The organism is Starkeya sp. ORNL1 (assembly GCF_012971745.1).
GTDB lineage: Bacteria > Pseudomonadota > Alphaproteobacteria > Rhizobiales > Xanthobacteraceae > Ancylobacter.
This window is the reverse complement of the sequence record NZ_CP048834.1, coordinates 1,411,649-1,466,109: the sequence shown is the minus strand read 5'-3', so window position 1 is coordinate 1,466,109 and position 54,461 is coordinate 1,411,649. Positions and strand designations below refer to the sequence as shown.

The 54,461-nt window shown below is 66.2% G+C and carries 60 protein-coding genes (1 of these 60 cut by a window edge); 46 read left to right on the top strand and 14 right to left on the bottom strand.

Annotated features, from left to right (window positions below; genetic code table 11):
- Window positions 1–124: 124 nt before the first annotated feature.
- Genes G3545_RS07165 through G3545_RS07145 form a run of 5 tightly spaced genes read left to right on the top strand, consistent with a single transcriptional unit; the run spans window position 125 to window position 6,914 of the window.
- On the top strand, window positions 125–1,072 hold the full coding sequence (locus G3545_RS07165; protein WP_170011222.1) for a metal ABC transporter substrate-binding protein: 948 nt from the start codon (window positions 125–127) through the stop codon (window positions 1,070–1,072).
- The gene (locus G3545_RS07160) at window positions 1,059–1,886 is read left to right on the top strand and encodes a metal ABC transporter permease (protein WP_170011220.1); all 828 of its coding nucleotides are present in this window, start codon (window positions 1,059–1,061) and stop codon (window positions 1,884–1,886) included. The genes G3545_RS07165 and G3545_RS07160 overlap by 14 nt, the downstream gene beginning before the upstream one ends.
- A 15-nt stretch (window positions 1,887–1,901) precedes the next feature.
- Window positions 1,902–5,012, top strand: coding sequence for an efflux RND transporter permease subunit (locus tag G3545_RS07155; RefSeq protein ID WP_170011218.1), 3,111 nt, complete (start codon window positions 1,902–1,904; stop codon window positions 5,010–5,012).
- Between the two features lie 55 nt (window positions 5,013–5,067).
- Window positions 5,068–5,703, top strand: coding sequence for a ParA family partition ATPase (parA, locus tag G3545_RS07150; RefSeq protein ID WP_170011216.1), 636 nt, complete (start codon window positions 5,068–5,070; stop codon window positions 5,701–5,703).
- Window positions 5,700–6,914, top strand: coding sequence for a hypothetical protein (locus tag G3545_RS07145; protein WP_170011214.1), 1,215 nt, complete (start codon window positions 5,700–5,702; stop codon window positions 6,912–6,914). Before parA ends, G3545_RS07145 begins: the two co-directional genes overlap by 4 nt.
- On the opposite strand, the gene G3545_RS07140 is transcribed toward G3545_RS07145, so the two are convergent.
- Window positions 6,892–7,113, bottom strand: a complete 222-nt coding sequence (locus G3545_RS07140) for a hypothetical protein (protein ID WP_170011212.1) — start codon at window positions 7,111–7,113, stop codon at window positions 6,892–6,894. The two genes, G3545_RS07145 and G3545_RS07140, sit on opposite strands and share 23 nt — an antisense overlap.
- Window positions 7,114–7,239: 126 nt before the next feature.
- On the opposite strand from G3545_RS07140, the gene G3545_RS07135 reads away from it, so the two are divergent.
- Both G3545_RS07135 and G3545_RS07130 read left to right on the top strand, forming a co-directional pair.
- Window positions 7,240–7,578 (top strand): hypothetical protein, encoded by a 339-nt coding sequence (locus tag G3545_RS07135; RefSeq protein WP_170011210.1) that lies wholly within the window; start codon window positions 7,240–7,242, stop codon window positions 7,576–7,578.
- On the top strand, window positions 7,579–8,172 hold the full coding sequence (locus tag G3545_RS07130; protein WP_170011208.1) for a hypothetical protein: 594 nt from the start codon (window positions 7,579–7,581) through the stop codon (window positions 8,170–8,172).
- A gap of 5 nt (window positions 8,173–8,177) precedes the next feature.
- On the opposite strand, the gene G3545_RS07125 is transcribed toward G3545_RS07130, so the two are convergent.
- On the bottom strand, window positions 8,178–8,612 hold the full coding sequence (locus G3545_RS07125) for a DUF6524 family protein (protein WP_170011206.1): 435 nt from the start codon (window positions 8,610–8,612) through the stop codon (window positions 8,178–8,180).
- 143 nt (window positions 8,613–8,755) lie between these two features.
- On the opposite strand from G3545_RS07125, the gene G3545_RS07120 reads away from it, so the two are divergent.
- The 4 genes from G3545_RS07120 (at window position 8,756) to G3545_RS07105 (ending at window position 12,536) form a co-directional block, all read left to right on the top strand.
- Entirely contained in the window at window positions 8,756–9,922 is a 1,167-nt protein-coding gene (locus G3545_RS07120; protein WP_170011204.1) for a hypothetical protein, read from the top strand.
- Entirely contained in the window at window positions 9,919–11,484 is a 1,566-nt protein-coding gene (locus G3545_RS07115) for an ATP-binding cassette domain-containing protein (RefSeq protein WP_170011202.1), read from the top strand. The genes G3545_RS07120 and G3545_RS07115 overlap by 4 nt, the downstream gene beginning before the upstream one ends.
- Window positions 11,485–11,583: 99 nt before the next feature.
- On the top strand, window positions 11,584–12,057 hold the full coding sequence (locus tag G3545_RS07110; protein WP_170011200.1) for a hypothetical protein: 474 nt from the start codon (window positions 11,584–11,586) through the stop codon (window positions 12,055–12,057).
- Window positions 12,058–12,233: 176 nt separating this feature from the next.
- Window positions 12,234–12,536: a hypothetical protein gene (locus G3545_RS07105; protein WP_170011198.1), complete on the top strand. Its 303-nt coding sequence runs from the start codon at window positions 12,234–12,236 to the stop codon at window positions 12,534–12,536.
- Window positions 12,537–12,590: 54 nt separating this feature from the next.
- Here G3545_RS07105 and G3545_RS07100 read toward each other — a convergent pair whose 3' ends face one another.
- Window positions 12,591–13,124: a hypothetical protein gene (locus G3545_RS07100; protein ID WP_170011196.1), complete on the bottom strand. Its 534-nt coding sequence runs from the start codon at window positions 13,122–13,124 to the stop codon at window positions 12,591–12,593.
- Window positions 13,125–13,396: 272 nt separating this feature from the next.
- Between G3545_RS07100 and G3545_RS07095 the strand changes: the two genes are divergently transcribed.
- The 4 genes from G3545_RS07095 (at window position 13,397) to G3545_RS07080 (ending at window position 17,286) form a co-directional block, all read left to right on the top strand.
- Complete coding sequence (locus tag G3545_RS07095) at window positions 13,397–14,980, top strand: HlyD family efflux transporter periplasmic adaptor subunit (RefSeq protein ID WP_170011194.1); 1,584 nt, start codon at window positions 13,397–13,399, stop codon at window positions 14,978–14,980.
- Between the two features lie 12 nt (window positions 14,981–14,992).
- Entirely contained in the window at window positions 14,993–15,298 is a 306-nt protein-coding gene (locus G3545_RS07090; protein ID WP_170011192.1) for a hypothetical protein, read from the top strand.
- Window positions 15,299–15,394: 96 nt separating this feature from the next.
- Entirely contained in the window at window positions 15,395–16,210 is an 816-nt protein-coding gene (locus tag G3545_RS07085; protein ID WP_170011190.1) for a VacJ family lipoprotein, read from the top strand.
- Between the two features lie 89 nt (window positions 16,211–16,299).
- Window positions 16,300–17,286 carry a cation diffusion facilitator family transporter gene (locus G3545_RS07080; RefSeq protein ID WP_170011188.1) on the top strand — a complete coding sequence of 329 codons (987 nt, stop codon included), beginning with the start codon at window positions 16,300–16,302 and terminating at the stop codon, window positions 17,284–17,286.
- 2 nt (window positions 17,287–17,288) lie between these two features.
- On the opposite strand, the gene G3545_RS07075 is transcribed toward G3545_RS07080, so the two are convergent.
- Window positions 17,289–17,720 carry a DUF6524 family protein gene (locus G3545_RS07075; protein WP_170011186.1) on the bottom strand — a complete coding sequence of 144 codons (432 nt, stop codon included), beginning with the start codon at window positions 17,718–17,720 and terminating at the stop codon, window positions 17,289–17,291.
- A gap of 8 nt (window positions 17,721–17,728) precedes the next feature.
- A complete protein-coding gene (locus G3545_RS07070; RefSeq protein WP_281411709.1) occupies window positions 17,729–18,151 on the bottom strand; it encodes a DUF6524 family protein in 423 nt (140 codons plus the stop codon).
- A 262-nt stretch (window positions 18,152–18,413) separates the two neighbouring features.
- On the opposite strand from G3545_RS07070, the gene G3545_RS07065 reads away from it, so the two are divergent.
- The 9 genes from G3545_RS07065 to G3545_RS07025 all read left to right on the top strand — a co-directional run bounded on the left by G3545_RS07065 (window position 18,414) and on the right by G3545_RS07025 (window position 26,180).
- Window positions 18,414–19,205, top strand: coding sequence for a hypothetical protein (locus G3545_RS07065; protein ID WP_170011182.1), 792 nt, complete (start codon window positions 18,414–18,416; stop codon window positions 19,203–19,205).
- Complete coding sequence (locus G3545_RS07060; RefSeq protein ID WP_170011180.1) at window positions 19,202–21,268, top strand: MFS transporter; 2,067 nt, start codon at window positions 19,202–19,204, stop codon at window positions 21,266–21,268. Before G3545_RS07065 ends, G3545_RS07060 begins: the two co-directional genes overlap by 4 nt.
- A complete protein-coding gene (locus G3545_RS07055) occupies window positions 21,265–22,290 on the top strand; it encodes an ABC transporter substrate-binding protein (RefSeq protein WP_170011178.1) in 1,026 nt (341 codons plus the stop codon). Before G3545_RS07060 ends, G3545_RS07055 begins: the two co-directional genes overlap by 4 nt.
- Window positions 22,287–23,111, top strand: coding sequence for a formyltransferase family protein (locus tag G3545_RS07050; RefSeq protein WP_170011176.1), 825 nt, complete (start codon window positions 22,287–22,289; stop codon window positions 23,109–23,111). The genes G3545_RS07055 and G3545_RS07050 overlap by 4 nt, the downstream gene beginning before the upstream one ends.
- A gap of 77 nt (window positions 23,112–23,188) precedes the next feature.
- Window positions 23,189–24,322, top strand: coding sequence for a tetratricopeptide repeat protein (locus tag G3545_RS07045; RefSeq protein ID WP_170011174.1), 1,134 nt, complete (start codon window positions 23,189–23,191; stop codon window positions 24,320–24,322).
- Window positions 24,323–24,447: 125 nt separating this feature from the next.
- Window positions 24,448–24,702 (top strand): hypothetical protein, encoded by a 255-nt coding sequence (locus G3545_RS07040; RefSeq protein ID WP_170011172.1) that lies wholly within the window; start codon window positions 24,448–24,450, stop codon window positions 24,700–24,702.
- 13 nt (window positions 24,703–24,715) lie between these two features.
- Window positions 24,716–25,324, top strand: coding sequence for a hypothetical protein (locus G3545_RS07035; protein ID WP_170011170.1), 609 nt, complete (start codon window positions 24,716–24,718; stop codon window positions 25,322–25,324).
- A 34-nt stretch (window positions 25,325–25,358) separates the two neighbouring features.
- A complete protein-coding gene (locus G3545_RS07030; RefSeq protein WP_170011168.1) occupies window positions 25,359–25,694 on the top strand; it encodes a hypothetical protein in 336 nt (111 codons plus the stop codon).
- A gap of 33 nt (window positions 25,695–25,727) precedes the next feature.
- Complete coding sequence (locus tag G3545_RS07025) at window positions 25,728–26,180, top strand: DUF1801 domain-containing protein (protein WP_170011166.1); 453 nt, start codon at window positions 25,728–25,730, stop codon at window positions 26,178–26,180.
- Between the two features lie 8 nt (window positions 26,181–26,188).
- On the opposite strand, the gene G3545_RS07020 is transcribed toward G3545_RS07025, so the two are convergent.
- Window positions 26,189–26,815 (bottom strand): isoprenylcysteine carboxylmethyltransferase family protein, encoded by a 627-nt coding sequence (locus G3545_RS07020; RefSeq protein ID WP_246702728.1) that lies wholly within the window; start codon window positions 26,813–26,815, stop codon window positions 26,189–26,191.
- Window positions 26,816–27,049: 234 nt separating this feature from the next.
- On the opposite strand from G3545_RS07020, the gene G3545_RS07015 reads away from it, so the two are divergent.
- Window positions 27,050–27,322, top strand: a complete 273-nt coding sequence (locus G3545_RS07015) for a hypothetical protein (RefSeq protein ID WP_170011162.1) — start codon at window positions 27,050–27,052, stop codon at window positions 27,320–27,322.
- Between the two features lie 16 nt (window positions 27,323–27,338).
- Here G3545_RS07015 and G3545_RS07010 read toward each other — a convergent pair whose 3' ends face one another.
- Complete coding sequence (locus G3545_RS07010; protein WP_170011160.1) at window positions 27,339–28,226, bottom strand: SDR family oxidoreductase; 888 nt, start codon at window positions 28,224–28,226, stop codon at window positions 27,339–27,341.
- A 121-nt stretch (window positions 28,227–28,347) separates the two neighbouring features.
- Between G3545_RS07010 and G3545_RS07005 the strand changes: the two genes are divergently transcribed.
- Window positions 28,348–29,325 (top strand): AraC family transcriptional regulator, encoded by a 978-nt coding sequence (locus tag G3545_RS07005; protein WP_170011158.1) that lies wholly within the window; start codon window positions 28,348–28,350, stop codon window positions 29,323–29,325.
- Between the two features lie 19 nt (window positions 29,326–29,344).
- On the opposite strand, the gene G3545_RS07000 is transcribed toward G3545_RS07005, so the two are convergent.
- Both G3545_RS07000 and G3545_RS06995 read right to left on the bottom strand, forming a co-directional pair.
- Window positions 29,345–30,013, bottom strand: a complete 669-nt coding sequence (locus G3545_RS07000; protein WP_170011156.1) for a PQQ-binding-like beta-propeller repeat protein — start codon at window positions 30,011–30,013, stop codon at window positions 29,345–29,347.
- A gap of 71 nt (window positions 30,014–30,084) precedes the next feature.
- Window positions 30,085–31,305 carry a helix-turn-helix domain-containing protein gene (locus G3545_RS06995; protein WP_170011154.1) on the bottom strand — a complete coding sequence of 407 codons (1,221 nt, stop codon included), beginning with the start codon at window positions 31,303–31,305 and terminating at the stop codon, window positions 30,085–30,087.
- A gap of 92 nt (window positions 31,306–31,397) precedes the next feature.
- Between G3545_RS06995 and G3545_RS06990 the strand changes: the two genes are divergently transcribed.
- From G3545_RS06990 to G3545_RS06980, 3 genes are all read left to right on the top strand, one after another.
- Window positions 31,398–32,162 carry a thioredoxin family protein gene (locus G3545_RS06990; RefSeq protein ID WP_170011152.1) on the top strand — a complete coding sequence of 255 codons (765 nt, stop codon included), beginning with the start codon at window positions 31,398–31,400 and terminating at the stop codon, window positions 32,160–32,162.
- A gap of 12 nt (window positions 32,163–32,174) precedes the next feature.
- Window positions 32,175–32,429 carry a hypothetical protein gene (locus G3545_RS06985; protein ID WP_246702727.1) on the top strand — a complete coding sequence of 85 codons (255 nt, stop codon included), beginning with the start codon at window positions 32,175–32,177 and terminating at the stop codon, window positions 32,427–32,429.
- A gap of 121 nt (window positions 32,430–32,550) precedes the next feature.
- The gene (locus G3545_RS06980; RefSeq protein ID WP_170011150.1) at window positions 32,551–33,327 is read left to right on the top strand and encodes a pyrroline-5-carboxylate reductase; all 777 of its coding nucleotides are present in this window, start codon (window positions 32,551–32,553) and stop codon (window positions 33,325–33,327) included.
- 16 nt (window positions 33,328–33,343) lie between these two features.
- Here G3545_RS06980 and G3545_RS06975 read toward each other — a convergent pair whose 3' ends face one another.
- Window positions 33,344–34,315, bottom strand: a complete 972-nt coding sequence (locus tag G3545_RS06975; protein ID WP_170011148.1) for a quinone oxidoreductase — start codon at window positions 34,313–34,315, stop codon at window positions 33,344–33,346.
- Window positions 34,316–34,406: 91 nt separating this feature from the next.
- Between G3545_RS06975 and G3545_RS06970 the strand changes: the two genes are divergently transcribed.
- Window positions 34,407–35,327: a LysR substrate-binding domain-containing protein gene (locus tag G3545_RS06970; RefSeq protein ID WP_170011146.1), complete on the top strand. Its 921-nt coding sequence runs from the start codon at window positions 34,407–34,409 to the stop codon at window positions 35,325–35,327.
- Here G3545_RS06970 and G3545_RS06965 read toward each other — a convergent pair.
- The gene (locus tag G3545_RS06965; RefSeq protein ID WP_170011144.1) at window positions 35,264–35,842 is read right to left on the bottom strand and encodes a TetR/AcrR family transcriptional regulator; all 579 of its coding nucleotides are present in this window, start codon (window positions 35,840–35,842) and stop codon (window positions 35,264–35,266) included. The genes G3545_RS06970 and G3545_RS06965 overlap by 64 nt on opposite strands.
- A 116-nt stretch (window positions 35,843–35,958) precedes the next feature.
- On the opposite strand from G3545_RS06965, the gene G3545_RS06960 reads away from it, so the two are divergent.
- The 4 genes from G3545_RS06960 to G3545_RS06945 all read left to right on the top strand — a co-directional run bounded on the left by G3545_RS06960 (window position 35,959) and on the right by G3545_RS06945 (window position 39,848).
- Window positions 35,959–36,861, top strand: a complete 903-nt coding sequence (locus tag G3545_RS06960; protein WP_170011142.1) for an alpha/beta fold hydrolase — start codon at window positions 35,959–35,961, stop codon at window positions 36,859–36,861.
- A gap of 310 nt (window positions 36,862–37,171) precedes the next feature.
- Window positions 37,172–37,462 carry a hypothetical protein gene (locus tag G3545_RS06955; RefSeq protein ID WP_170011140.1) on the top strand — a complete coding sequence of 97 codons (291 nt, stop codon included), beginning with the start codon at window positions 37,172–37,174 and terminating at the stop codon, window positions 37,460–37,462.
- A gap of 195 nt (window positions 37,463–37,657) precedes the next feature.
- The gene (locus tag G3545_RS06950; RefSeq protein WP_246702726.1) at window positions 37,658–39,019 is read left to right on the top strand and encodes a nodulation protein NfeD; all 1,362 of its coding nucleotides are present in this window, start codon (window positions 37,658–37,660) and stop codon (window positions 39,017–39,019) included.
- A 10-nt stretch (window positions 39,020–39,029) separates the two neighbouring features.
- Window positions 39,030–39,848, top strand: coding sequence for a slipin family protein (locus G3545_RS06945; RefSeq protein WP_170011138.1), 819 nt, complete (start codon window positions 39,030–39,032; stop codon window positions 39,846–39,848).
- Window positions 39,849–39,893: 45 nt separating this feature from the next.
- Here the strand turns inward: G3545_RS06945 and G3545_RS06940 are convergent, their stop codons facing one another.
- Entirely contained in the window at window positions 39,894–40,466 is a 573-nt protein-coding gene (locus G3545_RS06940) for a TetR/AcrR family transcriptional regulator (protein WP_170011136.1), read from the bottom strand.
- A gap of 112 nt (window positions 40,467–40,578) precedes the next feature.
- Here G3545_RS06940 and G3545_RS06935 point away from each other — a divergent pair, with 112 nt between their 5' ends.
- A complete protein-coding gene (locus tag G3545_RS06935) occupies window positions 40,579–41,265 on the top strand; it encodes a glutathione S-transferase (RefSeq protein ID WP_170017944.1) in 687 nt (228 codons plus the stop codon).
- Between the two features lie 80 nt (window positions 41,266–41,345).
- On the opposite strand, the gene G3545_RS06930 is transcribed toward G3545_RS06935, so the two are convergent.
- Window positions 41,346–41,990 carry a TetR/AcrR family transcriptional regulator gene (locus G3545_RS06930; protein ID WP_170011134.1) on the bottom strand — a complete coding sequence of 215 codons (645 nt, stop codon included), beginning with the start codon at window positions 41,988–41,990 and terminating at the stop codon, window positions 41,346–41,348.
- Between the two features lie 79 nt (window positions 41,991–42,069).
- Here G3545_RS06930 and G3545_RS06925 point away from each other — a divergent pair, with 79 nt between their 5' ends.
- From G3545_RS06925 to G3545_RS06875, 11 genes are all read left to right on the top strand, one after another.
- Window positions 42,070–42,681, top strand: a complete 612-nt coding sequence (locus G3545_RS06925) for an NAD(P)H-dependent oxidoreductase (RefSeq protein WP_170011132.1) — start codon at window positions 42,070–42,072, stop codon at window positions 42,679–42,681.
- A gap of 137 nt (window positions 42,682–42,818) precedes the next feature.
- Window positions 42,819–43,823 carry a glucose-6-phosphate dehydrogenase (coenzyme-F420) gene (gene fgd, locus G3545_RS06920; RefSeq protein ID WP_170011130.1) on the top strand — a complete coding sequence of 335 codons (1,005 nt, stop codon included), beginning with the start codon at window positions 42,819–42,821 and terminating at the stop codon, window positions 43,821–43,823.
- 9 nt (window positions 43,824–43,832) lie between these two features.
- The gene (gene cofE / locus G3545_RS06915; protein WP_170011128.1) at window positions 43,833–44,600 is read left to right on the top strand and encodes a coenzyme F420-0:L-glutamate ligase; all 768 of its coding nucleotides are present in this window, start codon (window positions 43,833–43,835) and stop codon (window positions 44,598–44,600) included.
- Complete coding sequence (cofD, locus tag G3545_RS06910) at window positions 44,597–45,553, top strand: 2-phospho-L-lactate transferase (RefSeq protein WP_170011126.1); 957 nt, start codon at window positions 44,597–44,599, stop codon at window positions 45,551–45,553. Before cofE ends, cofD begins: the two co-directional genes overlap by 4 nt.
- Window positions 45,550–46,251 (top strand): 2-phospho-L-lactate guanylyltransferase, encoded by a 702-nt coding sequence (gene cofC, locus G3545_RS06905; RefSeq protein ID WP_170011124.1) that lies wholly within the window; start codon window positions 45,550–45,552, stop codon window positions 46,249–46,251. Before cofD ends, cofC begins: the two co-directional genes overlap by 4 nt.
- 353 nt (window positions 46,252–46,604) lie before the next feature.
- Window positions 46,605–47,702: an ABC transporter ATP-binding protein gene (locus tag G3545_RS06900; protein WP_170011122.1), complete on the top strand. Its 1,098-nt coding sequence runs from the start codon at window positions 46,605–46,607 to the stop codon at window positions 47,700–47,702.
- Window positions 47,699–48,847 (top strand): ABC transporter ATP-binding protein, encoded by a 1,149-nt coding sequence (locus G3545_RS06895; RefSeq protein WP_246702725.1) that lies wholly within the window; start codon window positions 47,699–47,701, stop codon window positions 48,845–48,847. The genes G3545_RS06900 and G3545_RS06895 overlap by 4 nt, the downstream gene beginning before the upstream one ends.
- 193 nt (window positions 48,848–49,040) lie before the next feature.
- A complete protein-coding gene (locus G3545_RS06890; RefSeq protein WP_170011119.1) occupies window positions 49,041–50,438 on the top strand; it encodes an extracellular solute-binding protein in 1,398 nt (465 codons plus the stop codon).
- Between the two features lie 213 nt (window positions 50,439–50,651).
- Window positions 50,652–51,572 (top strand): sugar ABC transporter permease, encoded by a 921-nt coding sequence (locus G3545_RS06885; protein ID WP_246702724.1) that lies wholly within the window; start codon window positions 50,652–50,654, stop codon window positions 51,570–51,572.
- A 9-nt stretch (window positions 51,573–51,581) separates the two neighbouring features.
- A complete protein-coding gene (locus G3545_RS06880) occupies window positions 51,582–52,418 on the top strand; it encodes a carbohydrate ABC transporter permease (RefSeq protein WP_170011117.1) in 837 nt (278 codons plus the stop codon).
- A gap of 142 nt (window positions 52,419–52,560) precedes the next feature.
- Window positions 52,561–53,517, top strand: a complete 957-nt coding sequence (locus tag G3545_RS06875) for an acetamidase/formamidase family protein (RefSeq protein WP_170011115.1) — start codon at window positions 52,561–52,563, stop codon at window positions 53,515–53,517.
- A 288-nt stretch (window positions 53,518–53,805) separates the two neighbouring features.
- On the opposite strand, the gene G3545_RS06870 is transcribed toward G3545_RS06875, so the two are convergent.
- Window positions 53,806–54,461 carry the 3' portion of a LysR family transcriptional regulator gene (locus G3545_RS06870; protein ID WP_170011113.1) on the bottom strand. The gene runs 292 nt beyond the window's last position, so 656 of the gene's 948 nt are visible here — the last part of the coding sequence; its start codon lies beyond the right edge, outside the window; it ends in the stop codon at window positions 53,806–53,808.

Below are 54,461 nucleotides of genomic sequence, written 5' to 3'. Positions count from 1 at the left end.
GCGTGAATCTTTTTTGAATACGTGAGGTCTTTCGAGATATCGTTTCGACGACGGGCCCATGCACCATGCGGAGTGCTCCCGATTCGGCGGAACGAGCTGCGACGCAGTCTGGGGGGAAGAAAAGATGAAGGTGTTCACCACGGCCTTGGCGGGCGCTGCGCTGCTCGCGGCCTTCTCGACCGGAGCCAGGGCCGCACCGCTCGAAGTATTCGCCTGCGTTCCCGAGTGGGCCTCGCTGGCGAAGTCGCTCGGCGGTGACCGCATCGGCACCGTGACCCTTGCCACCACCCCGTTCGACAATCCGGACAATCTGAAGCCGACGCCGGGCCAGATTGCCGCGCTCGGCAGGGCGGACCTCATGCTCTGCACTGGTGCCGGACTCGAGGAGGCATGGCTTCCCGCCATGCTCGAGCGCGCGAACAACCCGAAGCTCGCCAAGGGCAAGCCCGGCTATTTCATGGCCGGCGACTTCGTGAAGCTGATCGAGGAGCACGGCCACGGCGAGGAGAAGAGCGAGCCCAAGAAAGAGGAAAAGGGCGAGGAGCATGAAGTACACCCGCACATCCAGGGTGACCCGAACAATGTTCGCATCGTTGCCGGACAGCTTGCCAAGCGGCTGATCGCCCTCGATCCGGGGGGCAAGGATGTCTACACCGAGCGCGCCAAGACGTTCATCACTCAGCTCACGGCCCTGACCAAGGAACTGAAGACCAAGGCCGCGCCGCTGAAGGGCGTCAACATCGCCGTGCAGCACGACCATTCCACGTATCTGCTCAATTGGGTCGGCATCCGCACCGCCGCCACGGTCGAGCCCGAGCCGAACGTCGCGCCCGGACCAGCCCACCTGACCGCAGTTGTCAATGAGGTGCCGAAGCAGAATATCCGCTTCATCATCTATGCCGCCTACGAGGATCCGAGCCCGTCGCGCTATGTCAAGGAAAAGGCCAAGATTCCGCTGGTGAAGCTGCCCTTCACCGTGGGAGGCACGCCCGAAGCGACGGATCTGCTCAGCTACTACAAGGATTCCGTCGAGCGGCTTCTGGATGGGCTGGCTGGCCGTGAACGCCCTTAGTCTCGATATCCTCGGCCCCGCCTTCGTGGCGGGGCTTCTTATCCTCGCCACGCACGTTCCCCTGGGCACCATCGTGCTCAACCGGGGCATCATCTTCATCGATATCGCGCTGGCGCAGGTCGCGGCGCTTGGTGTCGTGTTCGGCAACATGACGCTCGGGGCGACGACGGGCTGGGCGGTGCAGATCAGCGCCATCGCCGCGGCGGTCGGCTGTTCCATGCTGCTGACCTGGACCGACAAGCGCTTCCCGGCGATCCAGGAAGCCATCATCGGCGTCATCTACATCGTCGCGGCAGCGTTGCAGATCGTGCTGCTGTCCTTCAGCCCCAACGGCTCCGAGTATTTGAAGGAACTGCTGGTCGGGCAGATATTGTGGGTCTCGCAGACCCAGCTCATCGTCCTCAGCCTGATCTCGGCGGCAGCGCTCGGCATCTGGTACACGCAGGATCTCGTCAGGAACAAGGTGCTGTTCTACGGCGTGTTCGCCGTGGTCATCACCGCCTCGGTGCAGATTGTCGGCGTGTTGCTGGTGTTCGCCTCGCTCATCGTGCCGGCGCTCGCCACCCAGCACGCGCCCAGGCATTGGCGGCTGATGATCGCGTTCAACATCGGCGTCGCCGGCTATCTGTTCGGCCTCATCGCCTCGGCGACGCTGGATATCTCGACCGGCGCGGCCATCGTCTGCACGCTGGTGCTCGCCGCGCTCATGACCGCGATCGCCATCTCCCGCACCATCGCCGTGCCTGCCGACCCGCCTGCAGGACACCTGCATCACGGGTCCGCTGCCGCCCTTTCCGATAGCAGCGTGACCTGAGGACCACGACCGACCATGTTCGCATACCTGGTCAATATCAGCCTGCGCGCCCGACTGCTGGTGGTCGTTCTGGTCGCCTGCGCGATGGTGTATGGCGGTATCTCGCTACAGAATCTGCCGGTCGATGTGCTGCCCGATCTAAACAAGGGCCTGGTGACCATCCTTACCGAGGCGCCCGGCCTCGCGCCCGAGGAGGTCGAGGTCCAGATATCGGCCCGCATCGAAGCCGCGATGGCGGGCGCCAGTGGCGTCACCCGGGTGCGCTCGTCCTCCACGACGGGCCTGTCGGTGGTCTATGTCGAGTTCGACTGGGACACCAATGTCTACGTCGACCGGCAGATCGTGACCGAGCGGCTCGCCCCGCTCCAGGTCGAGATGCCGCCGGGCGTCACCTCGATCCTGGCGCCGATCTCCTCCTATATGGGCGAGATCATGCTGGTCGCGGTCTCCTCGTCCACGCTTTCGCCGATGGAACTGCGCGAGCTGGCGGACTGGACCGTGGCGCAGCGGCTGAAATCGGTGCCCGGCATCAGCCGTGTGGTGCCGATCGGCGGCCTGGTGAAGGAATACCGCGTCACGCTCGACATGCTGCGCATGAGCCAGCTCGGCGTCTCCATCAACGAAGTGCGCCAGGCCCTGCAGGCGTTCGGCTCCAACAAGGGCGGCGGCGTCGTCAATCAGGGCAATCAGGAATTCCTGATCCGCAACCTCTCGCGCACCCAGAGCCTCGAGGACCTGCGCAACGTCGTCGTCGACCACCGCCTCGGCCAGCCTGTGCTGCTGCGCCAGTTCGCCGATGCCTCGTTCCAGCCCAAGCAGCGGCGCGGCGATGCCGGCTTCATGGGCGGCGAGGCGGTGGTGATCTCGGTCAACAAGCAGCCGCAGGCCGACACGGTAAAGCTTACGGCGGAAGTCGAGCGCGTGCTCGCCGAACTCCAGCGCACCATGCCGGAGGGCACGCGGGTCAATGACTATCTGTTCCGCCAGGCCGACTTCATCCTGGCGGCGGTCGGCAATCTCGAACAGGTGCTGACCGAGGCGATTGTCGTCGTCGCCATCGTGCTGTTCCTGTTCCTGTTCAATGTCCGCACCACGGCGATCTCGCTGGTGGCGATCCCGGTCTCCGTGCTCACCACCTTCATCGTGCTGCGCTGGATGGGGCTGACCATCAACACCATGACGCTCGGCGGCCTTGCCATTGCCATTGGCGAGCTGGTCGACGACGCGGTGGTGGATGTCGAGAACATTTTCCGCCGACTGCGCGAGAATGCCCATCGCGCCATCCCGAAGCCCGCGCTGGACGTCATCGCCTCCGCCTCGCAGGAGGTGCGTTCCAGCATCGTCTATTCCACGCTGATCATCGTCCTGGTGTTCGTGCCGCTGTTCGCGCTGCCGGGCATCGAGGGGCGCATGTTCGCCCCGCTCGGCATCGCCTACATCGTCTCGATCCTCGCCAGCCTCATCGTGTCGATCACGCTGACGCCGGTGCTGTGCTCGTATCTCCTGCCGAATACCAAGGGCATCGAGGAGCACGACAACATCATGGTGCGCGCCATCAAGCGCGCCAATACCGGGCTGCTGCACTGGGTGCTCGCCCATCCTGCGCCGGTCCTGTCCGGCATCCTTGCCGGCGTGTTCATCGCCGCCGCTATCGTGCCGACCCTGCCACGCTCTTTCCTGCCACCCTTCAACGAGGGCGCGCTGGTCATCACCTTGACGCTGGAGCCCGGCATTTCGCTGGAAGAATCCAGCCGCATCGCTGCCACCGCCGAGCGGATACTGGAAGGCATACCGGAGGCCATCAAGGTCGGCCGCCGCACCGGCCGGTCGGAGGCCGACGAGCACGCACTCGGCGTCAACGTCACCGAGATCGAGCTGGAGCTCAGGCATGAGGGTGCCCGTCCGCTCGCCAAGATCATGGCGGACGTGCGCACGCGCCTTGGCGGCCTACCGGGCGCGTTCAGCCTCAGCCAGCCTATCGCCATGCGTATCGACCACATACTGGCCGGCGTGTCGGCGCAGATCGTGTTCAAGATCTTCGGCAACGACCTCAATACGCTGCGCACCATCGGCCGCGATGTCGAAGGCTGGCTCAAGACCATTCCGGGCCTCACCGATGTCGCCATCGAGCGGCAGGTGCCGGTGCCGCAGATTCAGGTACACTTCGATTCCGACCGCGCGCTGCTCTATGGCGTGCAGCCCGGCGAGCTTACCGGCCGCATCGGCCAGCTCACCAATGGCGAGGAAATCACCGAGATCATTGACGGCATCAAGCACTTCGATCTCGTGGTGCGCCTCAGCGAGGCCGATCGCGCCGCCCCGCAGCTCGGCTCGATGCTGATCGACACGCCGGCCGGGCAGGTTCCGCTCTCCACCGTGGCGCGGGTGTCGGAAACCTCCGGGCCCAACCAGGTGCTGCGCGAGAACAGCCAGCGCCGCATCCTGGTGACCGCCAATACCGACGGATCCGGCAGTAATCTCATCGGCGGCGAGCTTGAGGGCATGATGCGCGGCATCAAGATGCCGCCGGGCTACTTCATGCTGTTCGAAGGCGTCTATGCCGAGCAGGCGCGCTCCACGCTGCGCCTCGCCGGGCTGTCGACGATCTCGTTCCTGCTGGTGTTCTCGATCCTGTATGTCCGCTTCAAGTCGGTGCTGCTGGCCGCAATCATCATGGCCAATGTGCCGCTGGCCCTCATCGGCAGCGTGATCGCGCTGAAGATTTCCGGTGTCGAACTTTCCATCGCCTCCATCGTCGGCTTCGTGACGCTGGCCGGCATCTCGACCCGCAACGGCATCCTCAAGATCAACCACTACATCAATCTGATGACGCACGAGGGAGAGCCCTTCGGCCACCAGCTCATCATTCGCGGCGCCAACGAGCGCCTCGTGCCGGTGCTGATGACGGCGGCCTCCGCCATGGTGGCGCTGATCCCGCTGCTGCTCGGCGGCCACGAGGCCGGCAAGGAAATCCTGCACCCGGTCGCGGTGGTGATCTTCGGCGGCCTGATGAGCGCGACGCTGCTCGACACCATGCTGACCCCGCTGCTGTTCTATCGTTTCGCGCCGTCCGCGCTGGAGCGCCTGCTCCCGGCACCGGGCACCAAGCTGGAGACGGCGTATTGATGACCCCCTCCGCGTCCCGCACCCCGCAACCCTGCCGCCCCGCTGGAGCCGCCACATGATCATCGGCTTGCTCAACCAGAAGGGCGGCGTCGGCAAGACCACGCTGGCGACACACATCGCCGGCGAGCTGGCAGCGGGCGGCGCCCGTGTCGCGGTGGTCGACGCCGATCCGCAGGGCTCGGCGCTGGACTGGGCGCAGACCCGTTCGCAAAGCGGCCTGCCGCGCCTGTTCGCGGTCAGCGGCCTCGCCCGCGAGGTGCTGCACCAGGAAGTGCCCGACATGGCGCGCAACCACGATCACATCATCATCGACGGCCCACCGCGCGTCACCGCATTGGCCCGCTCGACGATCCTCGCCTCCGATTTCATCCTGATCCCGGTGCAGCCCTCGTCCTACGACCTCTGGGCCAGCATGGAGATCGTCGCGCTGATCAATGAAGCGCGCATCTTCAAGCCAGGGCTCAAGGCAGCCTTCATCGTCAATCGCTGCATCACCGGCACGGTGCTGGGCCGCGACCTTCGCTCGGCGCTGACCGGCGAGATCCTGCCGTTGAACACGGTCATCGGCCAGCGCATCGCATTTGCCGAAAGCGTGGCGACCGGCCGGCTGGTCCGCGAACTCGACGCGCGCAGTTCGGCCACCAAGGAAATCGCGGCCCTGACGGCCGAAGTCATGGAGCAGGCAGCATGACCGCGAAGCGGGTCACCATCGGGGCAAAACCGGTCCTCATGCACCGTGAGACGGATGTCGACGGCGCCGCCTCGGGCGGCGGCGAGATCGGCAATGCGAGCGCGAGCCCGGTCGAGCCGCCGGCCAATGGCGTGCAGGAGCCGGCGCCGGCCGCTGCCCGTTCCATCGAGGACTGGCTGCGTCAGGGCGATGTCGCCGAACCGGCCCCCGTCGCCGAGGTCGTCGCGATCGAGACGATCGCCACGCCGGAGGCCCCCGAAGAACCCGCTCCCTCCGGGCCGGCGAAGGGCATGGCAACGTCGCCCATCCCGCCATGGGCCGGGATCGCGGGCGGCGCCGTCGCGGGTGCGGCGGTGGCCCTGGCCGTCGCGTTCCTGGTGCCGAAGTTCGCTCCCACCATCGACCTGCGCCTCTCGCCGCTGACCGAACGGGTCTCCTTGCTGGAGACCAGCCTGCGCGGCACCGGCGAGCAGCTTGGCCGGCTCAACAACGAGATTTCGCAGTCGCTCGACGACCAGGCTGCCGCAGTCGCCCGTCTCGACAAGCAGTCCGAGGAGATCACCGGCCTCAAGCAGGCTCTCGTCGAGGACAGCCGGCGCGTCGATCCGGTGATCGACGGGGCATCCCCGGTCTTCGCCGTGGCGCTTGGCCAGTTGCGCTCGACCTTCTATACCGGCCGACCGTTCGAGGCCGAACTGGTGAACGTCTACGCCATCGTCGGCAACAACGAACTGTTCTCCGCCAATCTGACCGAACTGGCGGAGCCAGCCCGCACCGGCGTTCCCAATGCCGCGGAACTGCGCCGGGTGTTCCCGTCCTATGTCGCGGTGGCCGGCCTGCAAATCGGGGAGCCTGCGGGCTATTACGGCTATGGCATGTCGTTGATGAACCGCTATGTCGGCCTCTCCACCGAGCCCTATGATGTGGAAGAAGCCAATCTCGCAGTGACCCGCGCCGACGCCCAGCTTGCCGCCGGCGATGTCGAAGGCGCCGTCGCCACATTGCGCGACATGGGCGCGAAGTACACCGTGCCACTGCAGCCCTGGCTCGATGCCGCCCGCAACTATGTGCGCGCCGAGACGGCGATCAGCGAGATGACGCGCCTGGTCCTGGACAAGCTGAAGGAGAAGGTCGTCAAGGAAATCTCCGTGCCGGCGAAGGAGCCGGCGAGCGCCGATCTGGCGCCGGTCACTGCACCAGCGGCGCCGTGACGTGGGGCTTGAAGGTGCCGGGGAGGGAGGCTTCGGGGCGCATGTCGATCACACGGCCGCCGATCAGCCGGGCGCCGGAAGCGGAGACGCCGGCGTCGGCTTCGATCAGCATCTCGCTCGACAGTTCCGCAGAGATCTCGACCAGCAGGTCGGCTGCGAGCCCGAGCACGATAATGACCACTGGAACAAGGTAAAACATACCGACTCTCCGAAGCGGGCATTAGTCATATAGCATAAGGTGTGGCCGCTACGTCACCACACTTTGACGGCGCATGATAGAGTAGTGGCGTGCGTGATTATTGAGTGGCTGCGTCCACAGGGCGAGATGACCGAGAATTCGCCTAATCCAGCCGAAGTTACGACGCCCCCGCCGACCCCGGGGCTGGCGGACGAACCGATTCGGCCGGACCCGGCGGCGCCGGAGCGCGACGACCCGCAGCTGGAGCGCGAGCGCTGGCTGCGCGCCCAGTTCGAGCGCGAGCACCAGGTGACCATGTCGGTCATGCGCATCCTGCTCGGCAGCGTGCGCGACGAAGGCCGGCTGATGCATTTCTGGCGCTGGCTGATCGACGATGTTCGCTCCGAGCATCGCCGGCTGGAAGCACTGTATCGCACGGACGGAAAGATCGACCAGGCGTTCGGTCGCCGGCCGTGGAACCGGTAGATGGTGATGGGCAATAAAGCGCGAGCGGGCGGGCAGGGCCTCGAGACGACTATCCGGCACGCTTTGGCGCAGGCGCTCTGCGCCATGCTGCTCCTGATGGCCGGCGGGACAGCGGGCCATGCGCAGGATGGGCACGATCACGGTGCCGCGCCGCGCGCCATAATCGTCTCGCCGCGCGCCGAGGCCCGCATCGGCAATCAGGAAGCCGTCATCGCCTATGACCGCAACCGGCTGGTGCTGTTCCTGCAACGTTATTCCGATGGCCAGCCGACCACGGGCGCGCAGCTGGAGATGACCATCGACTTCGTGCCGGTCAGCTTCGAGGAAGTCGCGCCCGGCACCTATGTCGCCAATGACGTGATGCTCGCCGGCGGCCGCAACGATCTGGAACTGACCTACAAGATCGGTGAGCGCGAAGGCACCGAGATCATTCCGCTGACGCTGGTCCAGCGCAGCGTCGAGACCTCGGTGACGCGCAAGATGACCGCGCCCAGCACCACGACGCATGGCCTGCTGCTCGCCGGGCTCGCCATCGGGATCTATATCGCGGTCAGCGCGTTGCTGGCGTTCCGTTCGCGGTCGCGTGCGGCGTGAAAACGTCAGGCATTCAGATTGTCGATGCTCACCTGGCCGGTCAACATGACCCAGGCCGAAGCCCAGCATATGCCGATGGCGATCAGCCCGCCGAACATATAGAGCAGGATCGGCATCAGGTCGTTGCCGTCTTCCAGCGGAATAATGTCAGCGTCGACAAGCACATAAGCGATGGAGCCGAGCAGCGCGACGGTGAGCGCGATGCCCGTCCCGCGCAAGTGGCGAACCGTGATACGCAGCAGCACGATATAGGTGATAACGTAAAGACAGGTGATCGGCAGCAGCAGCAGCCAGTCCTGCGGCCCGCGTGTCTGGAACCAGTGGATCAGCGAGTAGCCGCTCGCATTATAGGTCGACAGGACGAGGAACAGCGCGCCGAACAGGCGCGTCAGGAACATCGTCAGGCCGAAATTGCGCGGCTGGGGGTGGCGGATGCGCAACGGGGGTTCCTCGACAGTAGCGCCAGGACTCTAGACCTGCTGCCGCAATGAATAAACCTGCCCGGCGCATTCGAGATCATGTCGTGGATGTCCGGCGGAGAGGCAGGATGCCCATGCCCTTGCTGACAAGGCCACCCTTCAGGATGCCTCCGCTCAAACTGCCGCCCTTCAAGGTGCCGGCCTACAGACCGTCGCCCGGCATGAGATGGGCCGGCGGCGTGCTGATGTCGCTGCTGATCATTTTCGGTTTCATCTGGGCGGCGTGGTGGGTGCTGCCGCACGCACCGCGCCCCGACCAGATCCTGTACTTCCGCGAGCCCACGCCCCAGAATCCCGAAGTGTGGGCCGGTCCGGTGCCGGTGTTCGTCATGCGGCCGGACCACAGCGTCATCCGGCACGGCACCGCCTCGCTGCAGAATGGCCGCATCCGCGTCGAGCTGTTCAGCTCGACCGCCAGTGAACATACCGATGCCACCCAGGCGCTGCTGGCCGATCCCAATCTCGGCATCCTGTGGGGCGCCGCCTCGGAGCGTTCGCAGGGCGAACTGCGCCGGCGCATCATGAATGTGCAGGATCAGGCGGCGCAGGCCGTCGAGCGCATCATCACCTCGGCGGTCTTCAACGCCGATTATCGGCCGGTGCTGCGCGCCATGCTCACCGACGCCATCTCGCAAGCCTGGCGCGACCCGCGCACCCAGGCGGCGCTCGAGGGCCTGCTGACCAAGGCCCAGCCCGCGATGCGCCGTGCACTGAACGGCGAGGTGCAGGCGATTATGGTAAGCCGGCTGCAAACCGCGGTGTGGGAGATGCTCCGCGCCAATTGGGCCAACGCGCTCGGCATGCCGTTCGGCTACGATCTCGACTATGAGCCGGCGATCCGCGCCATGACGGCGACGCTGTCCGATCCGCGCGTGCAGCAGGTGCTGCTGGAGTTCGGCCGCACCCAGCTTGAGACCGCCGAAGCCCGCCAGATGGCCGAGCGCATCGCCATCGGCGTCATCGACGCGCTGCTGCGCGACCGCCGCGTGCCGGCCGTCGTCACGCAGATGTTCTGGGACCCGCGCCTTCGCAGCATGCTCCGCCCCTTCACCGACAGCGCTTTCGCACTGCTCGGCGCGTTGCCGCAGCACCTTGGCGGCCTCGGTGCGCAGAGCAGTCTCAACCCGCTCGCCGCCCACGTCTTCAAGGCGTTCGCCGTCGCCTCGCGGGTGCCGCTCATCCTGCTGGTGACGCCGGACGACATGGCCCGGCTGCAACGCATGGAGGGCGATGCCGCCATCCCGCTCCAGCGCGTGGAGACGGGCTCATGAGCGAGGCGTCCCAGAGAGACGCGTCCCTTGGCGAGGCGTCCGTTGGCGAGGCCACCTTGCGCGTCAGCGGCCTCACCATCCGTACGCCGCACGGTGTCGAGCTGGTGCGCGACGCGCATTTCGAGGTCAGCTCGCGTGAGCTGGTGGTGCTGATCGGCCCCAGCGGCAGCGGCAAGACCAGCATCATCAACGCGTTGTGCGGCCTGCTCGACGAGCGTGACGGCGCCTGGCAGATCGAGGGCCGGCTCAGCTATGGCGAGCGCGAGGTCGATCTGTCGGCCAGCCGCAGCGACATGTGCGGTCTGGTGTTCCAGGGCAATGCGCTGTTCGACGACCTCGACGCCGGCGAGAACGTGAAGATCGCCGCCGATCATGCGCCGCTGAGCGCGCGCGCCTATGATTCCAGCCCGATCATGTCCCTGCTGTCCGACATCCGGCCGGAACAGCCGATCGCTTCGTGCTCGGGCGGCCAGAAGCAGCGCATCGCCATCGCCCGCACGCTGATCGCCGGGCACCCGATCCTCATCCTCGACGAGCCGAATTCCGGCCTTGACATCATTTCCTCGCGCCGGCTCGCCGGCATCATCAAGACCATCTGCACCGAGCGTTCGACCCCGGTGGTGATCGCCGCCCACCACGTCGACGATCTGCTGCCGCTGGCCGACAAGGTGCTGCTGCTGGATACGCGCAGCCGCACGATCCGGCCGGTCGCCGCCGAGATCGGTGCTATCGAGCGGGCCATGATGGGGCTGGACCTCGAAGGCGAGAGCGCGCTCATCGCCGTCGAGGCCGGCGCGAGCAGCCCGCAGGCCGATGCCTGGCGCAGCTATGCCAAGGCCGGCCATCCGCTGCGCTGGTTCGCGCGCTATTTCGCCGAATACTTCTGGGTGCTGTGCGCGTCGCCCTTCATGCTGGGCTATCTCGGCCTTGGCGGCGCCATTCTCGGCTTCGTGTCGATGTGGTTCGGCTTCAATTATCACGCCTTCGGCGGCTATCTGAAGTCGATCCTGCACGACGAGACGCTGGCCGGCATCGGCTTCGTGCAGACCACCATATCGGTGCCGCTGATCGCCTCCATCCTCGTGGTGGCGCGCAACAGCGCGGTGATCTGCGCGGACCTCGGCAACCGCATGCTCTCCGCCCAGCTTCCGGCGATGCGCAACCTCCATATTTCGGGGTTCCGCTATCTCGTCGTCTCGATCCTGGTCGCGAATACGCTGTCGCTGACGCTGCTGACGGTTGCCGCTCTGGCGATGGCGTCATGGTCGGCGTTGCAGACCTGGCAGGTCTTCTTTCCCGACCAGCCGTCGGAGTTCTGGCAGGAGAATTATTTCCGCCGTCTCCTGGAGGCAGGTCCCGCTCTTTACGGCCAGCTCGGCTGGGTGTTTGCCAAGATTGTCCTGAGCTCGTTGCTCGGCAGCAGCGCGGCGATCCTCATCGGCCTGCGTCCGAAAACATCGGTGGTTTCTATCAATAACGCCATCGCCAAAGCCATTGTGATCGGGGTATCGTTGACGCTGGTTTCCCATGCGTTCTTTGCGGTACTGCAGTTCTGGGGCTGATGCGGGATAAGTGTTGCGCCGGCTCTGCTTGGGCCGTGCATGTAATGTTGGGTGGGGGGAAGCCGGTGGCGACGCCGACTTTCGGGAGCGGGACTGGCAATGCCTAAGCAGGATACGTCGAGCGAGCGTTTCATGGGCTATGTGGAACTCGCGGCGCTCGATCGCCCTTTCGTCTCCAAGGCCGAGGAGCGTCGCCTGCTGGAGCAGGGGATTTCGCAGTTCGGGCTCGACCCTACCGAGGCGCGGGGCATCGTGCTCTATGCGGCGCAGCAGAATGGCATCCGGCTGGAGCGCGAGGTCGATGGCCGCATGGTGCCGATCCTCGACCGCTTCGGCGGCAAGCGCAAAAAGCTCGGCAAGAAGAAGTTTCGCGAGGCCGCCGCGCTCTACAATGAGCTGGCTGGTGGCGTGCTTTCCGAAGAGGAGGCCCGCCTTTACGTCAAGCAGGTAATGGAACAGAATAAATTCCGCCCCAAGCGTTCGATGCTGATGTCGCGCCGGTGGTATGATAAGATCGGCAAGGAAAAGAAGCCGACTTCGATCCTGGCCGCCCTGCCGTTTCGCACCGTCTGATCGTCTCGGCGGATCGTGCGTCGTTTCAAGTGCAGCTGTTGGCGCCGGTCGCAGCCATCCGGGTGCGGCGACGCGATGAACGGGAGAGCGCGATGCGCGCACTGATACTTGGCCTGAGCCTTTTAGCCTTCAGCTCCGCAATAATGGCGCCGGCTCATGCGCAGCAGCCTGCTGCCGTGGCTCCGGCCCCGACGGTAACCATCCCGTCGCAGTCCAGCACGGTGCCGGCCCCGGCCATTGAGGGTGAGACCAGCTTCTACCGCGTCGCCGCGATTGCCGCTGGCGCTGTGGGCGGTGTCATCGTCGCCAATGCGCTCACCGCCGGCATGATCACGCCGGTCCTGCTCACCGGCAGCGGCGGCGCCAGCGCCATGATGGCTGGCGGCAGCTATGCGCTCACGGCTGGCCAGGCCGGCGTCACCGTGGTCGGCGCCGTGGTCGGCGGTTATGTCGGCAACTGGCTCTACGGCGAAGATTAATATTGCCGGGAAGGTTAATATTGCCGGCTGGAGTTCGACTTCTTTGCTGGCAGACTACTGGCTGCTGGCGGAGTTGACCGGGCGATTGGCGTTGCGCCAATCACCCAGCAGGGCGTCGCCGAGCTTGGCGAGGCCGTCGCGAACCTGCACCGAATGGGTCTCGCTGGGCGAGGATACCAGAACCGCGCTCTGCCACATCACGACATAGCCGGTGCGGATCCAGCCGACATCCTTGTCGAAGAACGATGCCTTCTTGTAGGCGCCGAGCATCAGCGTCGAATTGCACACGTCGGTGTTGGCGTCACGGGTCGACAGTACAGTAACCACCGCAAGCGCGGCGTCGGAATCGGTCGCCTTCATGCCTTCCGAGACGAGTTGCTGCCGAAGTTCGCGCACCATGGCGGCGGATTCGACGCTGCAATCCAGCGAATCGACCGTCATCGGGCTCGCCGTCACCCGCAGCGAGGTGATGCCGCGCAAATCCATATCGGTGGCAATGCCCTGCGCCGCAGCGGGCTGGAAGGCTGCAATCAGGCATGCGGCACCGAGGGCGAGGGCGCCGGCAAGGTTTCGGAACGAGCGGTGCATGGGTGCCTGCGTGAATCTAAAATTGGCCTTTTACAATATTCGCCGACCGCGTTAGATCAAGTTTTATTTGTTGTTGTAAGGCGTTAACATACTCTGTGTGGCAGCGTTACATGTAGCCTCGCCTTAAATCGCGACATGCCCGAGCGTTTCGGCGCCGGGGAGCGCGCGGAGTGTATTTTTGTTCGCGCGCAATGTTACGTAAGCTACGTCTGGCGTGTTAGTATGATACCGAATTGGCTTTGCGGCGGCCTGTTCGATGCCGGGGGCTCGTCATGTTCTATTATCTGCTCACTACAGCCATCTTCGCGGCCACCATCGCGGTAACGGGCATCGTTACCGAGGTCGGCACGAAGTATGTCGCCCGCTATTTCATCGAGAACGAGAGCCAGGATTTTGGCATCAACCCGCCGAGCACCGGCGACGCGAAGCCGGCGCAGGTTCGCACCGCACCGACGCGCGACGCCAGCATTGACAAGAATGGCCTCGACAAGAATGGCCTCGACAAGAACGGCAAGCCCCGTGAGGTCGTCGGGGCCTCCAGCGCCGTACTGCCGATCCTGATGAGCAATCCCGATGCCGGCACCGCTCTTGCCAGTCGCTCCGCGAGCGCCGGCGAGGCCGTGCCCAGTTCCTACCGCGTCGCCGCGCTGCTGAATGCCGGGCAGAAGACCGATGGCATCCTGGGCGCCGGGCTTCCCGCATCCCAGGCGCCGATCCCGGGAGCCGTTCCCACTGCTGCCCATTCCTCCGCTGCCGAGCCCGCTGCTGCAACTCCAGAGGTCGCACCGGAGGCGCCCGCCGCGCTGCCGATCGTCCCGCCGCAGGCGCAGCCCCAGGCCGCGCTCGACCTCATCCGCGACACCCCGCATCGCCGCCCCGACGGTTCGGCCTTCCTGCCGATGTCGACGCAGCGTGTCTTCTCGGTGCGCTGGAAGGTGTGCAGCAAGGCCGATGTCGCCATGGCCTTTGAAATTCCCGGGCACGTCATCACCGATCCCAGCGTCGGCACCACGGTAAATGCCGCGCTCGCCGGCATCATCGAGTCCAATCAGGGCACGTTCCCCTTCCTTGGCATGCGGGTGCGCCGCGGCGATCTGCTGGCCTATCTGCAGCCGACCGTCACCGTCTCCGAGCGCGCGCAGATCGAGGCGCGCGTGCAGCAGCTCTCCAACCAGATCACGCTCGCCGAGAAGCAGATGGAGCGGCTCGCCGGCGTGCTGTTCGTGCGCTACCGCACCAACAAGATTGAGGCGCAGAAGGTCCAGATCGAAGGCTATCGTCGCGAGCTGCTGTCGCTGCAATCCGCGCTCGAGCGCCGCGAAAGCCTGCGCGCCACCGCCGATGGCGTCATCTCCAAGGTCGGCGCGGTGGTGGGCAGCACGGTCAATCAAGGCCAGATCCTGTTTGAGATCGTCGATCCCGAGGCGCTGTGGGTGGAAGCCGCCGCTTACGATGCCGCCATCGCCGAGAACATCCGCACCGCTACCGCCATCACCGGTGACGGCAAGCCGATCCCGCTCGAATTCATCGGCGGCGGCATGACGCTGAGCAATCAGGCAATCCCGCTGCGCTTCCGCGTCGTCGGCCCGCATGAAGGGCTTTCGGTCGGCAAGCCGGTGACCGTGATCGTGCAGCAGAACAAGACCATTGCCGGAATTCCGGTGCCGGCCTCCAGCGTCATTCGCGACGGCGACGGCCGCTCCATCGTATGGGAGCGCACCGGCGCCGAGACCTTCGTGCCGCGTCAGGTGCGCGCCACCCGCGTCGCCGGCAACCAGATGGTGGTCGAGTCGGGGCTCGCCAACGGTGCCCGCGTGGTCACCGAGGGCGCCAGCCTGCTCAACCAGATTCGCTAGGGGAAACGCAGCGTGCGGGGCAATCGGGCGGTCATCATCCTCTTGACGGCAACCACCCTGGCGGCAACGCCGGCAACGGCTTTCGCGCAGTCCGCCCAGTTCGGGAGGCCGGCCCAGCTGGAGCTGGCCGGGCACGATGCTGACCCACCGCAGGATGATGCGACGGGTTCGGGGTTCGACAGCACCTTGCGGCATGCCCTGGTAGGAACTGCGGTACTGGGTGGGGCGTTCACGCTCGGGTTCCTGGCGACAGGTTCGCTCTCCACCGCGATCGGTGCGGCAAGTGCCGTCGTGATTACTTATGCGGTCCTGCCCTAGGCGGCGCCGTTGCCTTGCAGACCGGCGCCTGGTTGACGCCGACATACGCACAACGCGGGGGCAGGGGCCTTCGTGCCATCGCTACAGGAGGCCTGAATGATCCGAGGACATAAGCAGTACTTGCCGCTCGTTCTGGCCGCCGCGCTTGTTGCGGGCGTGCCGGCGGCGGCCTCCGCCCAGACGGCAACGACCAGCGCCAGCATCTGGGACCCGTTCGAGACCATCAACCGCGCGACCTATGCCTTCAACACCGCCTTCGTCGCGGTGGTGGCGACGCCTGTCATCAGCGCCTATCGCGATAATGTGCCGGCTTCGGTCCAGCTCGGCATCGACAACGTGTTCACCAATCTGCGTGAGCCCCTGACCGCGATCTCAAGCGCCGCGCAGGGCGACTTCAACAATATGGGCGTGTCGGTCGGCCGCTTCGCCATCAACAGCGTGGCCGGCATCGGCGGCGTGTTCGATGTCGCGACGCGCATGGGCTACGTCTCCAAGGCGGATGATCTCGGCAACGCCCTGTGCAGCTATGGCGTGCCCGCCGGGCCGTTCCTCATGGTGCCGTTCTTCGGCCCGACGAATACGCGCGAGGCCGCCGGCACTGTCGCCACCTATGGCCTGACCTACGCGGTCACCCACGACTACGTCATCCCCTATGTGGTCGCCGATCGGGTCGCGGCTGCCGCCTATGACATGAAGCTGGCGCCGGCTGGCACCGAGGTCACCGTGAACGTTCCGGCCGCGCCCGGAACGGTGGCCAATCCGGTGCTGCCGACGGTGGAGACCACCAACGCGCCGTCCTATGAAGACGCGCGGGCTTCCTACATGACCTGGCGCCACAGCCTCTGTACGGATTCCGTGCCGGCTGCGAACCGCAAGCCGAGCCCGCTCGGCAGCGTCATCCGCATCAACTAGTCGTCTACCTCTACAGCGCACATCCGCCCGCATCCCGCTCAATCGGGGTGCGGGCCTGCGTTCGTCTCCGCCAGCCGAGGACCAGCCGCATGACCGCCTCCGCCGACGGACAAGACGATGCGAGCCATCGTCACGCCCCCCACGACCATGCCCCGCACGATCATGGCGGCGAGCGCCACGACCACGGCATGACCGTCACCGACGACAGCCAGCGCCGCGTCTTCTGGGTGATGATCATCACCGGCGGCTACATGTTCGCGCAGGCCGCGGGCGGCTATCTCTCCGGCTCGCTGGCGCTGATCGCCGACGCCGGCCACATGCTGTCCGACACGGTGGCGCTGTTCCTGTCATGGATGGCGTTCCGGCTCAGCCGCCGCCCGCCGGACGAGAGCCGCACCTTCGGCTATCACCGCTTCCAGGTGCTTGCGGCGCTGGCCAATGGCGCCACGCTGTTCCTCATTGCCATATGGGTGGTCTATGAGGCCATCGAGCGTTTCTCGCAGCCGGTCGAGGTGCTTGCCGGCCCGATGCTGGCGGTCGCGGTCATCGGCCTCTGCGTCAACATCGGCGGCGTGCTGGTGCTGCGCGGCGGCGACCGGCGCAACGTCAACATGCGCGGCGCGCTGCTTCACGTGTTCGGCGACCTCCTGGGCTCGGTCGCCGCCATCACCGCCGCCATCGTCATCATGGCCACCGGCTGGATGCCGGTGGACCCGATCCTCTCGGTGTTCGTCAGCGTGCTGATCCTCAAGAGCGCGTGGACGCTGATGCGCTCCTCGCTCAACATATTGATGGAAGGCGTGCCGGAGGAACTCGAAAGCCCGGTCATCGCCAGGCAGCTCGACGAGATCGAGGGCGTCGCCAATGTCCACCACATCCATGTGTGGGGGCTCACCGGCGAGCGGTTGATGGCCTCGCTGCACCTCCGCCTGAAGGACGGCGCGAGTTCCGGTCCGGTAAAGGCGGCGGTGCGCGCCAGGCTGAAGGCGAGCTTCGGCATCGATCATGTGACGATCGAGGTGGACGACGCCGGCGAGCACCCGGAAGAGACCGGCGCGTTCTCCGCTACTGGCTGAGCCTATGGCGGCGTACGCAGCACGTCGCGCTCGCCCGACAGGCGCTTCTGCACGAACGACCAGCTGGTGCCGACACCCAGCACCAGCGCGATCCAGAACAGCACCAGATAGGTGGTGATCTCTACGTCCTGAAAGCCGAAGAAGCCGAGGCCCACGCCGAAGGTGATGCCCATCAGCACCATCACCGAGATCGCCGCTATGCCGAAATAGCCGATGCTCAGGAACGTCATGCGGGCGATCGCCACCAGCCCGGTGAGCAGCAATATGCCGACGCAGATTTGCGTGGTGGTGAGGCTCTCGGTGTTCGAGATCCAGTGATAATAGGAATTGCCGCTCGGATTGTAGGTGCCGAACACCAGCAAGGCCGCCAGCAGCGAGCGCCGCGCGAACAGCGACACGACATGCAGTGGCGGATTGATGTCGAGACGTGGCACGGCGCGCCTCAGACCGGCGAGTTGAGGGTCACGTCAGTGGAATCCACCTGCCCGCTGAGCCGATTGCGCAGATGCGACCAGGACAGCCCGACGCCATAGAGCGTGGCGAGGATCACCAGCAGCGTCAGCGTGAACACCCTGGGATCTTCGACATTCAGCAGCTGGTTGTCGATCAGGATCCACGCGGCGGAGGCGAACAGCGCGGTCAGCAGCCCGATGCCGATGAGGCCGAGCGAACGCATGCCGGCAAGGATGGCCACCACATGGAGGATCAGCAGCACCACGCCGACCGTGATCTTCAACGGAACCTGGCCGGGATACTCAAACAGCCAGTGATAGTACGACATGGCGTAAGGATTATAGGTTCCGAGCACGAGCATCATCGACGTCAGCCAGCGCACTGCATAGTCAATAATGCCGAATTCATGCATCCGATCGACCGGGTCCGATTAGTCGCCGCGCGTCATGCGGCAGGTGTGCGTGCAAGGCTGGCAGCATGTCGGAATGAGTGTCGCACAGCGGCTCCGCGCGTCAAACCCAATGCTCGGATTCCGCCGATCCGATATTTGATGAAATGCTTGTTGACGCTGGCAATGACGTAACGATAGTGGCTTTCTACAGGTTCAAGACGGGGTTGCCTTGTCTACCGACGCACGACGTTGCCCCTCGCGGGCCGCGCGCATTTTCCAATCATTGCGCGCGTCGCTCGGCTCGACGGCCTATGTCACGCTGACGCTGCTGGTCTCGCTGGGATTCGTGCTGATTTTGGCGACGACGCTGAACTATTCGAAGTTCATCTCGACCTATAATGGCCTCGCCGACCGGCGCATCGCCATGATCACCGAATGGACCCGCGATTCCATCCAGGTGGTGCTCAATCTCGGCCTTGAGCTGAAGGGTGTCGCCGCCGCCGGCAATATCCTCAAGGCGGCGATGAACCGGGATCCGCATATTGGCAGCATCGCGCTGTTCGATACGGCATCACAGCGCATCGTGTTCTCGACGGACCCGGATCAGGTCGGCAAGCCGGCCGCGCCGGAATGGCTGCACGCGCAGGAGCACGCCACCGGCCCGCACTGGAAGCTGGCGGAGAGCGATCCAGTCATCGTCGGCATCAGGATCGATTCGGGCGCAGTGCCGAATGTCGGCGGCGCGGTGCTGAGCTATTCGCTGGAAGATGCCCACCGCAACATCGCCGCTATGCGGGACGAGCTGATCATCAGCGCGCTCGCCATCTTCGCGCTGTTCACGCTGGTCGCGGTGGCCGGCTCGCTGCTGGTCACGCGCGGGCTTCGCCGCACGCTGGCCGGCCTGTCGGCGACATTCGATCCCGATGCGCCCGACAGTGCGGCCGGCGCTCGGCTGCCGGCCCGGCTTCGCGAACTCGCAACGCATTTCCGCGCCAACGCCACCAGCGCGAAGGCCAAACTCGCCGACATCGAGCGCGAGATCGCGCACGCGGCAGCAGCGGAGCCGCGCTCGTGAACGTCCGAGTCCAGCCCATCGCCGATCTCAATCGCATCAGGACCCGCATCCTGCTGCTGACGCTGGCGCTGGTCATCGCGGCGGCGACGCTGCTCTCGGTGCGCACCCATCAGCTGTTCGAGGCGGCACTGACGCCCGAGATCATGCAGAAGACCGATGCGGTGGCCGAGTTGGCCACGCTCGATGTCGAGCAGGCGCTGAATCTCGGCATCCCGCTGGAAAAGCTGGTCGGCGTCGTCGCCTATTTCGATGAGGTGCGCGCCTCGCACCCGGAGATCCAGTTCGCCGGCATCCTGAACCCGCAGGGCCGGCCGCTGTTCATGTCCGGCGACGGCATGCAGGAGGCCGCAACGGCCCTCTCGGATGAGGTGAGCGCCTTCGCGCTCGGCAGCATCGACCACGACATCGTCAGGGACGGGGACTATGACGTGATGCTGTCGCGTGCCGACCCCGGCGGCGTCACGGCGGCCGTCGTCGCCATCGGGCTCGACCCGCGCTACATCCATCGCCAGCTCGAGGAACTCACCGCGGACGTCTTCATCGTCCTGCTGGTCGCGCTGTTCCTCGCTTTCGAGATGGCGGTGGTGCTGCTGACCGGGCGCACCATCACGCCGCTCAACCAGCTGATTTCGGCGGTGGAGGCGGGCGCACAGGGCAAGCTGCACCGCCTCATCGCCTATCATGCCAATGATGGCATCGGCCGGGTCATCGCGCGCTTCAACGCGATCGTGCAGGGTCTCAACGACCGCTACCGCCGTCTGGTGGACGGTGCCGGCCAGCGCCCGGCGCTGCGCGACAGGGTCACCGCACTCGGTGCCCGGCTCGGCCTCATCGACGGGCCGCTGGAGAGCTATGGGATCAGGGCGTCCATCAACGATGTCCGCCTGCCGCTGTTCGTGTTCGTCATGGCGGAGGAACTGCAGAAGCCGTTTCTGCCGCTCTATATTCGCAGCCTGGAGGTGCACGACAGCTGGCTGTCGCCGCAGGTGCTGATCGGCGTCCCGATTTCGGTCTACATGCTGACGCTGGCGCTCGCGACGCCCATCGCCGGCTCGTGGGCGGACCAATATGGATCGCGCCGCATCTTCCTCTCCGGTCTTGTCGTTGCCATTGGCGGATTCCTCGGCGCCGCGCTGGCCGGCAGCTTGCTGCAACTGGTGGGCGCCCGCGCGCTCGGGGCCGTGGGCTACGGCATGTGCACCATCGCTGCGCAAGGCTTCATCGTGCAGGTGACGACGCGGGCCGATCGTACGCAGGGCATCTCGGTGTTCGTCACCGTGCTGATGTCCGCCAGCATCTGCGGTACCGCCATCGGCGGCATCCTCGTCGACCGTATCGGCTATCGCCCGGTGTTCGTGTGTGCGGCGGCGCTCTGCCTGCTCGCCGGCATGCTGGCGCTTCGCATGATGGCGAAGACCAAGGCACCGGAGCCGGCCGCGCGCCGCTTCCGGCTGGGCGATCTCGGGATCGCGCTGCGCAATCCGCGCTTCCTGGCTTTGGTGATGTTCGCCGCCATCCCGAACAAGATCGTGCTGACCGGCTTTCTGTTCTACGCCGTGCCGCTCTATCTCGCAGGGATCAACATCTCCGAGGCCGACACCGGGCGGGTGATGATCCTGTATTCGCTGGTCATCGTCTTTGTCGGCCCGTGGGTCAGCCGCCTCAACGACCAGCGCGGTTATGGCTGGTCTCTGGTTTTCGCCGGCACGCTGCTGTCGGGGCTCGCCATGTTCCTCCTCTGGTTTCGCGCGGACATTTATGGCGTGTCCGCCGCAGTGCTGGCGGTCGCCTTCGCCCATGCCCTCTCGATCTCCCCGCAGATCGCACTGGTGCCGGAGATTTGCGGGCAGGACATCGAGGAGGTCGGCCAGACCATGGTGCTTGGCGCGCTGCGCATGCTGGAGCGCGTCGGCAGCGTCATCGGCCCGCTGCTGGTCGCCGGCCTTGCCTATTGCTTCGGCTATATCGCGGCGCTGATGACGATGGGCGGCATGATCGCCATCACCGCGCCGCTGCTGCTGCTCGCGCGCTGGAACACCCGGTCGCCGCAGGTGCCGACATGAGGAGCCGCATCCTTGCGCTCATCCTGCTCGGCCTCGCGCTCGCCATGCCCGGGCCTGCGAGGGCCCAGCAGCAGCCCGCGCCGTTCAAGATCATGATGGTGCTGTGGCGCGGCTGCGAGGATGCCTGCCGCGGCTTCCGGGACTACCTGGCCTTGCGGCGCATTCCGGTGGAGTACCTGATCCGCAACGCCGGCACCCTGAAGCTGAGCTTTGCCGAACTGGTGGCGGAGGCGCGCGCCAACAAGGTTGACCTCGTCGTCACCTGGGGGACCAGCGCGACGCTCGGCATGGTCGGGGAGTTCGACAATGTCGATCCGGCCAGGCACCTCACCGACATCCCGACCCTGTTCATGATCGTCACCGACCCGCTCGCCGCGCGGGTGGTGCAGAGCCTCGAACGTCCGGGCCGCAACGTCTCCGGCACGCTGGTCACCGTGCCCGAGGAAACCCAGATGCGGGCGATCCGCTCCTACATGCCGTTCGAGCGGGTCGGCATCGTCTATAATGAGGACGAGACCAATGCCGTGGCCTCCGTCGATGCGCTGCGTGCCGTTGCCCCGAAGCTGAATTTCGAGGTCGTCGCCAGGGCCGTGCCGCTCGACGTCGACGGCGAGCCGGTCGCCGCCAGCCTGCCGGATATCATCGCCGGGATGGCCGACGCGAAGGTCGACCTGATCTATATCGGCTCCAGCTCCTTCGTCCTCAACAACCGCGACGCCTTTACCCGCGCGGCCGTGGAGCACGGCATCCCGGTGGCGGCCGCCGGCGAGGTGCCGGTGGTGGAATCCGACGCGCTGCTCGGCCTTGTCGGCCGCTACTACACCATCGGCCAGCTCACCGGCCATCGCGCCGAGGAAATACTGGTGGATGGGCAGAAGCCGCAGGACATGCCGGTCGAGGCGCTCCACCATTTCTCGCTGATCGTGAACATGGACGTCGCCCACCGGCTGGAGCGCTACCCGCCGCTCTCGCTGCTGAATGTCGTCGAGATCATCAAGAATGATCGCGGGACGCGGCCGTGAACATCCTCATCTTCAGCAAGCGTGACCTCACCTCCACGGTGCTGCTGAACGATCTGCTGCCGCGCCTGCTCGCATTGCCGGATTGCCGCCTGCGCGTCGTTCTCGCCGAGCGTACCCGCCCGGTGGAACTTGTCGTGCCCGAACTGACAAGGATGAAGTATCACGAGCGCGACCTGCCGTTCGGCACGGTTTTTCCCAAGCTCGATGCCGACCCGACGCCACTGCCGCCGGGCCGCCTGATGACGCCGACACAACTGGCGGCGCGTCACGGTATCGAGATTGTCGTCGCCCGCGCCATGGACGATCCGGCGCTGCTCGCCACCATCGCCGAGTTCGCCCCGGACCTGATGGTTTCTTGCCGTTTCAGCTTCCTGTTTCCGCCGGAAATCATCGCGCTGCCGCGGCGCGGCATCATCAACGTGCATCCCGGCAGGCTGCCGGATTATGCCGGCCTGTACCCGCATTTCTTCTCGATGCTGGCCGGCGAGGCAAGCCTTGGCTGCACGATACATTTCGTCGTGCCGGGCATCGATAACGGCCCCGTGCTGGCGAGCGGCGAACTGCCGATCGTAGCCGGCCGCTCTGCGTTCGCGCACAACCTAGAGAGCCATCTGCTAGGCAACCGGCTGCTGGCGGATTTGATCTTAGCCATGATGGACGACAGGCAGATAGAAGCTATTCCGCAGGCGGAATACCAGCTAAAGTTGAATACTTATCCGACTCCGGCTGAGTTCGAGAGGTTTCATGCCTCCGGGCTCTCGCTGATCGAAGCGACCGAATATAAAGATCTACTCGGACGCTTCGGAAGGTCGCCTGTATAGCGTATCGGGTGCAGGGCTGCCGGGACCGGCGCCAGCGCACGCGGGGACGGCGTTTTCAAGGTTTGCTGGGGGCAGGCATGTTAGATTTCGGCATCTTCACTCTGCCGGCAATTGCGGCGGCGCTGGTCTTCGTGACCGCACTGTTCATCGGTGAAGACATCGTCATCGAGAAGGTCGACGTTCCCACCTTCAGGGAATGGAGCGGCTACAGTTCGACGGTGGCCACCCGCCAGCTGAGCGACGAGTTGCGCGAGATGAGCGTCGCCGCCGCCTCCGAGCTTCACGCGATCAACATAGACGAGGGCGGTGTCGAGAAGGGCATCAACGCGTTCGAGGATTATTTCGAGGTCGGCCTGCTGATCAACGGCGCTCGCAACATGCTCGGCCTGATCAAGTACTACATCAATGGCGAGATCACCGAGGCCGACGGCGTCACGCGGCTGTACGTCCGGGTCTACACCAAGGACGAAGACAACCCGGTCAAGCTGATCATCGTGACGGGCAGCGGCAAGGGCAACGTGACGGGCAAGGGCAATGAAATCGACGCCCTGCTGCACGAAGGCGCAGTGCAGATCCTCGAATTCATCAATCCCTATATTATCGCGCTCTATCACCGTCGTATGGAGCTGGAGCAGAAGCAATTCGACTTCCCCAAGACCCATGCGGCGATCCAGAGGTTCCTCGTCAACCAGCCCACCGAGCAGCACTTCCTGGCTTATGGCATGCTTGGGCGGGTGCACATGCTCAGGGCAGAGAACGACACCAGCCTGACCCCGGAGCAGCGCGAGGCGGCGTATGGCGATGCCGAGCGCCACCTTCAGGCGGCGCTCCTCCAGCAGCCGGAATTCCTCTATCCGCTGATCAATCTCGGCATGATCCGCGCCGCCAAGAAGGACTATGTCGCGGCCGATGGCTACTTCGCTCGCGCGGTGAGGGCAGACCCGAATTACCTTGCCACCCGCACGGCATGGGGCGACATGCTGGTCGAGCAGGGCCTGCTCGACGACGCCATCATCCAGTACGCGGCGGCGGTCGAGATCAGCCCGCACGACGCCAGGCTGCACGCCAGGCTCGCCGCTCTCTACGAGAAGGCCGGCAAGCCGGTCGAGGCCAGAGAGGAGGCCGAGGCCGCGCTCAGGCTCGATCCGATCTCGGAGGCCAATGCCCGTAAGGTGCGGGAACTGGAAGAGAAGCCCGTCATCGTGCATTAGGCAGGCGCGTGCGACGTTGCGGGTGGGGAAGGGGCGCCAGGGTACTTCCATCCGGCACCCCGGCACCTTAAGGAGTGCCCTATCGGAAGGCATTCTCCCGGTGGGGCTTGCGGGAATTTCGGCGGATGCTTGAGACGCTCTTCGTTGTCGGCTTCGTCGTGCTTCCGCTGGCGATCGCCGTCGTCCTGATCCTCTATCGGGCACGGTTCGTCGTTATCGGTATCGCTGTGCTGGTGGTGTTCCTGATGCTAATCTGGGCGGTACTGACATTGAGCGCGCTGGTGCGGGACGTGCGCAGCCCGGGGGCTCCCTCGCTCACCATGCCTGGCAATTGCACGGACCCCAACGCCGCCGCGTCTTCCGGGGACTGCCGGCTGTGATGACGGATCGATAATGGGCAGCCAATTCGTCCTGACAGGCCTTGCGCTTCTCGTCCAGGCGACGCTGCTGGGCCTGTTCCCCTTTGTACTGCTCGCAGCCATGTGCCGCGCGGTGAACGCCGCGCACGACGCCCAGCTGCCGCTCACCCCCTATATCGAGCTCGCCTCGCTTGGTGTCGGCCTGCTGGCGGGCGGCATCATCCTCGCCTCGAACGTCCATTGGGGCCTGCTGGAGCCGGGCGAGATCTTTCGCAAAGGCGGGCCGTGGGACATGAGCTTCGGCCAGTTTCTCGCCGGCCCGGCCAACCCGTTCTCCTACGATGTCTCGGCGATTCTTACCTGGCCGTTCTCCGGCAAATTGCCGAGCATCGCTGGCGTGCTGGTGCTGGTGCTCGGCGGGCTGGTATTCTACGCGCCGCTGATCATGTATCGCTCGAAGCGCGCAATCGCCCACGCGATACGTAACGTCATCATCCTGTTTTGGGGTGCCTATACCTGCGTCTACCTGTTCTTTTACGCCGGCTGGCTGGCGAACAAGCTGAATTTCTGGATCTTCCTCGTGCTCTTGATGATTATCGGCCTGCGCCGGCGCTCGGAGCGCGTGGTACTGAAGATCAACTGACGGCGGCGATGCCGCCCAAGATGAGGAAATGACCATGATCATCGCCAAGCATCTGTTCGCTCTCGGCCTTGCCGCCACCGTGCTCGGCGCTGCCTCGTCCGCGATGGCGCAGCAGACCGGCCAGTCGACCGAGCCGCCGAGCACCTTCGATCGCATCGAGAAGAGCCTTTCGGAGGCTGCCACCCAGGCGATGGACTATGTCCAGTCCTTCATCCCCTACAAGATGCCTGAAGTGCAGCCCAACGGCGACATCGTGATCCGCCGCGACAAGCCCGCCGCCGAGGCGACCCCGGCCGGCCCGAGCACCACCACGCCGGACATCGGCACGCCGAGCGCCAGCACGACACCGCCGGAGGCCCCAAAGAACTGACCTCTGCCGAGTTCCACCGCACGGGTGAGCACAATGGCCGGCAAGACGTCCGACGACTCGGCGAAGGTCGCGAAGGAGGCCGCCAAGCCAGCTCTTGTCTCCGGCGGCAACCCGCAGATCGCGAAGGGCTACGGCGACGCCCCGGTGCACGCCTATATTGCGGCGATGCCGGGTTGGAAAAGCGACGTCGGGCAACGCCTCGACGCGCTGATCGAGCGCACCGTCCCCGGCGTGCACAAGGCCGTCAAATGGAACTCGCCGCTTTACGGGATCGAGGGCGAGGGCTGGTTCCTCGGCATCCATTGCTTCATGAAGTACATCAAGGTGGCCTTCTTCCGCGGCGCGGCGCTGCACCCTGTTCCGCCGGGCGCGTCCAGGAGCAAGGACACGCGCTACCTCGACATTCATGAGCACGATCAGCTCAATGAGGCTCAGTTCGCCGCCTGGGTGAAGCAAGCCAGCCAATTGCCCGGCGAGCGAATGTGAGATGAGGACTACCAGACGAAGGGAATGAAGCGGTATCGCACACGCGCCGCATAGTCCTCATAACCCGCCAGGCCCTCGCGCAAGGCACGCTCCTCGTGCACGGCGCGCCATGCAATGCCCAGGATGAACAGCACGGAAAATGCCAGGCCCAGCCAGGAGCCGAGCAACAACGGCAGGCCGACGAGGAGAAGCAAGGCGCCTGCATACATCGGGTGCCGCACGATGGCATAAGGGCCGGTGTCGATCACGTGCTGGCCTTTCTGGATCTTCACCACCGGCGCCGCGAAGCTGTTCTCCCGGAACGTCCACCAGGTAGCGACGCTGTTGACCAAAATGGCGAGGCCGCCGAGCACCTGAAGCCAAAGCGGAACTGCGGTGAAGGCGGTGCGCGCGGCATCCCAGCCCATGAACGCCATCCAGGCGCAGAAGCCGAGCATGAACAGCGACAGCCACACGCGGTCCCAGGGCTTCTGGTCGCGCTGCAGCGGTGAAGCCATGCGCTCGCGCAGCAGGCTCGGACTGTGCTTGGACAGCCAGAGGATCATGGCAAGGCCGCCGACCGTGATCAGGCCGAGCAGCACCCAGGCGGCCGGATAGGCCAGGGTGCCGGCCGGCCACAGGATCAGCGCGGCCATGAAAACCATCCACGCCGCAAGCTGGAGCATATAAACGAGCATGGCATAGTCCCCGAAGCTCGGAAGCAGTCGGCGCTTCAACCTTCGCACCAGGGAGGCGCCGAGTCCGGATCGCCGTGCCCGCGCCCGGGAGTGACCTCATGGGCATTTTCGCACGATTCGCCGAATCGCACATTGCCATGTGTTCACTATTTGTTCTAACTTCGGTAAATTGAATGCCATGGAGGCTTTGCCATGCAAGGGACATTCGATTTCCATCGCGATCTGCCTGATAGACCGATAAAGCCGGAACGGCTTTTCTTCGCGGTGCTTCCGGATTCCGCAACAGCGTGCCAGATGAAGGAGTTCGGCGAGCATTTCGCCAACGATAATCGTCTGTCCGGCACTCCGCTCACGTCCGAACGCCTGCATGTATCCTTGCATCATGTTGGCGACCCGGCGGATGTCGTGTTCGATCAAGGCCTCGATTGCGTGCTCGACGGTATCGCGGTCGGGTGGCCGGGCTGATTGCCGCTCTCCGCACTCAGGCTTCGAAATAGCCTGGCCGGTCGAGATCGGGCAGCAGTCCCGGCTGCTTCGGCTGCCAGCCCAGCATGCGCCGGGTCCGCTCGCTCGAGGCCGGGTTGTCGAGCGCGGCGAAATGGGCGAACCAGCCGAAATGCTCGGCCGCTTCCTCCGCGGTCTTGCTGACGACCGGCAGCTTCAGGCGGCGGCCGATCACGCCGGCGATGTCGCGAAACGCCACACCCTCCTCGGCTGCCCCGTGATAGCGGGCACCCGCGGAACCCTGCTCCAGTACGAGCCTGAACAGCAGGGCGGCGTCGAGCCGGTGCACCGCCGGCCAGCGATTGAGCCCTTCGCCAATATAGGCCGAGACGCCCTTTTCGCGGGCGATGCCGATGAGCAGCGGAACGAAACCATGATCGCCGTCGCCATGGACCGACGGCGACAGGCGCACCACCGACACGCGCACGCCGCGCGCGGCGACCGACGCCGCCGCCTGTTCCGAAGCGACGCGGGGGATCGAGGTGGCCGGCATGTCGTCTTCGGTCGCGAGGCGGCCTTGCGGAAGCAGCCCGGTCCCGGAGGTGACGATCAGAGGCCGGTCGGAGCCTTCGAGGACGGCACCAAGCGCCTCGATGGCGCGGCGGTCGATCTCGCAATTGGCCGCGAACTTCGAGAAGTCGTGGATGAAGGCGGTGTGGATCACGCCGTCCGCCAGGGCGGCTCCGCTGCGCAGGCTTTCCAGGTCTTCGAGATCACCGCGGTGGGTCTGCGCGCCCACGTCGGCAAGAGACCTTGCGGCGGCATCCGAGCGGGCAAGGCCGATCACCCGATGGCCCGCATTGATCAGTTCCTGAACGACGGCAGAACCGACAAAGCCTGTCGCGCCGGTGACGAATACACGCATCGACTTATCCTTCACTTGCGTTCCTGGCCGCCTTTGCAAGCCGGTTGTGAAGATAAGGGATTGGAAAATACGATCTATGCTGTAGGGTCCGTATTATCTTCGCAATCGTCCGGGATGGCCCATGGACCCGCTCTCAGATGTGCTGTCGCTGCTGAAGCCGCGCAGCCACATGTCCGCCGGCTTCGATGCCGCCGGGGACTGGTCGATCCAGTTCCCCGATCAGCAGAAAAGCATCAAATGCGGCGCGGTGGTTTCCGGCGCGTGCTGGTTGTCGGTGGAGGGCGTTGCGGACGCGGTCCGTCTGGAGAGCGGGGATTGCTTCCTGCTGCCGAGCGGGCGGCCCTTCCGCCTCGCCAGCGACATGGCTGTGCCGCCGGTCGACGCCGTCACGGTTTTTTCCAGCGCGCGCAATGGCGGCATCGCCAGGCACAATGGCGGCGGCGCGTTCTTCCTCGTCAGCAGCCGCTTCGCCCTTGCCGGCGATCATGCCGGCATCCTGCTGCGGATGCTGCCGCCCATCGTCCTTATCCGGCAGGAGCCGGATCAGGCGGCGCTGCGCTGGTCGGTGGAGCGGATGATGCAGGAACTGCGGGATCAGCAGGCGGGCGGCTTTCTGGTCATACAGCACCTCGCGCACATGATGCTGGTCCAGGCTCTGCGCGCGCATCTGGCGGGAGGATCGAGCGGCGGCGTCGGCTGGCTCTTCGCCCTTTCGGACAGACAGATGGGCGCGGCGATCAGCGCCATGCACGAGGATCCGGCGCAGCGCTGGACCTTGCAGCAACTGGCCGAGCGCGCCGGCATGTCACGATCGACCTTCGCCCTGAAGTTCAAGGCGACGGTCGGCGCCACGCCCATGGAGTATCTGACGCGCTGGCGCATGCTGCTGGCCGGGGACCGGCTGGCGCACACCGGCGACCCCATCTCCGTCATTGCGCTGTCGCTCGGCTATGAATCCGAAAGCGCCTTCAGCACCGCCTTCAAGCGCGTTATGGGCCGTTCGCCACGGCAATATGGCCGGGACGGGAGCTCCGTTTCCGCTGCACGGGACGAGGCGCGGGCCACCCGCGCCGATCGGCTCGAACCCGTCGCGGATTGACAGGCATGGTCAGCGGCGATCAGTCGCCCGGGGCTTCGGGGCGGCGCCTCGACTGCGCTCCGGGCCGGCGCACTGCCCGCACCTTGCCGCTCTTCTCGCCACCGCAATAGAGCCGGTCGCCGCCATCGGACTCCAGCCCGGACACACCCATGCCGGCCGGCATGTCGAGCTGCTCCAGCACCTTGCCCGTCCGCGGATCGATCCGCCGCACATCGCTCTCGCCGCCTTCCCAGGTGCCGTGCCAGAGCTCGCCATCGACCCAGGTGACCCCGGTCACGAAACGGCTGGACTCGATGGTGCGCAGGATCGCCCCGGTCTCGGGATCGATCTGGTGGATCTTGCGATCCCGATACTGCCCCACCCAGAGCGTGCCCTCGGCCCAGGCGAGCCCGGAGTCGCCGCCACCACCCGGCGCGGGGATGGTGGAGATCACGCGGCCGGTGGCCGGTTCGATCTTCTGGATACGGTCCTCGGCGATCTGGTACAGGTGCCGGCCGTCGAATGCCGTTCCCGCATGCGCGGCGACATCGATCGTGCGCTGCAGCGTTCCGCTCTCCGGATCGAAGGCGTTCAGCCGGTCGCCGGAAGCGAACCAGACCTGCCGGCCGTCGAAGGTGACGCCCGCCACGTCGTCGGCACCTGGAAACGGTCCGTATTCGCGCAGGATTTCGGCTGCCGAGCGATTCATGTTTCCACTCCTTGGTTTCGAGCGAATGGACGACGGATTGCGTGGGTGCCCGAAACTCACCTTCCGGAACTCTAGTCACCCGGCCAGGGGGCAGGGAGTAACAAGGTCGTCGTGAATCCGGGCACCGGCGGCGTCATCCAGCGGCGCGCCCGGCCACGGCCGAACGACTGCACCTTGCCGGCGGCGCCGAGCGCATCGAGTGCCCGCTGCACGGTGCGCTGGCTGGCGCCGAGCGCAAGCGCCAGCGCCGAGCTGGACCAGGATTCTCCGTCGGTAAGGAAGGCGAGCACCGCCGCGTGCGGCTCCTCGACCGGCCGCGCCAGCACCATGACCTCGCCGACGCCGCGCGGGGCGAGCGCAAAGCCACGCTGCGTCGCGCTCACCCGGGCCAGCGGCCGCAGCAGGGTGCGCAGCCGGCCGATCTCCACGCGCAAGCGGGCACGATGCGATTCATCGGCAGACTTGCCGCCGAAAGCCCGGGCGATGAGCGTGTCCCTCGCCACGTCACCGGGCCACGCCTCGCCCAGCGTGCGCGCCAGCGCGAACAGCACTGGGCGCGTCGCCAACGAGATCACCAGGTGCGGCTCGCGCACGGCATGGCGGCACGCATCGACCACGAGCACCTTCGACGCCAGCAGCGCCTCGACTTCCTCGAGCCGCAGCGGGCGTTCCGCGCCGTGCGCGATCAGCCGCGCCGCCGGCGTGTCCAGCAAGAGCGAGGCGCTCTCGACCTCCGCCGCCAGCGCCGGAATGCGGGCCTCGCGCGCGGCCCGTCCCGCGCGGGCAAGAGCATCACGCGCCGTCTGGGTGTGCAGGCGGCGCATCGCGATCCCGGCCACCACGAGTTCGTGCGCGGCGCTCAAGGCGGGCGGGAAGGGGGCTGGATCCAGCTCGGCGAGCCGTTGCTCGGCCTCGTCGAGCCGACCCACCAGCAGCAGGCGCCGGACCTCGAGATAGCGCGCATGCGCCGCGTTCGCCCGATCGCCATGCGCTTCCAGCGTCGCCCGGGCTGCGTCGAGCGTCTTTGCCGGCCAGCCGAGGTCGCGGGCGGCGAGCGCGATCTCGGCCTCGGCGACTATGCAGCGCGCATGGGCCACCGCCTCTTTCGGGCCGAATGCGCGCGCTGCGCTGCGCACCAGGGCCTTGCCCCGCGCGAGATCGCCGAGCTGCGCCATGGCGATGCCGCGAAGCGCCAGCGCCGGCGCGTCGTCGCGCAGCGCGACCCTTTTCAGCGCGCCGAGTGGATCACCCGCCGCGAGCGCACGCGCCGCGGCGGTGATCAGAGAGTCCATTGGAATCCCGCCACACTTGTCACTCCCACCTGCCGATGCCCGGTCCCTAGTCTGGCCACACCACGAACACACCCGACGAAGGAGCGAAGGTAATGACGACACACATCACTGCAACACGCGAAAGCTGGCTGGCGGCCCGGCGTGAGTTGCTCGAAGCCGAGAAGGCGCTGACGCGGCAGAGCGACGAGCTGGTGCGCCGGCGGCAGGAATTGCCGTGGGTCCGGGTCGACAAGGCGTATCGCTTCGACACCGAGGAGGGCAGCGTGGCGCTGCCCGAGCTGTTCAAGGGGCGCTCGCAGCTGCTGGTCTACCACTTCATGTTCGGGCCCGACTACAAGGCCGGCTGCCCGAGTTGCTCGGCGCTGGCCGATGGCTTCGACGGCTCCGTCGTCCATCTCGCCAATCACGACGTCGCGTTCTGCGTGGTGTCGCGGGCGCCGCTCGCCAGGCTGCAGGCCTACAAGCAGCGCATGGGGTGGAGCTTTCCGTGGGCGTCCTCGGCCGGCGGTGACTTCAATTTCGACTTCAACGTGTCGTTCACCGAGCAGCAGCAGCGCGAGGGCGGCATCGACTATAATTACGAGCGCGGCGGCCACGCGATGGATGCGACGCCGGTGCCGGCGCCCGTCGCCGAGTTCGCGGCGATGTCCGGCACCGACGCCGCCACCTATGCGCGCGATCGGCCGGGCATGAGCGCGTTCGTGATCGAGGACGGCGTCGTCTACCACACCTACTCGGCCTATTCGCGCGGGCTGGACGGCCTGTGGGGCATGTACCAGTGGCTCGATCGCGCCCCGAAGGGTCGCAACGAGGCCGGCATCTGGTGGCGCCGCCACGACGAGTACGGTCGGAGCTGAGGGGGCGCCACGATGATCGCTGTCCAGCGTGAAACGGCGGGCGCCGATGCGCCCGCCCTCGGTGCGGCCGGCTGGCTGAATCTCGCGGCCGCTCCGACCTTCGCGATCATGGCACTGCTGACCGGCGTGCTCGGCGGGCCGGCAGACATGCTCTGCCCGGCCGCGCCGGATGCGTGGCCGCTGGGCGGAATGGCTGTCATGTATGCGCTGATGAGCGCCTTCCATATGGCGCCCTGGCTGAGATTGATCGCCAGCCGGAGGGCCTGACGGGAAACTCGAGGACAGATTTGCGGCCTCGCCGCCGCGCCCCTTCCGGTGATAGATCAGCGTGCGCTACGGCTCGGCCGCGCGCGCATGGTCTTCGATCACTCCGCTTGGAAGGCACGGCATGAGACTGGGATTTGTCGGCACCGGCACCATCGCGTCGGCGATGGTCATCGGGCTGCGCGCGGCAGGGAACATCGACCCCATCATTCTGTCGCCGCGCAATGCGGAGGTCGCCGCCGATCTCGCCGGCCGCTTCGACAGTGTACAGGTGGCATCGACCAACCAGGCCGTGCTCGACGCCAGCGACCTCGTCGTGCTGGCGGTGCGGCCGCAGATCGCATCGAGCGTGCTGCCCGAACTGCGCTTCCGGCCCGACCATCACGTCCTCAGCGTGATCGCCACGCTGTCGCTCGACTATCTCGGGCCCCTGATAGCCCCCGCGACGCTGGCGACGCGGGCCGTACCCTTGCCCTCGGTCGCCCGCCGGCAGGGACCGACCGCGATCTATCCGCCGAGCCCGCCCATCAAGGCCTTGTTCGACGCCCTGGGCACCGCGATCGAACTCGGCAATGAGCGCGAGTTCGACGCCTTCTCGGCCGCCACCGGCGTCATGGCCAGCTATTTCGCCCTGGCGGAGACGCTCTCGGTCTGGATGACGCGCCGCGGCGTCGCCCCCGACAATGCCCAGGCGTTCGTGAGCCAGATGTTCCAGGGCCTCGCCGGCACCTCGCCGGCCGCGCACGGCGGCGGCTTCGCCGCGCTGGCCGACGAGCACCAGACCCGCGGCGGGCTCAACGAGCAGGTGCTGAAGTCCGTCACCGAGGACGGCGTGTTCGCAGCGCTGGAGCGCGCGCTCGACGCGGTGTTCGCCCGCGTCACGGCCGCGCCGCCCGCGTGAGCGGCGGAACGTCCCGCTAGGGCAGCAGCACCGTCGCTCCTGTCGTCTGGCGGGCTTCGAGCCGGCGGTGCGCCTCGGCCGCGTCGGTCAGCGGCAGGCGCGCATGGACGGGGATCTTCACAGCGCCGCTCGCAACGACCGAGAACAATTCCGCGCTCATGGTGAGCACGTCCTCGCGCCTGGCCAGATGGTCGAACAGCAATTGCCAGGTGGCGAACAGCGAGCCCTTCTTCATCAGGAGCATGATGTCGAATGGCGGGATCGGCCCCGACGCCGAGCCGTAGCTGACGAAAGTGCCAAAACGCCGGAGGCAATCGAGCGAGGCCGGGAAGGTCGCCTTGCCGACGCCGTCATAGACCACATGGCAGCCCTCGCCATGGGTGATCTCCTTCACCCGCGCTGCGAAGTCCTCCCTGGTGTAGTCGATGACGTGGTCGCAGCCATTGGCGCGCGCCAGCCCCGCCTTCGCCGGCGAGCCGACCGTGCCGATGACGGTGGCGCCGAGGTGCCTGGCCCATTGCGTCAGGATCAGCCCGACACCGCCCGCCGCGGCGTGCACCAGGATGGTGTGTCCCGGCTCGACGCGAAAAGTGCGGCGCAGCAGGTACTGCGCGGTGAGGCCCTTCAGCATCATCGCCGCGCCGGTGGCGAAATCGATCGCATCGGGCAGGTGCACGAGGAAATGCACCGGCACGATGCGCTCCTCGGCATAGGCGCCGAGCGTGCCGACATAGGCTACGCGATCGCCCACAGCGAATTCCGTCACGCCTTCGCCCACCGCGACCACCTCGCCGGCGCCCTCATTGCCCGGTGTGAAGGGCAGGGCGGGCGGCGCGTATTCCCCGGTGCGGAAATAGGTGTCGACGAAGTTGAGGCCGATCGCCCGGTTGCGCACGAGCACCTCGCCGGGGCCGGGCCAGCCGATCTCCATATCTTCGAGAGCGAGCACCTCTGGCCCGCCATGGCGGTGAACACGGATCGCTTTCATCGTCTCTCCCTTTCAGCGTGTGGGATCGGGAGATAGCGTGCCGCGAGCTACGCTTGTAGACTGATATCGGTGAGATCAGAGTTCAGCAGAAATGATATCCGAGCAGATCGGCCTCGACCTCCTTCGCACCTTTGTCGCGGTGTGCCGGCAAGGCAGTTTGAGCCGCATCGCCGCGCAGACCGGCCGCACCCAATCCGCCCTGAGCATGCAGATGCGCCGGCTGGAGAGCCTGCTCGACCGGCAATTGTTCCAGCGCACCGGCCGCGGCGTGGTGCCCACCACTGAGGGCGAGATCTTCCTCGGCTACGCCACCCGCATCCTTGCGCTGAGCGATGAAGCCGCGGCGCGCCTGCGGCAGAGCGAGATCAGCGGCGGCGTGCGCATCGGCCTCGCCGAGGAGGTGGCCAATGCCGCGCTCCCGGCCGCGCTGGGGCGACTGCATCGTGGCTATCCCGATATCCGCCTCGACGTGGTGGTGGAGCACAGCGTCGCCCTCGGCCAGCTCTGGCGCGAGGACGGGCTGGATCTCATGATCGGCCCGACCTCGGTGGTGGTGGCCGATGCCCTGGTCACCTGGAATGTCGATCTCCAATGGGTCTGCGCGCTGGACCATGTCCCGGATCCGGCGCGGCCCCTCGATCTCGTCGCCTTCGCCGCGCCCTGCCTGTGGCGCCGGCGCATGATCGAGGCGCTGGTCGCGAACGGCCGCGAGCATAGGGTCACCTTCACCAGCCAGAGCATCATGGCCCTGCAGGCGGCGGTCGAGAACGGGCTCGGCATCGGCCTGCTGCCGCCGGAGCCGGTGCGCGGCGGCGCCATGCGCGTGCTGAAGACGTCAGCCGGCGTGCCGGAGCCGCTCACCGTGCAATACGGCCTCTACGCCCACGACAAGCGCACGCCAGTGATCGATGCCGCGATCGAGGTCCTGCTGGAGGGGATACCCGGAGGTCATGAGGCGTCCAGCGCCGCGCTGACCAGTGCGAAGGCGGCATCACCGGCCGTCTCCATGTAGGACGGGTCTCGGTGAAGCTGAACGACGGCGAACGAGCCATCGAGCAACAGCAGCACCTGCCGGGCTAGCGCAACTCCGTCCGGGATGCCCTCGGCCTCGAACGTGCCGCGCAACCAGTCCTCGAACTTCTTCTTGTGGGCAGCGCCGATCTTGATCGCCGGGTGCCCCGGCATGCCGGCGAGTTCGGACGAAGTACGCAGGAACCCGCAGCCTCGCCATTTGGGGTGCCGGGCTGCCTTCGCCAGATTGTAGAAGATGGCCCGGACCTGGGCGGCGAGGCCGCCTTCCGCTTCGCTGAACCAGCGCTTGAACAGGGCGATATTCGGCTGGTCGCGCGCATCGAGATAGGCGGCGATCAGGTCGTCCTTGCTCCTGAAATGATAATAGAGGGTGCGCTTCGTCAGCCCGGCCTTTTCGGCCACGGCGTCGACGCTCACCGCCCTGATCCCGTCGCTGTAGAACAGCTTCGAGGCCGCGGAGATGATGCGATCGCGCGTCGACGGTTCGTAGCCCATGCCCCGATGTATACCGACCAGTGAGTATACGCAACGCTGCGGCTTGCGTAGCTTTTCGCCGCCGCCGCGCTGTCGGGATGAGAGAGCGATGACCGGCGTGAGCCATGTGAGTTCCGATGCCGGAAGGACGCCCCATCGAGATCGCCTGCCGCGACGGTGTCACGCTGAGGGGGCACCTGTGGGCGCGGCGCGGTGGGCGCTCGCACGGCATAGTCATCGTGAATCCGGCCACAGGCGTTGCGGCGCGGTACTATCACTACTTTGCCGGCTTTCTGGCCGAGCGCGGCTTCGACGTGCTGACCTACGACTATCGCGGCATTGGCCTGTCTCGGCCGGAACGACTGCGCGGGCAGGGCTATCGCTGGCGGGACTGGGGCGAACTGGATTTCGACGCGGCGCTCCGCTTCGCGCGGGACCATGATGCGGCGGCTTCGTTGCTGGTGGTGGGGCACAGCATCGGTGGGTATCTGCCGGGGCTCTCGGAGAACGCCACCGCGATCGACCGCATGCTGACGGTTGGTGCCCAATATGGGTGGTGGCGGGATTATGCGGCCGGCCGGCGTACCCGCCTGTTCCTGAAATGGCACGTCCTTATGCCGGCGGTGACCGCGATGTTCGGCTATTTCCCGGGCAAGCGGCTTGGCTGGCTCGAGGATCTCCCAGTGGGCGTCGCCAATGAGTGGAGCTTTCGCCGGGCGCGGATGGAATTGAACCATCCGCCGCAAATGCGAGAGGAGGTCATTCGGCGCTTTGCTGCCGTCAGCGCATCAATTCTTGCCGTCGTCGTCTCGGACGATGACATCGGCACGGTGCCGGCTGTCCGCAGGACGCTGGGCTATTACGTCGGTGCAGCGCGGACCGAGGTGCTGTTGACGCCCGGTGATCTCGGCTTCGATGCGATTGGGCATTTCAGCCTGTTTCATGCGCGGCACGCCGCAGGCTTCTGGCTGGACGCGCTCCTCTGGCTGCGGGATGGCGTGAACCCCTGGCCGCAGAAGCGACCTGCCGGCAATCCATAAGCAGGAGTTCCGACAGGCACGCGCTCATCGTCGTCCGGCGGTGATCAGGCGACCAGGGCCAGCCGCTTCACAGAGCGGCCGCATTGGTTTCACCAAATGGACGCATCGGAGACAGGCGATGACCGGATTACGGCGATATTCATCGTCCCGTCAGCAACAATGATCGCGCGTCGCCCAGACAAGCGTCGAGTATTCGCAAGCCCGCGCAGTTGCCTGACGCCTGCATAGCTGCACGATGACGGATTGCCTTGGTGAAAGCCGCAATTCGCAAATTCACGGTCAATTCCGATCTCTTCGAAAGGAGCCAGCCATGAAATTGACGTCCGCCCGTATCGACCGGACCCTGAGCCAATTCGATGCCCAGCCCGTCCCCGACAACCACCCGGTGATGGAGCAGTTCAATCGCCTGTTCGGTGATCATACGTTCTTCATCGACCGTAATGGCCTCAACATCATCGAACCCGGCGAGCCCCGCGACGGCAAGCTGGAAACCGGGCAGGTCATCAAGCTCGCGAGCTGGACCGACGACACCAGGAGCACGCTCGCACCCCATGAGCGGGAATCCACCGAAGTGGTCGTCGTGCTCGGCAGGGCGGCGTAGCAGCCCGCATCGCCGCAAATACCGAGGCCCGCGCAACGCTGCCAAGGCGTGCGGTACCGCCCGGTGGCACCCCGATCAGGGAACATGCCCGGCGCGACGGCGTTCTCATGAATGACGCCGCCGCGCGGTGGTTGTTCCTTGATCAGATAGTCACGGCGGCCGTCGCGAAAGGGCTGAACTGTGACCGTGAGTGGCATGCGCCGAAGCGGTCGGAAATCATGGCTGGCCGGCCTTGCCGCTGGCATCATTGTCCTGTTCGGCCTGGGTCTTGCGGCACCCCGCGCCGAGGAAACCCGCGCCGGTCGCACGGCGATCCTGCTCGATATCGACGGCGCGATCGGGCCGGCCACCAGCGAATATCTGCGCCAGGGCTTCGCCCAGGCGTCCGATCGCGGCGCCGCCTTGATCATCCTGCGCATGGACACGCCCGGCGGCCTCGACACCGCGATGCGGGAGATCGTGCGCGCCATCCTGGCCTCGCCCATCCCGGTCATCACCTATGTGAGCCCGAGCGGGGCGAGGGCGGCAAGCGCGGGGACCTATATCCTCTATGCCAGCCATCTCGCGGCAATGGCACCGGGCACCAATCTCGGCGCCGCCACCCCGGTGACGCTCGGTGGCGGCGAAGGCGGCGAGGCGGACCAGAAGGCGCCGCAGGACGCCCACATGGCGAAGGCCGTCAATGACGCCGCCGCCTATATTCGCGGCCTTGCCTCGCTGCGCGGCCGCAACATCGCCTTCGCCGAGCGCGCGGTGCGCGAGGCCGCGAGCCTGCCCTCACAGGAAGCGCTGGCGCAGGGCGTCATCGAGATCGTCGCCACCGACCTGAAAGACCTGCTGGCGCAGGCCGGCGGGCGGATCGTCACCGTCAACCAGCAGAAGGTGACGCTCGATACCAGCGCGGTGGACATCGTCGCCATCGCGCCGGACTGGCGCGCCCGGTTCCTGGCGACGATCACCGATCCGAACATCGCCTATCTCCTGCTGCTGCTCGGCGTCTACGGGCTGATCTTCGAGTTCCTCAGTCCCGGCGCCGTCGCCCCCGGCGTCATCGGAGCGATCTCGCTGCTCATCGGCCTGTTCGCGCTCGGCTTGCTGCCGGTCAGCTTTGCCGGTGCCGGGCTCCTGCTGGTGGGCATCGTGCTCATGGTGGTGGAGGCCGTCATCGGCTCCTTCGGCGTTCTTGGCATTGGTGGGGTGGTGGCCTTCGTGGTCGGCTCGATCTTCCTGTTCGACAACAGCGTGCCGGGCTTCTCCCTGTCGTGGCCGGTGATCGCGACGGCCGCGGCGATGAGCGCCGCCTTCTTCCTTCTTGCCATCGGCGCGGCATGGCGCGCGCACCGGCGCACGGCGGTGACCGGCGACGCCGCGCTGCTCGGCAGCGCCGGCCATGTCGTGGCGTGGGATGGCGGCAGGGGACTGATCCAGATGCCGGGCGAGCGCTGGCAGGCGCGCGCCGATGCGCCGCTTGCGCCGGGCCAGCGCGTCCGCGTGGTCGCCCGTGATGACCTGACCCTCGTCGTCGTGCCGGATGCGGTATCTCCGCCGCAGGAGTGAGGAACGTCAGATGCTCGAATTCGTCCCCTTTGCGATCATCGTCCTGCTGGTCATCATCATTGCCCTGTCGGCGATCCGCATCATGCGCGAGTACGAGCGCGCGGTGATGTTCACCCTCGGCCGCTTTTCCGGGGTGAAGGGGCCGGGGCTCATCGTCCTCATCCCCTTCGTGCAGCAGATCGTGCGCGTCGACCTGCGCACCATCGTGCTCGACGTGCCGAGCCAGGACGTGATCTCGCGGGACAATGTGTCGGTGAAGGTGAACGCCGTGCTCTATTTCCGAGTGGTCGACGCCGACAAGGCGATCATCCAGGTCGAGAACTTCATGATCGCGACCAGCCAGCTCGCGCAGACCACGCTGCGCTCGGTGCTCGGCAAGCACGAGCTCGACGAAATGCTGGCCGAGCGCGACAAGCTCAATCTGGACATACGGGAAATACTCGACAGCCAGACCGACGCCTGGGGCATCAAGGTGGCCAATGTCGAGATCAAGCATGTCGACATCAATGAGAGCATGATCCGCGCCATCGCCAGGCAGGCCGAGGCCGAGCGCAACCGCCGGGCGCGGATCATCAGCGCCGAAGCCGAGCAGCAGGCCGCCCAGAAGCTGGTGGAAGCCGCCAACATCCTTGCGGTGACACCCGAGGCGATGCAACTGCGCTATCTCTCGACGCTGCACGACATCGCGACTGAGAAGAGCTCGACCATCGTCTTTCCGATGCCGATCGACCTGTTGCGCGGGCTGACCGGCCCGGCTGCGCCTGGCGACGCCAGACCGCCGGCGACGGCGAGCGGGGGCGCGCGGCGGTCGCCCAAGACCAGCGAATGAGCGGCCGGGAAGTGAGTGGCCGGCGAATGAGCGGTCGCGGTGCGCTTACGGAATGAGCCCGGTCGCGCGATAGGTTCGGACAGTCTGGTCATAGACCCCGATATCCTGGCAGCTACGGGCGACGAGCTGGGCGCCTTCGATGGCTGAGAAGATCGCCATCGCGTGCTCGCTCAAAGCCTGCTCGTCTGCATCAGGCTTCGCCAACGCCAGAACTTGCGTGATCCAGCCGACATTCATCGCGGCGAACCTGTCGATCTCGGTCCTGACCTCGGGCGGGAGGTCGTCGAGTTCAGCGCTCATGATGCCGTACAGGCACATGCGATTATTGTTGGCGAGAACCGAGCGAAAGATCTCGGTGTACCGGTCCATGCACCATGTCGGGTCACTCGACCCGGCCAGCAGTCCCCCGAGATAGGCCGCGCCATCCTCGGTGTAGCGGCGTGCCAGCGCCGCCCCGAGATCGCCCTTGGTCGGGAAGTGATAGTGCACGCTGGCACTTTTTATCCCGACCTCCTTCGCGATCTCGCGAAAGCTCAGCGCGTTATAGCCGTGTGCCTGCACGGTGGCTTTAGCCGCCGCCATCACCGCTTCGCGCATATCCGACTTCGTTTTCGCCATGATGGAACCTTGCCTATCACTCGATAGATAGTTCTTGACGTCGAAACTGCAAAGGCCTACTCGACTCCATCGTATCTATCTATCGATAGACAGACAAACAAAGGTCATCGCAATGAGAATTTTCGATCGTCCCGGCTTTCCCAACCCGGCCCGTATCCGCATCGTCCTGGCTGAAAAGGCGCTCGAATCCCAAGTCGAGTTCGTCTCCGTCGACCTGATCGCCGCCGAGCACCAGCAGCCCGCTTTCCTGGAAAAGAACCCCTCCGGCGTTCTGCCGGTGCTGCAGCTCGACGATGGCACCTACATCGCAGAATCCACGGCGATCACCGAGTATCTCGACAATCTTGATGGACATCCGACGCTGACCGGCACGACGCCGAAGCAGAAGGCGCTCATCCACATGATGCAGCGACGGGCGGAAGCCGAGCTGCTCGACCCGGTCGGAATCTATTTCCACCACGCGACACCGGGCCTGGGCCCCGATCTCCAGGCGTTCAAAAGCCCTGAATGGGCGGGCCGCCAGGACTGGGGAAATCGCCAGCGCGACAAGGCGCTGCGCGGCATGGCGTATTTCAATACGGTGCTGCGGAGCCAGCCATTCGTCGCCGGCGACGCGTTCTCGATGGCGGATATCACCGTCTTTGCCGGGCTGATGTTCGCCGATGCCGCCGGCATCGCCGTGCCGGAGGATTGTTCCACGCTGGTCGCCTGGCGCGCGAAGGTCGCCGAATTGCCAAGCGTGAAGAATCGCAGCGGCCAGATGTTCGTCCCGGAGGATCTGCGCCGCCTCGGCTTCTGAACCGCTGATACATTGCGCGTTCGGCCCCTTCGGGCGCGGGTGAGGGGCGTCGGCGGATGGCGTGACGAGTAGCGCTGGCGTCACGCCCCGGATACCGCGCCAGTCTCCCGCGCGCTTCGGGCGACCATCGCGACGATGATCTCGAACAGTTCGCCTTCGGCCTGCGCGGCGGTGATCTCGTTGGTCGTCGCGGCATAGGACAATGCCTCGGCCGCTCCCAGCATGGCCCACAGGCCGGCGGGCGCGATGGCGCCCCCCGAGGTGCACGGCGCAAGCGCCACCCGGCACTTCTCGATGAACGCCACCTCGAAGTCGCGCTTGATCTTTTCGAGTTCGGGCGAGCCTGCCAATGCCGCGATCACCCCCGGTATCTCTCGGCCCTGCAGCAGCACGCACGCAACATAGGAGGAGGCGATGACCGCAGCCCGGGCCGGCAAGGTCGGTTCGCTGGCCTCGAGCGCGGCGTCCATGAGCGCGTCCTGGCGTGCGTCGAACTCCTGGAAGAGCGCCGCCAGCAGCCGGGACCGCGTGTCGAAATGATCATAGACGACGGGCTTGGTGACGCCCGCCTGCTCGGCAAGCCGCCCGAGCGTCAACGCTTCGGTTCCCTCATTACGAACCAGCCGCCAGGCGACGTCTATCAACTGGCGATGCCGGTCCTCGCGCAACAGGCGGCGACGCGGCTGCGGATTGGTAGCGGGGTCCTTCGGCTCGACGCTTGACATGCTTATATACCAAAAGTAACTTACTAACAGTATATAAGCTTCGCCTTTCGCCGGCAATCCATAGCCAGGAGTTCCCGACATGCACGCGCTCATCGTCGTCGCGCATCCCGATCCCAAGTCGCTCACCCAAAACATCGCCGCGCACCTGGGCGAGGGCATTGCCCTCTCCGATGCCGGCAACTCCTTCGAGATCGCCGATCTGGCGGGGGAAGCCTTCGATCCGCGCTTCACCCTGGCCGATCACGCCGCCCACCGCCGGCAGGCGCCGACCCCCGCCGATGTCGCCGCCGAGCAGGCGAGGATCGATCGCGCCGATACCCTCGTGCTGGTCTATCCGGTCTATTGGTGGTCCATGCCGGGGCTGCTCAAGGGCTGGATCGACCGCGTGTTTTCCAATGGCTGGGCTTATGACGAGAGCGCCGAGGCCGGTTCGGTGAAGAAGCTGCGCCACCTCAAGGTCCATCTCGTCGCCATTGGTGGCGCCGACACGCGAACCTATGCCCGGCACGGCTATTTCGGCGCCATGAAGACGCAGATCGACCATGGCATCTTCGATTATTGCGGCGCGCGGGTCGTGACCTCCGAACTGCTGTTCGAATCCGACCGGCAGGATCCGGCCATCCATCTGGATGCCGCCCGCGCCATCGGCCGCAATCTCTTCACGGCGTCTCGGGAATTCGAGGCGGCCTGAGCGCGTCGCGCGCTAGCCGCGGTGACGTCAGTGGCAATTGCAAGCAACTGTATTCGAATAATAATTTATCATATTGTGCTGCACTATCATCTCACTCTATCATGCTCCGATGCGGTCTCGCGCATCGGAGGGATGGCGTGCTCAGACTTGGCTACAAGGCGTCGGCGGAGCAGTTCGACGCGCGGCGCCTTCTCGATTTCGCCGTGCTGGCCGAGCAGCAGGGCTTCGATTCCGTCTTCATCAGCGATCATTTCCAGCCCTGGCGCCACACCGGCGGCCACGCGCCCGCGGCGCTCGCCTGGCTGGGCGCGCTCGGCGCCTCGACTTCGCGCGTCATCCTCGGCACCAGCGTGCTCACGCCGACCTTCCGCCACCACCCCTCCATGGTGGCGCAGGCCTTCGGCACGCTCGGCCAGCTCTATCCGGGACGGGTGGTGCTGGGCGTCGGCTCCGGCGAGTCGCTCAATGAGGTGCCGGCCACCGGGGCGGCGTGGCCGGAGCTGAAGGAGCGCACCGCCCGGCTGCGCGAGGCGGTGCAACTCATCCGCCTGTTGTGGAGCGAGGAGCGGGTCAGCTTCGAGGGCGCGTTCTACCGCACCGAGCGCGCCACCATCTATGACCGGCCGGAACAGCCGGTGCCGATCTACATTGCCGGTGCCGGCCCGCTGGTGGCGAAGTTCGCCGGGCGCGCAGGCGACGGCTTCATCTGCACCAGCGGCAAGGACCCGGCGCTCTACAGCGAGACGCTGCTGCCGAACGTGGCCGCAGGGCTCGCCGAATCCGGCCGCGTGGTGATCGGCTTCGACCGCATGATCGAGATGAAGGTGTCGTTCGACACCGACATGGAAAAGGCGAAGCAGGACACGCGCTTATGGGCGGCTCTTACACTGTCGCCTGAAGAGAAGATGTCGGTCGACGACCCGCTGGAGATGGAGCGGCTGGCCGATGCGCTCCCCGTCGAGCGCGCCGCCAGCCGCTGGATCGTTTCCACCGATCCGGACGAGCATGTCGAGAAGATCGGCGCCTATGTCGCGCTCGGCTTCCGGCACCTGGTGTTCCATGCGCCGGGCGCCGACCAGGAGCGCTTCCTGCGCCTCTATGCGGCCGAGGTGCTGCCGAAGCTGCGCGCGAAGTTCGGCTAGGGACGCCTCATGGAAGCGCCCCGCATCGAGTTCGTCGCCATCCCCGGCTTTCCGCTGGTCGGGCCGGGCGATGATCTCGCGGCGCTGGCGCTGGCTGGCATTGCCAGGGCCGGGCTAGAGCTTTGCTCTGGCGACGCCGTGGTCTTCGCACAGAAGATCGTCTCCAAAGCGGAGGGCCGGTTGGTCGATCTCGCCACCGTCACGCCTTCCGCCGAGGCGACCGCTCTGGCGGCGGAGACCCGCAAGGATGCGCGCCTTGTCGAGCTTATCTTGCGCGAGAGCCGGCGGGTGGTACGGGCGCGGCCCGGCGTGCTGATCGTCGAGCACCGGCTCGGCCTCATCATGGCCAATGCCGGCATCGACCAGTCGAACGTGGCGACTGAGGGCCGCGAGATGGCGCTGCTGCTGCCGGAGGACCCGGACGCCAGCGCGCGGCGCCTGAGCGCGGCGCTCAGCGCTGCGAGCGGCACCGGGATCGCCGTGGTGATCAATGACAGTTTCGGCCGTGCCTGGCGGCTCGGCACCATGGGCGTCGCCATCGGCGCGGCCGGCCTGCCGGCCTTGCTCGACCGGCGCGGCGAGCCGGACCTGTTCGGCCGGCCCTTGCAGGTGACCTTGGTTGGCCACGCCGACGAGATCGCCGCCGGCGCCTCGCTACTGATGGGGCAGGCGGACGAGGGGCGCCCGGTGGTGCTGGTGCGCGGCCTCTCGCCCGCCGGCTCGCCCGGCGCGGCGATCGATCTGATCCGGCCGGCAGCGGAGGATCTGTTCCGATGAGCGACGGCGCGAAGGTGGTGGCGCTCTCCGGCGGCATCGGCGGGGCGAAGCTCGCGCTCGGGCTCGACCGGTTGCTGCCGGCCTGCGCGCTCACCGTGGTGGCGAATACCGGCGATGATTTCAATCATCTCGGCCTGCATGTATCGCCCGACATCGACACGCTGCTCTACACCCTCGCCGGCCTCGACGATCCCACCAAGGGCTGGGGCCGCCGCGACGAGACCTGGACCTTCATGAAGGCGATTGCTGCGCTCGGCGGCGAGAGCTGGTTCCTGCTCGGCGACGGGGACCTCGCCACCCATGTCGAGCGCACTAGGCGCCTCGGGGCCGGCGAGACGCTGTCCATGGTGACGGAGGCGTTCCGACAGCGCTTCGGCATCGCCTCGCGCATCCTGCCGATGAGCGACGACGCAGTGCGCACCCGCGTGCGCACCGACGAGGGCTGGCTCGACTTCCAGCATTATTTCGTCCGCCGACGCTGCGAGCCGGCAGTGGAGGCGCTGGAGTTCACCGGAGCGGTGAGCGCGCGTATGGCGCCCGATGTGGCCGCGGCCATCGCCGATCCGGCGCTGGCCGCGATCATCATCTGCCCGTCTAACCCGTATCTGTCGGTCGATCCCATCCTCGCCGTGCCGGGGATGCGAGAGGCGCTGCGTGCCCGGCGCGTGCCGGCGCTTGCGGTCTCGCCGATCATCGCCGGGCAAGCGGTGAAGGGGCCGACCGCGAAGATGATGGCCGAGCTCGGCCTCGAACCCAGCGCCGCCACCGTCGCGCGGCACTATGAAGGCCTGATCGACGGCCTCATGGTCGACGCCCTCGACGCCGATGTCGAGGTGCCCGCCGGCATGCGGGTCTTCGCGGCGGCGACACTGATGCGCAGCCTCGACGATCGCATCTATCTCGCGCGCACCGTGCTCGCCGCCGTAGCCGAGCTGGCGGGGGGCCGGGCATGAGCGCGGCCGGCATCTGGGCGGTGGTGCCGGTGAAGGCGTTTTCCCGCGCGAAGAGCCGCCTTGCCGCCGCTTTCCCCGCGGATCTGCGGCAGGCCCTGGTGCGCGCCATGCTGGAGGACGTGCTGGCGGCGCTGGCGGGGGTCGAGGGGCTGGCCGGATATGCTGTGGCGACCGGCGAGCCCGAAGCCCGCCTGATCGCCGCGCGGCATGGCGCGCGCGTGCTTGCCGATGCCGATCACGGCCTCAACGAGACGCTGGCAGCAGCAGCCCGCACGCTCAAGGTCGAGGGCGCGGGCGGCATGCTGGTGCTGCCGGGCGATATTCCCGCCGTCACCACCGCCGAGATCGTCCGATTGCTGGCCGGACACGGCGAGGGCCGCGCGGTCAGCCTGGTTGCGGCCCATGACGGGCAGGGGACCAACGCACTGCTGGCGAGCCCGCCCGATGCGATCGATTTCGCCTTCGGGCCGGGCAGCTTCATGGCCCATCGCGCGGCCGCGGAACGGCTCGGTATCGTGCCCAGCATCGGTGCCTTTCCCGGCATGGCAGTCGATCTCGACACGCCCGCCGACATTGCACGCCTCGCCCGCCGGCCGATGGGGCCGCGCACCTGGCGTCTGCTGGAAGACGAGGGCCTGCTGCGGCCGCCGCGACGAACTGGCCGAGGCGCGAGCGGCGTCTCGTTCTACGGAAGATGAGGGCCCGAGAGGCGGATTCTAAACGAGCCACCTCATCCTGAGGTGCGAGCGTAGCGAGCCTCGAAGGATGCTGAAGCAGAAGGCGGTCATCGGGGATGGGCATCCTTCGAGGCCCGGCTACCGCCGGGCACCTCAGGATGAGGTTGTTCGAGATCAGCAGTACAGTTTCGCCCTGCTGTTTGCCTGCGCAGAAGGCGCCCTCGCGTCACGCTATCGATGATCTTTTGAGCAGTGGCGAAGCAGGCGGGCCTTGAGCAAGCACCCGCAAGTCCGCCTTTTCCTGAGATTCTATAAACCAGCACACTTTGGCACAGAACTTGGATAGTTCATCGACATAGCTCGTGGAGCCGTCGATGTCGTCGATCGCCTTTGTCTCGGTTTTCAAGCGTTATGGAGAGGTCGATGCGGTCAAGCAGCTCGACCTCGCCTGCGACGCCGGGGAGATGCTGGCGCTGCTCGGCCCTTCCGGCTGCGGCAAGAGCACCACGCTGAAAATGGCCGCGGGGATCGAGAGTGTCTCCTCCGGCGAGATCTGGTTCGGTGACAGGCCGGTCTCGCGCCTGGCGCCCGGCGAGCGCAACATCGCCATGGTGTTCGAGGACTACGCGCTCTACCCGCAAATGACGGTGTGGGAGAACGTCGCCTTCCCGCTGAAGGTGCGCGGCATCACCGGCCAGCCGGCGGCCGAGCGGATCGGCGGCGTGCTGCAACTGCTCGGCCTGCGCCAGATGGCCGACCAAGGCGTGCGCGGGCTGTCCGGTGGCGCCCAGCAGCGGATCGCCATCGGCCGCGCGCTGGTGCGCGATCCCGAGGTGATCCTGTTCGATGAGCCACTGTCGCATCTCGATGCCGACCAGAAGGTGCAACTGCGCGCCGAGATCAAGCGGCTGCAGAAGCTGCGGCAAGTCACCTCCATCCTCGTCACCCACGACCAGACCGAGGCCATCGCCATGGCGGATCGCGTGGCGGTGATGAATCACGGCGTGCTTCAACAGGTCGGCTCGCCGCAGGATCTCTATGAGCGGCCGGCCAATCTGTTCGTCGCTAATTTCATCGGCGAGCCGCCGATGAACCTGCTGCCGGCTGAGGTCGGGGAGGGTGCGCTTGCCGGCGGTGGCTGGCGGGCGACGCTCGATGCACGGCGCGTGGAATTGCTGGCGCGCCGCCCCGGCGCGGCGGTGATCGCCGGCATCCGTCCTGAGCACATCGCGCTGACCGCGCCCGGCGAGGGCGCCAAGGGCACCATCATCTATCGCGAGCCGCGCGGCGATGCCGATGTACTCACCGTCCGGCTGGAAGGCCAAGGCGGCAACCCCGGCGACACCATCGTCACCGAAGTCGCCGGCCCGTCGCGCTGGCGCGCGGGCGATGCCGTCGGGCTGCACATCGATCCCGACCGGCTGCTGGTGTTCGACGCCGAGAGCGGCCGCAATCTGGAGGTGGCTTCGTGAACGCGCCGCTGCGCATGCCGGTCGCCGCAGCCGCTGGCCTTACGATCCGCGGCATCGGCAAGAGCTTCCGCACGCAGGTGCTCGACGGCGTCGATCTCGACGTCGCGCCCGGCGAGATACTGGCGCTGACCGGGCCTTCGGGGGCCGGCAAGACCACGCTCTGCCGCATCCTCGCCGGGCTGGAGCGTCCGGACCACGGCACGCTGCGGCTGGGCGAGGGCGATCTCGCGGCGATCCCGGCCGGCCGTCGCCACGTCGCCTTCCTGTTCGAATCCTACGCGCTCTATCCGCACCTCACCGTGCGCCAGAACGCGCTCTCGCCCTTGCTGGCGCCAAATGTGCGGGCTGATCTGGCGACCGCCAACCGGCGTGTCGACGAGGTGCTGGAACTGCTGGAGATCCGCCAGCTCGACGCCCGCCTGCCGGGCGCGCTGTCCGGAGGCCAGAAGCAGCGCGCCGCGCTCGCCCGCACGCTGGTGCAGCAGCCGGCGCTGTTCCTGCTCGACGAGCCGATCTCCCATCTCGACGCCAAGCTGCGCCACAAGCTGCGCGGCGAGATCCGCCGCCGGCTCGCCGGCCAGCCGGCGCCCGCCATCTGGGCGACGCCGGACGGCATGGAGGCGCTCTCGGTCGGCGACCGGGTGGCGGTGATCGATGGCGGCAGGATCGAGCAGGTAGGCACGCCGGAGGAGATCTGGCTGAACCCGGTCAGCACCCGCGTCGCCCGCCTGCTCGGTGATCCCCCGATGAATCTGGTACCGGGCACACTGGTGGAGGAGGCCGGGGCGCGCTGCTTCGCCCGGCGTGAGCTGCGCCTGCCGCTGCCGGCACCGCTGGCGCATGCCGCGGGCCTCAGCATGAGCGGCGACGTGGTGCTCGGCGTGCGCCCGGATGCGGTGACGGTGGTGCCTGCCGATATGCCGGGCGCGCTCGGTGCCGAGATCTATTCCAACGAGCCGTTCGGCAAGCACGCGATCCTCACGTTGGATCTCGGCGGGCTGCTGGTGAAGGCCAAGACCACCATGGCGGCCGCCGGCGCGCTCGGTGAGGGCGGCGGCATCGGCCGTCCGGTCGGCCTCGCTCTGCCGGCCGAGGGGCTGATCCTGTTCGACGGACCGACGGGACGGGCACTGCCCGTGGCGTGAGGTGGAGCATTGCTACTTCCCTCTCCCCGTTGGGGAGAGGTGGCCCGCGAAGCGGGTCGGTGAGGGGAGCACGGCTGCTGAGCCGAGAAGACCCCTCACCCCAACCCTCTCCCCAGTGGGGAGAGGGAACCGCTGAATTCCGAGTGCCTGAGAAACGTGCCTGGCGGCTGAAAAACAACGAAGGGGAACAGCAATGACGACGAAATGGTGCCTTGCCGCCGCCATGGCGGCCTCTGCCGTGCTGTGGTCGGCCGGCGTCTATGCCGACGACGCGAGCTTCTATGCCGAGGCGGCGAAGCCCTATAAGGGCGTGACTATCCGCGTGCTCGACGAGATCACGCCCTTGCAGGAGACGCTCTCCAAGATCGTGCCCGACTTCGAGAAGGAGACCGGGATCAAGGTCGAGTGGGAGCTGCTCAACCATTTCGAGGTGATCAACAAGGGCCAGGCCGACATGCTGTCCGGCCGCGGCTATTACGACGCGGTGATGCTGCATGGCTTCCAGCTCGGCCCGATGATCTCGGCCGGCGTCATTCGCCCGCTCGACGACATGGTCGGCAATCCGAAGCTGGCCAATCCGAACCTCAATACGTCGGACTTCATCCAGCAGCCGTTCAAGACCGCTGCCTTCGCCAATGGCAAGCAGTATTCCTTCATCAACTGGAACTATAATCAGGTCTATTGGGCGCGCGCCGACCTGTTGAACGATCCGGGCGAGCAGGCCGCCTTCAAGGCGAAGTATGGCTACGACCTCGCCCCGGCCAAGACCATCGAGCAGATGCGCGACATCGCCGAGTTCTTCACTCGCAAGAAGGGTGCGATGCTGGCCGGCAATCCGCTGGAAAGCGACTTCTACGGCATCGTGCTGGAAGGCATCAAAGGCGGCTCCACCTTTCCGACGCTGTGGGGCAACCTCATCAAGAACTTTGGCGGCGACCTGATCGACGCCAATGGCAAGCCGAACTTCGACACGCCGCAGACCGTGGCGGCGCTGAAGATGTGGCGCGAGCTCTGGACCTTCGCCCCGCCCGGCATCGCCGAATATTCGCTGGTCGACGTGCCCACCGTGATGGGCAACGGCATCGCCGCGCAGTCCATCGCCTGGTCGGACTTCGTGCTCGGCATCGACAAGCCCGGCGTCTCGCCGTTCGCCGGCAAGTTCGTCTATGGCCCGATCCCGGTGAAGGCCGGCTCCACCGCCAAGCGCTCGGCCGAGGCCGAACCGTCGGTCACCGTCATCAGCGCGGCCAGCAAGAGCCCCGAGGCCACCTTCCTGTTCCTCGAATGGCTGGCCGACAAGAAACAGCAGGACAAGCTGATCACGCTGGGTTCGGGCGGCGTCCCGATCCGCGCCTCGTCCTGGGCCCTTCCGGCGATCGCGGGCAGCGCCAACAAGACGCTCTATACCGCGATGGAATCCACGCTCGAAGTCGCCGTGGCCAAGCCGAAGATGCCGAAATTCTACGAGATCTACGACGTGATGAGCGGCATCGCCCAGGAAGTCGGCCTCGGCAAGCTCACGCCGGAAGCCGGCGCCAAGAAGGGCCAGGCCGAAATGGTGAAGCTCTGCGCCGACAAGTGCCTGCTGTGAGGAGAGTCTGAGGGGAGCGACCTCATCCTGAGGTGCCCGGCGTCAGCCGGGCCTCGAAGGATGCCCGTCCCCGATGGCCGCGCTCCGCTTGAGCATCCTTCGAGGCTCGCCAAGGCTCGCACCTCAGGATGAGGTGGCTCATTGAGCCGCCTCGACATCGACCCCTCTCCCACGGGAGAGGGTCTCTCCCGGATCCGGAGCGACGCGACCATCATGACCAGCGTGACCGACACACTGCCGGCAACCGCTGCGGCCCCAGCGCCGCGCGGGCGGTTCTGGTACCCATATCTGCTGATCGCGCCGTCGATGATCACGCTGACCGTGGTCTCGCTGATCCCGTTCCTCTACACGGTGTACTTGAGCTTCCATGCGGCGAAGTTCGGCCGCGTCACCGAATTCATCGGCTTCGACAATTATCTGCAATTGCTCGGCGACGGGCGCTTCTGGAACTCCATGGGCGTGGCCGCCATCTTCGTCGGCATCGCCGTGCCGATCGAGTTCATGCTCGGCCTCGCCGGCGCGCTGGTGCTGAACCAGAATGTGCGCGGGCGGTCGGTCCTGATCCCGCTGCTGTTCATGCCCACCATGATGGCGCCGATCGTGGTCGGCCTGTTGTGGAAGATCATGCTGGCGGGTTCCTGGGGCTTCCTTTCCTACAATGTGCTGGAGCGCTTCAACCTGATCGGCGAGACCTCCGCCTTCGCCTCGCCGGACCTTGCGCTCTATGCACTGATCTTCGTCGACATCTGGCAGTGGACGCCCTTCATGATGCTGGCCTTCTTCGCCGGCCTGCAGGCGCTCCCCCTCGGCCCCTATCGCGCCGCCGCTGTGGACGGCGCCAACCCGCTCCAGATGTTCTTCCACATCACGCTGCCGATGTTGACCCCGCTGCTGGTGGTGATCGGGCTGTTGCGCTTCATCGACGCCTTCAAGGTGTTCGACACCGTCTACATCCTCACCGGCGGCGGGCCGGGCACCGCGACCGAGACCCCCAGCATCCTCGCCAACAAGATGACCTTCGAGTTCTGGAACATCGGCGAGGCTTCTGCGCTCGCGGTGCTGGTCTGGCTCGCCTTCTTCGCCTTCTGCAACGTGTTCTATCAGGTCGCCAAGAAGCGCCTGAACGCCTTCTAGAGGTCCGTCATGGCCGACGATTCAAATCGCATCGAGGGCTCGAAGGGCCTGTTCTGGACCGGCGTCACCGTGGTCTACGCCATCATCGTGCTGTTCCCGATCTTCTGGATGGCGACGATGATGGTGAAGCCCAACGAGGCGATGTTCGCGCGGCCGACGGTCTGGCTGTTCACCCCGACGCTGGAGCATTTCGAATACGTCATCGCGCAGGGCTTCCACTGGAGCCTGCTGACCTCCTTCGTGCTGTGCCTGATGTCGACCGCGCTGGTCGTCATCATCGGCACCCCGGCGGCCTATGCCTTCGCTCGCTTCGAGATGCGGATGAAGGACGATCTGTTCCTGTTCATCCTGGCGACCCGGATGGCGCCGCCCGTGTGCCTCGTCATCCCGTTCTATTTCATCTTCGCCAAGCTCAATCTGCTCGACACCTTCCTCGGCCTGACACTGGCCTACATGACCTTCAACCTCTCCTTCTATGTCTGGGTGCTGCGCTCCTTCTGCCGCGATCTCCCGGTGGAGCTGGAGGAGGCGGCGGCGCTGGAAGGCTGGTCGCGCCCGCAGATCTTCCGCCGCGTGGTGTTCCCGCTGCTGCGCAACGGCATCGTGGCCACCGCGGTGCTGTGCTTCATCTTTGCCTGGAACGAGTTCCTGTTCGCCTTCATGCTCGGCGGCAAGGCGGTGCAGACGCTCCCCGTCTCGATCCCGAAGCTGATCACCTCGCAGGGTGTGCGGTGGGGCGAGATGGCGGTGGTCGGCATGACCGCGCTGCTGCCGGTGCTCGCCGTGGTGTTCGTGTTGCAGCGGCACATCGTGCGCGGGCTTACGCTGGGCGCGGTGAAGGGGTGAGGAACGATCGTCTCAGCCGTCATGGCCGGGCTTGTCCCGGCCATCTCGGTCTCTGATGCGCTGTCGGGAATCGAGATCCCCGGCACAAGGCCGGGGATGACGGTCGTCTTGGAATTACAGGTCGGACTCTGAGGAACCAGCGATGGACCACTATCTGCCGTCGACGCCGGGCAATGTGCAGTGGGGGCTGTGGGACGCCGCGGTGCCGCCGGTGCTCACCATCGCCTCGGGCGATCGGGTGGTGATCGACACGCTGTCCGGCGAACTGGAAGACCTGCCGGATCCTTCCTCCGGGCTCCCCGTGCTGCCCGAGCATCGCGAAGTACTTGCGACGGCCCCGCACGGTCCCGGCCCGCATCTGCTCACCGGGCCGATCCATGTCATGGGCGCCGAGCCCGGCGACGTGCTGGAGGTCCGTGTCCTCGATATCAAGTTCCGCTCCAACTGGGGCGGGAACGTGCAATTGCCATTCTGGGGCACGCTGCCGGAGGACTTTCCGCAAGCCCGCCGCCTGCACATCCCGCTCGACCTCAAGCGCGAGCTCGCGCTTCTGCCCTGGGGACAGGAGCTGCCGCTCGCTCCGTTCTTCGGCAATTTCGGCGTCGCGCCGGCGCCCGGATGGGGCCCGCTCTCCTCGGTGCAGCCGCGGGTGTTCGGCGGGAACATGGACAATAAGGAGCTCGGCGTCGGCGCGACCATCTATTTCCCGGTGTTCGTGCCCGGCGCCAATTTCTCGGTCGGCGACGGCCATGGCGTGCAGGGCGATGGCGAGGTGTGCCTCTCCGCTCTGGAGACCGCGCTCACCGGCACCTTTGAGTTCCATGTCCGCAAGGACATGAAGCTGACCACGCCGCGCGCCGAGAAGGCGGATTGCTGGATCACCATGGGCTTCGACGAGGATCTCGACGATGCCGCCAAGATCGCGCTGCGCGACATGATCGCGCTGATACGCGAGCATTCCGGGCTTTCCGCGCAGGACGCCTACACGCTGTGCTCGCTGATCGCCGACATGCGCATCACCCAGACCGTGGACATCAACAAGGGCGTGCACTGCGTGCTGCTCAAGGCGCACCTGCCACCCCTAGCCATGTCATCCTGAGAGGCTGACCGAAAACTCCAATTTGCCCTCATCCCCGGGCTTGACCCGGGGATCCAGCCCCTCCGCATGCATCCGGTTGAAGTCTGGATCCCCGGGTCAAGCCCGGGGATGAGGGTGGAAAGGGGCTCCTCTCGACGGATACGTCGAATTTCGAGTCAGGCTCTCAGGTGCTCGGGCAGAGCCCGGGCCTCGAAAGGTGCTCGAGCCGTGGGCGCTCATCGGGGGTGGGCATCCTTCGAGGCTCGCTGTCGCTCGCACCTCAGGATGACGTCGTTCTTTTCGACGAACCTACAACCGCACGCGCCGCTCGGTGCTCGGCGCCGCCATGCCGGGGATATAGGCGTCGGAGATGAAGCTCCGGCAATGGCTCTGGAAGGCTTCTACCAGCTGGGATCGGCGGTAGTTCGCCAGCGTCGCCAGCCCGAGCTGCATCGGGCGATGCTCGCCGGCGATGCGCACGCGCACGATGCGCTTGCCGTCGAGCGCGAAATCCGAGCGCGGCCGCACATTGGCGAGCGAATAGCCATAGCCGTTGGCGACCATGGTGCGCACCACTTCCTGGTGCGCCGAGCGCGCCACGATCTTCGGCTCCAGCCCTTCTTTCATGAACAGGGCCAGGAAGTATTCGCGGCTGACCGGCAGATCGAGCAGTATGAAGGGCAGTTCGGCCAGCTCTTCGAGCGTGGTCGCCGGCTGCTGGGCGACGGGATGCGTCTCGCTCACCCAGGCCTGCGGCGGCAGGCTGGCCAAGGGGAGGAAATCCACCTCGTCGGGCATCTGCAGATCATAGGCCAGCGCGATGTCGATCTCCGCATGGCGCAGCGCGGCCATCAGCTGTTCCTGATTGTGCTCGACCTGGTGGATCCTGGTCTGCGGAAACGCGCTCTCGAACGAATGCGCGAGTTCGGGCATGACCAGAGGTGCCAGCGTCACGAAACAGCCGA

Bases quoted from the DNA above. Each gene is read 5' to 3' on its own strand.
- G3545_RS07165 (WP_170011222.1), top strand. From the start codon at position 125: ATGAAGGTGTTCACCACGGCCTTGGCGGGCGCTGCGCTGCTCGCGGCC.
- G3545_RS07110 (WP_170011200.1), top strand. From the start codon at position 11,584: ATGCCTAAGCAGGATACGTCGAGCGAGCGTTTCATGGGCTATGTGGAA.
- G3545_RS06940 (WP_170011136.1), bottom strand. From the start codon at position 40,466: ATGGCGAAAACGAAGTCGGATATGCGCGAAGCGGTGATGGCGGCGGCT.
- G3545_RS07040 (WP_170011172.1), top strand. From the start codon at position 24,448: ATGCTTGAGACGCTCTTCGTTGTCGGCTTCGTCGTGCTTCCGCTGGCG.
- G3545_RS07030 (WP_170011168.1), top strand. From the start codon at position 25,359: ATGATCATCGCCAAGCATCTGTTCGCTCTCGGCCTTGCCGCCACCGTG.
- G3545_RS06990 (WP_170011152.1), top strand. From the start codon at position 31,398: ATGACGACACACATCACTGCAACACGCGAAAGCTGGCTGGCGGCCCGG.
- G3545_RS06995 (WP_170011154.1), bottom strand. From the start codon at position 31,305: ATGGACTCTCTGATCACCGCCGCGGCGCGTGCGCTCGCGGCGGGTGAT.
- G3545_RS07130 (WP_170011208.1), top strand. From the start codon at position 7,579: ATGGTGATGGGCAATAAAGCGCGAGCGGGCGGGCAGGGCCTCGAGACG.
- G3545_RS07145 (WP_170011214.1), top strand. From the start codon at position 5,700: ATGACCGCGAAGCGGGTCACCATCGGGGCAAAACCGGTCCTCATGCAC.
- G3545_RS07010 (WP_170011160.1), bottom strand. From the start codon at position 28,226: ATGCGTGTATTCGTCACCGGCGCGACAGGCTTTGTCGGTTCTGCCGTC.
- cofC (WP_170011124.1), top strand. From the start codon at position 45,550: ATGAGCGCGGCCGGCATCTGGGCGGTGGTGCCGGTGAAGGCGTTTTCC.
- G3545_RS06875 (WP_170011115.1), top strand. From the start codon at position 52,561: ATGGACCACTATCTGCCGTCGACGCCGGGCAATGTGCAGTGGGGGCTG.
- G3545_RS07100 (WP_170011196.1), bottom strand. From the start codon at position 13,124: ATGCACCGCTCGTTCCGAAACCTTGCCGGCGCCCTCGCCCTCGGTGCC.
- G3545_RS07085 (WP_170011190.1), top strand. From the start codon at position 15,395: ATGATCCGAGGACATAAGCAGTACTTGCCGCTCGTTCTGGCCGCCGCG.
- G3545_RS07000 (WP_170011156.1), bottom strand. From the start codon at position 30,013: ATGAATCGCTCGGCAGCCGAAATCCTGCGCGAATACGGACCGTTTCCA.
- cofD (WP_170011126.1), top strand. From the start codon at position 44,597: ATGAGCGACGGCGCGAAGGTGGTGGCGCTCTCCGGCGGCATCGGCGGG.
- G3545_RS07155 (WP_170011218.1), top strand. From the start codon at position 1,902: ATGTTCGCATACCTGGTCAATATCAGCCTGCGCGCCCGACTGCTGGTG.
- G3545_RS06975 (WP_170011148.1), bottom strand. From the start codon at position 34,315: ATGAAAGCGATCCGTGTTCACCGCCATGGCGGGCCAGAGGTGCTCGCT.
- G3545_RS07115 (WP_170011202.1), top strand. From the start codon at position 9,919: ATGAGCGAGGCGTCCCAGAGAGACGCGTCCCTTGGCGAGGCGTCCGTT.
- G3545_RS07140 (WP_170011212.1), bottom strand. From the start codon at position 7,113: ATGTTTTACCTTGTTCCAGTGGTCATTATCGTGCTCGGGCTCGCAGCC.
- G3545_RS06900 (WP_170011122.1), top strand. From the start codon at position 46,605: ATGTCGTCGATCGCCTTTGTCTCGGTTTTCAAGCGTTATGGAGAGGTC.
- G3545_RS06955 (WP_170011140.1), top strand. From the start codon at position 37,172: ATGAAATTGACGTCCGCCCGTATCGACCGGACCCTGAGCCAATTCGAT.
- G3545_RS06925 (WP_170011132.1), top strand. From the start codon at position 42,070: ATGCACGCGCTCATCGTCGTCGCGCATCCCGATCCCAAGTCGCTCACC.
- G3545_RS07025 (WP_170011166.1), top strand. From the start codon at position 25,728: ATGGCCGGCAAGACGTCCGACGACTCGGCGAAGGTCGCGAAGGAGGCC.
- G3545_RS06890 (WP_170011119.1), top strand. From the start codon at position 49,041: ATGACGACGAAATGGTGCCTTGCCGCCGCCATGGCGGCCTCTGCCGTG.
- G3545_RS07005 (WP_170011158.1), top strand. From the start codon at position 28,348: ATGGACCCGCTCTCAGATGTGCTGTCGCTGCTGAAGCCGCGCAGCCAC.
- G3545_RS06930 (WP_170011134.1), bottom strand. From the start codon at position 41,990: ATGTCAAGCGTCGAGCCGAAGGACCCCGCTACCAATCCGCAGCCGCGT.
- G3545_RS06960 (WP_170011142.1), top strand. From the start codon at position 35,959: ATGCCGGAAGGACGCCCCATCGAGATCGCCTGCCGCGACGGTGTCACG.
- G3545_RS06970 (WP_170011146.1), top strand. From the start codon at position 34,407: ATGATATCCGAGCAGATCGGCCTCGACCTCCTTCGCACCTTTGTCGCG.
- G3545_RS07095 (WP_170011194.1), top strand. From the start codon at position 13,397: ATGTTCTATTATCTGCTCACTACAGCCATCTTCGCGGCCACCATCGCG.
- G3545_RS07120 (WP_170011204.1), top strand. From the start codon at position 8,756: ATGCCTCCGCTCAAACTGCCGCCCTTCAAGGTGCCGGCCTACAGACCG.
- G3545_RS06880 (WP_170011117.1), top strand. From the start codon at position 51,582: ATGGCCGACGATTCAAATCGCATCGAGGGCTCGAAGGGCCTGTTCTGG.
- G3545_RS06980 (WP_170011150.1), top strand. From the start codon at position 32,551: ATGAGACTGGGATTTGTCGGCACCGGCACCATCGCGTCGGCGATGGTC.
- G3545_RS06965 (WP_170011144.1), bottom strand. From the start codon at position 35,842: ATGGGCTACGAACCGTCGACGCGCGATCGCATCATCTCCGCGGCCTCG.
- G3545_RS07035 (WP_170011170.1), top strand. From the start codon at position 24,716: ATGGGCAGCCAATTCGTCCTGACAGGCCTTGCGCTTCTCGTCCAGGCG.
- cofE (WP_170011128.1), top strand. From the start codon at position 43,833: ATGGAAGCGCCCCGCATCGAGTTCGTCGCCATCCCCGGCTTTCCGCTG.
- G3545_RS06950 (WP_246702726.1), top strand. From the start codon at position 37,658: ATGCGCCGAAGCGGTCGGAAATCATGGCTGGCCGGCCTTGCCGCTGGC.
- G3545_RS07055 (WP_170011178.1), top strand. From the start codon at position 21,265: ATGAGGAGCCGCATCCTTGCGCTCATCCTGCTCGGCCTCGCGCTCGCC.
- G3545_RS06935 (WP_170017944.1), top strand. From the start codon at position 40,579: ATGAGAATTTTCGATCGTCCCGGCTTTCCCAACCCGGCCCGTATCCGC.
- G3545_RS07070 (WP_281411709.1), bottom strand. From the start codon at position 18,151: ATGCATGAATTCGGCATTATTGACTATGCAGTGCGCTGGCTGACGTCG.
- G3545_RS07080 (WP_170011188.1), top strand. From the start codon at position 16,300: ATGACCGCCTCCGCCGACGGACAAGACGATGCGAGCCATCGTCACGCC.
- G3545_RS07135 (WP_170011210.1), top strand. From the start codon at position 7,240: ATGACCGAGAATTCGCCTAATCCAGCCGAAGTTACGACGCCCCCGCCG.
- G3545_RS07015 (WP_170011162.1), top strand. From the start codon at position 27,050: ATGCAAGGGACATTCGATTTCCATCGCGATCTGCCTGATAGACCGATA.
- G3545_RS06945 (WP_170011138.1), top strand. From the start codon at position 39,030: ATGCTCGAATTCGTCCCCTTTGCGATCATCGTCCTGCTGGTCATCATC.
- G3545_RS06885 (WP_246702724.1), top strand. From the start codon at position 50,652: ATGACCAGCGTGACCGACACACTGCCGGCAACCGCTGCGGCCCCAGCG.
- G3545_RS06985 (WP_246702727.1), top strand. From the start codon at position 32,175: ATGATCGCTGTCCAGCGTGAAACGGCGGGCGCCGATGCGCCCGCCCTC.
- G3545_RS07020 (WP_246702728.1), bottom strand. From the start codon at position 26,815: ATGGCCGCGCTGATCCTGTGGCCGGCCGGCACCCTGGCCTATCCGGCC.
- G3545_RS07045 (WP_170011174.1), top strand. From the start codon at position 23,189: ATGTTAGATTTCGGCATCTTCACTCTGCCGGCAATTGCGGCGGCGCTG.
- parA (WP_170011216.1), top strand. From the start codon at position 5,068: ATGATCATCGGCTTGCTCAACCAGAAGGGCGGCGTCGGCAAGACCACG.